This is a genomic window from Duganella caerulea (genome assembly GCF_040362985.1).
Taxonomy (GTDB): domain Bacteria; phylum Pseudomonadota; class Gammaproteobacteria; order Burkholderiales; family Burkholderiaceae_D; genus Rugamonas; species Rugamonas vulcania.
The window spans coordinates 398,124-455,794 of sequence record NZ_BPWJ01000004.1 but is presented as its reverse complement, the minus strand read 5'-3'; the positions used below and the strand labels follow the sequence as shown (position 1 = coordinate 455,794).

Genomic DNA, 57,671 nt, shown 5'->3' with positions numbered 1-57,671 from the left:
ATCCTGGTACGTCCCCGACGGTAAGCCGACCGAACCGTTCGAGCGCTGGCTGGCGCCCGGTGGCGCCGATTTCGTGCCGGCCAAGGCGTCGGTGGCGCCGAAAGCCAAGCCGCTGTCGGTCGATTCGTATGTGGGCAAGTCGGTGGTGGGCAAGTTCTACCAGGAGTTGCCGCACGACTGCAATCCGTTCGAGGCTTGCCCGGTCTGCGCGCCGGTGCTAGCCAGCTCGGGCTGGCAGGCGGCGCACGACAGCGTCGACCAGATGCTTGCCACACTGCGCGCCTGATCCTCGGCCCATGCGGAACGCGCCGGCATTTCGTACCCACGAGACGGCGGCGTTGCCGGTTGCCGGTTTCAGGCATCCGGCCGATCTGTTCGAGGCCTTGTTCCAGATCATACAAGGCGGCGAAAAGCATGTGCGCCCGCCGCTGGAATTGACGCCCGGTTCTCCTTTTCTCCCGTTTATCGAAATCGGTTACGCGCTGCGGGCCTGCGTAGAAGACAAATCGCGCCGCGACTATCTGCTGCAGCGCTTGCTTCCGCACCGTGGCGCGATCATCGGCACCTTGCCGGCGAGCTTGCTGCCGCATGGCATGTTGCCGCGTGCCGCGCCGCCGCCCGATTTTCGTCCGTTGGAACAGATCAGCGACGCCGAGCTGCGCGCCTGGCTGGTGGAGGACGGCGGCTTGATTTACGGCGAGCTCCAGCGCTTCGAGCTGGAGAATTACTTCGATGTGATCGCCCCGCTCATCCGTCCCGGCGGCGTGATGGTCGATCTGGGCAGCGGCCTGGGCAAGGTGGTGATGTCGGCGGCGCTGGCGTTTCCCTTCCAGCGTTGCATCGGCGTGGAACTGATGGGCTACCGGCACGCCTTGGCGGTCCGGCGCCTCGACGCTTTGCTGGCGCTGGCGCGTCAGGGCTTGGCCGCGTTGCCCACGCCGCTGGCGCCCGGCACCCCGCTGCAACTGCCGTTTGGCGGCGAGGCCAGCGGTCGGCACCTGCTTGACCTGGCTTCGCGCATCGCCTTTATCGAGGCGGACCTGTTCAGGGTCGATGTGCGCGGCGCCAGCCTGGTGTTCATGTACAGCACCTGTTTCGGTCCGCTGATGGACGCCATCGCCGGAAAGCTTGCGCGCGAGATGCAGGAAGGCGCGCTGGTCAGCACCACCACCTATCCTTTGAACCATCCGGCGTTCAAATTGCTATACCAATTCCCGGCCGGCACGGTGGCCTGGACGTCGGTCATGCTTTACCAGCGCACTGGAGCGTTGCAGGCCTTGAGTCCGGCCGAGCCGTCCGTCAGCTACGAACCGGACCCGGCCGAGTGGGAAGAACGCGTCCGGCGGGAACTGGCGGCGCTGGATAACAGGCCTTAAAGCAGCCATTTGCGCGCCGTTGAGATCACATTGTCCGACAATGCGCGCGTAAAGGCTGTTTGAATGTCCCACATGTGCCAGATCAGCGGCACGTCCAGATAATCGCCGGGCGTCAGCTCGACCAGCGTTCCCGCCCTTAATTGCTGTTCGCACTGCAATATCGGCAGCATGCCATAGCCGAAGCCCGCCTCGACAAACCGCACAAACCCGTCCGAACTGGCGAAGGAATGATGGGGATAGTGGCCGGTGTAGCCGGTGCGGCGGGCGATGTAGCGTTCCTGCAGCGCATCCTTGCGGTCGAAATTCAGCGCCGGCGCCTGTTGCACGGCGGCTGCGGTCATGCCGTCCGGGAACCAGCGCCGGGCAAACGCCGGGCTGGCCACGCAGAGATAACGCATGGCGCCCAGCGGCGTTGATGTCGTCCCGGCAACTTGCGCCGATTCGCTGGTCACGCAGCCGAATACCCGGCCTTCCCGCAACATCGTCAAGGTATGGTCCTGGTCGTCCAGCCGGATGTGGAGTAGGCATTCGCCGCTGCTCATCAGCGGCGTCACCGCTTCCTGCACCCAGGTCGCGGCGCTGTCGGCGTTGACGGCGATGGCGATTTCCGGCCGCGCCTCGCCGGAATCCGGACGATGCAGCAGCACCGCTTCCAGCAGCCGGACTTGTCGGTAGTGGGCGATCAGCCGCTGGCCGGCCTCGGTGGGCGAGGGCGGTTGGCTGCGGACGATCAGCAACTCGCCGGCACTGTTTTCCAGCATGCGGATGCGCTGCGAAACGGCCGATTGGGTGATGGAAAGCGCAACGGCCGCCTTGTCGAAACTGCCATAATCGATGACGGCGTCCAACGCCGCCAGGCCGCGATAGTCAACTTGCCTCATTAGCACCTCTAATATTTGGTCAGTAATATTAATTATACTTATCTGCCCTGAGAGTTTAAGCTGTCCTCATTGTTTTGGGGAGAAAAAATATGGAAGTGACGGCTTTTTTAAAAGGGATGGGCCTGGGCGGTAGTTTGATTGTTGCTATCGGATCGCAAAACGCCTACCTGTTAAAACAGGCGCTGAAACGCGAATTTGTTTTAACCTGCATCGCCATCTGTGTTATCTGCGACGTTGTCCTGATAGGAATGGGCGTGGCTGGCATGGGGAAGTTAATCGTTGAAGTGCCGGCATTGCTATTCTGGATAAAAATCGCTGGCGCGGGGTTTCTTTTCTGGTATGGCCTGCGCGCAGCGCGGTCGGCTCTGAATCCCGGTGTTTTAAAGGCAGGCGACAATAATCCCGCTGGCGATCGCGGCGCCGTTATTGCCGCCATGTTGGCTTTCAGCCTGCTGAATCCCCATGTTTATCTGGATACTGTTGTGTTGCTTGGATCAATAGGCGGCCAGCAGCCGGGCAATGGACGCTTGTATTTCGCGCTGGGGGCCATGCTTGCGTCATTTGTGTGGTTTAGCAGCCTGGGTTTGGGCGCCCGCTATTTAACGCCGATATTCGCCAAGCCGCGCGCCTGGCAGATATTGGATGGAGTGATCGCGGTGGTCATGTGGGCCTTGGCTGTTTCACTGTTTGCTTGACAGGCCCCCGCCCGCGCTCACCCAGGTCAAGCCGGAAGTTGGCAGGTACATGCCAATTTCTGGCATAAAAAGCAGGGTTGTACGCCCTTTTCCGGGCGAAGATGGGTATTGTGCTAATAGGCAACACTTCGGCCGGCGTGCGATACCGTCTGCGCAGCCGTTCAGCTTACAATGGAGATAGTCACCCCCAAACAGCTCCACAGGATTCCGGGCCAGATGACGGCCGATATATATGAGCACGGACCTCAGCAATTACGCCCACCTCTCCGCAGTAGCGGCAGCCTTTGCGGCCGACGCTATTCTGTGCACATTGCTTATTTTCCTCTGGCTGATGCAGCGCAAGGAAAAGCACGCCTTATTCTGGGGATTGGGACAGCTGTCGGTAATGGTCGGGATTATCACCTGGTTTATCGGCGACCGGGTTTTATCTGAATCGGTGCGTATCCCGCTTTGCGCCGCTTTGCTTAGCGGCAGCATGATCGGTTATTGGAGCGGCACTAAATACTTTCTCGGCGAATTGCATCGGTATCAAATACGCTGGATACTACCAGTCGGAATATTAATTGCTGGAATATGTTATGTCGCTTGGTTGAAAGATCCGGCGATAATTCCGCCTGGCAGTGCAGCCATATTGGGCGTGGTGATGTTCTGGTGCGGGCAGCGTTTGATCAAGCATAAAAACCGCTATCGCCTGTTGGGTATTACGCTTATTCTGCGCGGCAGTTTTAATGTCCTGAGTGCGGTGACCCTGGGACCCGAGTTATATCTGATCTGGTTTGCCGGCACGACCGTCCTTAAAACCCTGAGCATGCTGGGTTTGATCTACGCGGTGCAGGATGAAATCCAGCAACGCTACGCCCGCACCATCGACAGCCTGAGCAACGGCTTCCTGATCCGCGACCGGCGCGGCTATGTCATGGTGGCCAACGAACGCTGCGCCCGCTTGCTGGGTTTTAATGGCCCCGCCGACCTGATCGGTCGCCATGTTTCCGAACTGCTTCCCGGCCTCACCCGCGAAATGGCGGATCAGTATTTCAGCCGTTTCCTGTCCCCCGGCGTGCAATATCCCACCGTCGACAGGGCAACCATTACATTGCACAATGGTAATAAATTGCCGGTTGAGATGCTGGGCTCACCGTACGAGGAACGGGGCCGCTTGTACTGTCTGGTCCAGCTGCTGGACGTCAGCGAGCGCCAAAAAAAGGACGATTTGCTGTACCAGGCCGCGCGCATCGACCCCGTCACCGGCTATTTCAACCGCCATGCGCTGTCCAAGCGGCTGGAGGAGGAGGTCGCCAACGCGGCATTCTCGGACGGCGAGTGCGCCGTCCTGTTCATCGACCTGGACAAGTTCAAGCGCGTCAACGATTCCTTCGGCCACGCCGCCGGCGACGAATTGCTGCGCCAGTTCGCACGCCGCCTGCACGGCATCCTCCGTCCGCAGGACGTGCTGGCCCGTTTCGGCGGTGACGAGTTCATCGTCGTCCTGCCCGGCCTGCCACGGGACCGCAGCGAGCAAATGGCCAGCGACTGCGCGGCCGCCATCATCGCCACCATGGCCGACAGCTTCAACCTGTCGCACCACGCGATCGGCGTATCGGCCAGCGTCGGCATCGCCTGCTATCCCTTGCACGGCGGCGATAGCGATACGCTGATACGCAACGCCGACATCGCCATGTACGAAGCTAAGAAGGCCGGGCGCGGCGAGATGCGCTTCTTCAACGACGCCATGAACGCCGCCGCCAAGGATGCGCTGGTGATCGACGGCGCCTTGCGCGGCGCCATCGAGGCCGGAGAGTTCCGCCTGGTCTACCAAGCCATAACCAATTCCCACACCGGCCAGCTGACCAAGGTGGAGGCGCTGCTGCGCTGGGACAGCGCCTTGCTGGGCCAGGTGCCGCCGGACCGTTTCATACCAGTCGCCGAAGATAGCGGCATGATCGTCGAACTTGGCACCTGGGTGCTGAACCAGGCCTGCCGCCAGGTGGCTCAATGGAAATCCGGCGCACTGGAGGAAATCACCATCAGCATCAACGTCTCGGCCTGGCAGCTGGCCGACCCGGCCTTTGTCGGGCTGGTGCGGCAGGCGCTGGCCAGCAACGGCCTGGCCGCGCGCCAGCTGGAGCTGGAATTGACGGAGCGGGTTTTAATCGACGATGGCGGCCAGGTGCAGGCGGTATTGGCGCAATTGCGCGCACTTGGCGTCAGTATTTCGCTGGACGACTTCGGCACCGGCTATTCATCGCTGAGCTACCTGACCCAGTTCCACCTGAACACGCTGAAGATAGACCGCGCCTTTGTCATGGATATCGAGCACAGCGAGCGCAGCAACAACCTGGTGCACGCCATTATCGCCATGGGCCACAGCCTGGGCCTGCAACTGGTGGCGGAGGGCGTGGAAACCGCCGGCCAGGCGGCCATCCTGGAAAAGATGGGGTGCCACTATCTGCAGGGCTACCATATTTCCCGGCCGATCCCTCCGGAGGAACTGCTGCTTTTTGCATGCGGCCTGCTCGCCAGGCCGCACGCCGATAACTTCGCTATTTAGCGCCCGAGGCGGGAAGCTTCTGCGCCGCCTCGCCGGCGGTCAGGATCCAGATGCGGTCGATCCTGCCTTCGCCGTCCACCGTGTAGTTGATCACGATGTCGCTGCCGCGCAGCGCGGCCGGCATCTCGATCAGGTTGTCCTGGTTGAAGATGCGCGCAGCCGGTGACAAGCGGCGCGTGGCGCCATCGATGCCCACTTCCGGGAAATAGCCGGGCGTCATCTTCCCGCGCTGCGCGTTGGCCGGAAAGGTCCGCTCGGCCGCCCACGCCGGCAAGGCCAGGCAAGCTGCCGCCAGCAATACACACCATCGCCGCATGGGAACCTCCACAAAGGACAAGAGCTTCCAGCTTACCCCAAGTCCGCCCCGGCTGTTGTTGTCATGTCACCAAGTCGTCACATTCCCGTCATCGCCGCGTCACATGCAGTTCCTACAATCTTGCGAGTTTAGTTCCAAGCCTAGTCCACACTAACCAGCAAGAAAGAAGAACAAATCATGCAACAGCGCTTCCCTTTGAAACCATTGTGCCTGGTGGTCCTGCAAGCCCTTGCTTGCCACGCTTACGCTGCCGCCGACGCGGCCGATGCCGCCGCCGACAGCTCGGTGGCCGGCGCCATCGTCGGTCCGGTGCAAACGGTGGAAATCACCGGCCGTGGCCAGTCGCGCCAGGTGCAGAACATCAACAAGGCCGACCTGGCCGAAGCGCTGCCGGGCACCAGCCCGCTCAAGGTGCTGGAAAAACTGCCAGGCGTGAACTTCCAGTCCGCCGATCCGTTCGGCGCCTACGAGTGGTCGACCCGCTTCAGCGTGCGCGGCTTCAACCAGAACCAGCTGGGCTTCACGCTGGACGGCGTGCCGCTGGGCGATATGAGCTACGGTAACAACAACGGGCTGCACATCAGCCGCGCCATCTCCTCGGAAAACGTCGGCAACGTCACCGTATCGCAAGGCGCCGGCGCGGTCGGCACCGCCTCGACCAGCAACCTGGGCGGCACCGTGCAATTCTTCACGCTGAATCCGAGCGACACGCGCGGCCTGACCTTCGCGCAAACCTTCGGCAGCGATTCGACCTCGCGCACCTTCGCCCGTGTCGATACCGGCCTGATCAACAACGCCGTGAAGGCCTACATCAGCGGCACCCGCCAGCGCACCGACAAGACCAAGGGCGAGGGCGGCCAGGACCAGGATCAGCTGAACTCGAAGTTCGTGTTCAACTTCGGCGAGAACAGCCTGACCGGCTTCCTCAACTATTCCGACCGCCGCGAAGTCGACTACCAGGACGTGTCGCTGGAAATGGTGCGCCGCCTGGGCTACGGCTGGGACAACTACCAGTCCGACTGGCAGCGCGCCGTGGACGCCGCACGCAACAAGTTCACTGGCGGCGTCAACAGCCAGGATGACGCGTACTACTCGGCCGGCGGCCTGCGCAAGGACACCATCGGCGGCCTGACGCTGGCGCTGAACTTCGGCCCGTCGGTCGAACTGAAGACCACCGTCTACCACCACGACAACGACGGCCAGGGCCACTGGTACACGCCATACGTGGCGACCGACGCCGCCAACCCGATCTCGCTGCGCACCACCGAGTACTCGATCGGCCGCGACGGCGTCACCAGCGACCTGACCTGGGAACTGGGCAGCCACACCATCACCGCCGGCCTGTGGGGCGAGCGCAGCAACCACAACGTCAGCCGCAACTACTACAAGGTGACCGGCCCGGCCGACACCATGTTCTTCCTGGCCAATCCGTTCCGCACCGACTTCAAGCAGAACTTCGTCACCACCACCTCGCAGTACTACGTGGCCGACACCATCAGCGCCATGGACGGCAAGCTGAAGTTCAACGCCGGCTTCAAGGCGATGGATGTCGACATCAAGGCCACCAACATCATCGGCATCCGCGCCGCCGGCGAGCTCGACGCCGAGAAGAAATTCCTGCCGCAGGCTGGCGTCAACTACGCGATCAGCGCCGACGACGAAGTGTTCGCTTCGGCCTCGAAGAACATGCGCGCGTTCCAGCCGGGCGTGAGCGGTCCGTTCTCGCAGACCCAGGCCGCGTACAACGCCGGCATCGCCAAGCTCAAGCCTGAGACCTCGGTCAACATCGACCTCGGCTACCGCTTCAAGCGCGCCGACATCCAGGGTTCGGTGGCGGTGTACAACGCCCGCTTCGACGACCGCCAGCTGAGCGTGGCCACCTGCGCCGGCATCGTCGGCTGCCCGTCGACCTTCGTCAACGTCGGCAAGGTCGACACCAAGGGCCTGGAAGCGATCGCCGTGTGGAAGCTGAACCGCGAAATCAGCTGGTTCAACTCGTACACCTTCAACGATTCCAAGTACAAGTCGAATTACCAGGACGGCGCCAACCTGGTGGCCGTCAGCGGCAAGCAAGTGGTCGACGCGCCGCGTTCGCTGTTCAACACCGAAGCGTCGTATGAGAGCGGCACCTGGTTCGCCCGCGTCGGCGGCAAGTACACCGGCAAGCGCTACTACACCTACCTGAACGACGCGTCGGTGCCATCGTTCTGGCTGGCCAACCTGTCGGCCGGCTACAAGCTGAAGTCGATGGGCATGTTGAAGGACCTGTCGCTGCAAGTGAACGTGACCAACCTGTTCGACAAGCAGTACATCGGCTCGATCGGCACCAACGGCTTCCAGGCCAGCGACGTCAACGGCACCGCGCAAACGCTGCTGACCGGCGCCCCGCGCCAGGTGTTCGTCACGCTGAACGGCAAGCTGTAAATGGCACGCCCCCTGCTGGCGCTGGTCTGCGGTGCGTTGATGTCTTCGGCCGCCGCAGCGGCCAGCGGGGCGGCCTCCACGCCGATCCAGCACGTGATTGTGCTGGTCGGCGAGAACCGTACTTTCGACAACCTGTACGGCGTCTACCAGCCGCGCAAGGGCCAGACGGTGGCCAACCTGTTGTCGAAGAAAATCGTCAACAAGGACGGCACGCCCGGCCCGCGCTTCGCGGACGCGGCGCAGAAGCTGGGCCTGTCCACCGGCGCCTACACGCCGACGCCGGACTTCAACGGCGTCTACGGCACCTTGCCGCAGCCGTGGGCCGGCGGCGCCTTCGGCCAGCGGCAGGACGTGCCCGACGCGCGCTTCCCGTCCAACCTGCCCAACGGCCCGTTCCAGATCACCCACCACGTCGGCTACGGCGCCCACACCGGCGATCCGACCCACCGCTTCTTCCAGATGTGGCAGCAGGTCGACGGCGGCAAGAACGATATGTTTGTCTGGGTGGCCGACCAGACCGGTCCCGGCCCCAGCAATCCTGCGCCGCTCGCGCCCGGCAAGACCGGGCAGGGCGCGGTGGCCATGGGCTTCTACAACATGGCGCGCGGCGACGCCCCGCTGTTCAAGAAGCTGGCCGACCAGTACGCGCTGGCCGACAACTACCATCAGCCCGTCATGGGCGGCACCACCGTCAACTACTTCGCGCTGGCCACTGCCGATGTCGGCTACTACACCGAGGCCGGCCAGGCCGTCGTGCCGACGGCCAGGCAGATCGAGAACCCCGACGCCCAACCCGGCACCAACAACTGGTACACCGAGGACGGCTATCGCGGTGGCACCTATGTCAATTGTTCCGATCCCGCCCAGCCCGGTGTGGCGGGTATCCGACAGCTGCTGTCGCAACTGCCATACCCGGCTTTTAACGACGGCAACTGCGCGCCCGGCCACTACTACATGGTCAACAATCTCGACCCCGCGTTCAGCCCGATGGGCGATCCGCTGCCGCTGGGGCCGGACAAATTCCTGCTGCCGCCGCAGACCATGCCGCACATCGGCGACGCCATGACGGCCGGCGGCGTGTCGTGGAAGTGGTATAGCGGCGGCCGCAACGACGGCAAGAAAGTCGACAAGGAATACTGCGGCATGTGCGACACGCCAACCTTCTTCAGCTCGACGATGAACGGCCCGGACAAGGACAAGCTGGTCGACCTGATGCAGTTCTACGTCGACGTCAAGGATGCCGCGACCTTCCCGTCGGTGGCCGTGATCGCGCCGTACGACAGCATCTCCGGCCATCCCGGCTACGCCATGGAAACCAGCTTCGATGAGCTGGTGGCCGGCGTGCTGGAGCGGGTGCAGGCCAACCCGGCGCTGTGGAAGAACACCGTGGTGCTGGTCACCTTCGACGAGGGCGGCGGCTACTACGATTCCGGCTACGTGCAGGCGATCGACTTCTTCGGCGACGGCACGCGCATCCCGCTGCTGGCCATTTCGCCGTGGGCGAAAAAGGGCGTGGTCGACCACACCTATTACGACCACGCCTCGATCGCCAAATTCATCGAGCGCAACTGGTCGCTGCCGCCGCTGTCGGCGCGCAGCCGTGACAACCTGCCCAACCCGGTGCACGACAAGGCCACACCCTACGTGCCGCGCAACCGCCCGGCCATCGGCGACCTGATGAACCTGTTCGACTTCGGCGCGGCCCGTCCTTAAGTTGTTGCTCTGAGAACACATTTCCCGTCCCGTGCTGGTGGCGGGACCGACATCGTTGCATACTGGATAGCCCGAGTCAGCGATGAGGAGAATGTGATGAAATGGTTTTACGACTTGAGAATAGCCACCAAGCTCATCGTGTCATTCAGCGCGGTGTTGCTGCTGACCTTGGTGATGGGCGTGGCCTCCATCCTGTCGATGGGCCAGGTCAACCAGGCGTCCACCGACCTGGCGCAGAACTGGATGCCCAGCGTGCGCGCGGTGCTCGAGCTGCGCGGCGACGTCGGCGATTATCGCCGCTGGGAGCTGGCGCACCTGCTCAACGAAGATCCCAAGGGCATGGCCGGCTACGAAAAACGCATGGACGAGACCCTGGCCACGCTCAAGGCCCATCGCCAGGCGTACGAGAAGGTGATCAACGAGGGCGAGGAAAAAACGCTGGCCGGCGAATTCGACAAGAGCCTGGCCGCGTTCATGATCGAACACGAGAAAATGATGACGCTGTCGCGCGCCAACCAGAAGGTCGAGGCGCGCGCCGTGGCCAGCGGTAACTCGGCCAAGCTGCTGGCCGAGCTGACCGCCACCGTCAACAAGCTGGTCAAGCTGAACTCGGACGGCGGCCAGGCGGCCAGCGCGGCCGCCAGCGCCACCTTCAGCAGTGCGCGCTGGACCGCCATCGTGCTGCTGGTGCTGAACATCGTGATCGGCATGGCGCTGGCCGTGTGGGTGGCGCGCATCGTGGCCGCGCCGCTGCAGGAAGCGGTGGCGCTGGCGCGCGACGTGGCCGGCGGCGACCTGACCCGCAGCATCGCCGTCACCTCGGCCTGCGAGACGGGCCAGCTGATGCAGGCGCTGCAGGACATGACCGGCAACCTGCAGCAGCTGGTCAGCCAGGTGCGCAGCGGCACCGACACCATCGCCACCGCGTCCAGCGAGATCGCCAGCGGCAACCAGGACTTGTCGGCGCGCACCGAGGAGCAGGCCAGCTCGCTGGAGGAAACGGCCTCGTCGATGGAAGAGCTGACCAGCACTGTCAAGCAGAACGCCGACAACGCGCGCCAGGCCAACCAGCTGGCGCAGTCGGCGTCCGGCATCGCGGTCAAGGGCGGCGACGTGGTGGGGCAGGTGGTCGGCACCATGGCCTCGATCAACGAATCGTCGCGCAAGATTGTCGACATCATCGCCGTCATCGACGGCATCGCGTTCCAGACCAATATCCTGGCCTTGAACGCGGCGGTGGAGGCGGCCCGTGCCGGCGAGCAGGGACGTGGTTTCGCGGTGGTGGCGTCGGAAGTGCGCAACCTGGCGCAGCGCTCGGCCGCCGCGGCCAAGGACATCAAGCAGCTGATCGGCGATTCGGTGGAGAAGGTGGAGACCGGCTCGCAGCTGGTCGACCAGGCTGGCAAGACGATGACGGAGATCGTCGCCAGCATCACCCGCGTGACCGACATCATGGCCGAGATCACCTCGGCCAGCGTGGAGCAGAGCCACGGCATCGAGCAGGTCAACACCGCCATCCTGCAGATGGACCAGGTGACGCAGCAGAATGCGGCGCTGGTGGAGCAGGCTGCCGCGGCGGCCGAGTCGATGCAGGATCAGGCCGGCAAGTTGAGCGAGGTGGTGAGCGTGTTCAAGTTGCTGGAGACCAGCGCGCCGGCGATGCGTCCGGCGCCGCGCCGCAAGGCGGTGGCGGTGGCGCCGCGCGCGGTGCCGGCGGCGCGCAAGCCGGCCTTGAAGCAGGCCGCCAAGACCGCCACCACCAGCGATGAGTGGGAGACGTTCTAGCGTCGTTCCCGCGCAGGCGGGAATCCATGCTGAGCTGGCTTCGGCGCGGGCGTATAGATTCCCGCCTGCGCGGGAATGACGACGCCGCCGACGACGGCGGCGGCTAGCTCTCGCCGTGCCGCTCGCGCCAGGCCTTGAGCGCGTCGCGATAGCGCTCCAGCTCGTCCTGATACATATCCTCGACACAAAAAGTGCAGCCGCTATGACAGCAATCGCCCGGCGCGGGCGGCTGTGGCGGCTGCGGCATCGGATCGTCTGCCGGCGCCTGGTCCCGGTTCGCGTCCATCATGCCGGCGGCATGGCCAGCAGCGCCATGTTGCGTCCCTTTTCCTTGGCGCGGTACAGCGCCCGGTCGGCCATCTGCACCAGCAGCTCGGGCGAGCTGTCCTCGGTCGGCCGCATCACCGCCACGCCGATGCTGATGGTCAGCATGCCGAACGGCGACTGCTCGTGCGGCAACTGTCTCCGCGCCAGCTCGGCGCAGATTTCCTCGGCCACGCCGAACGCATCGGCCGCGTCGGTGGCGGCCGCCAGCAGCGCGAACTCCTCGCCGCCGTAGCGCGCCACCAGGTCGGTGGTGCGGCGCCCGTGCGCGGTGATCAGCTCGGCCACGGTGCGCAGCGCGGAATCGCCGGCCAGGTGGCCGTAGTGGTCGTTGTACTTCTTGAAGTAGTCCACGTCCAGCATCGACAGCGCCACCGTCTGGCCGGTGCGCGCCGCGCGCCGCCACTCGGCTTCCAGCGCCAGGTCGAAGCCGCGCCGGTTGCTCACGCCGGTCAGGCCGTCGGTGGTGCTGAGCGCGGCCAGCTTGCGGTTCGATTCCTCCAGCTCGCGCGTGCGCGCGGCCACCAGCTGCTTGAGCTCGGCCTGGTGGCGGGTCAGGCGGGCGATGCGGATCTTGTAGGCCAGCAGCAGCGAGCCCAGCACCAGCGCGGCGGCGCCGGCGCGGAACCACCAGCGCTGCCAGAACGGCGGCGTGATGGTGATGGCCAGGGTGGCCGGCTCGGGGTTCCACACGCCCAAATGGTTGGCGGCCTTGACCCGGAACACGTAGTGACCGGGATTGAGGTTGGTGTAGCTGGCGCTGCGGTGGGCGGCGTCGGTCTGCACCCAGTCGCGGTCGAAGCCCTGCAGCTGGTAGGCGTAGCGGTTCTCGGCCGGCTCGGTGTAGTGCAGCGCGGCGAACTCCAGCGAGAACACCGAGGCCTGCGACGACAAGGTCAGCGCGGTGGGCGAGGTGACCGGGCCCTCGGCCTTGACGTTCTCGCCCGGCTTGCCGTCCTGCAGCGAGTGGTTGAACACGGTGATGTCGGTGATCGCCACCTGCGGCGGCACCGAGCTGGTGCGCACGGCCGACGGCGTCACCGCGGTCATGCCGTGCACGCCGCCGAAGTACAGCACGCCGTTCTGGCCCATCGACGAGGAGTTGACGGTGTAGCCCTCGGTCAGCCCGTCCGACGGGCTGAAGTGGCTGACCTGGCCGCTGGCCGGATCAAGCCGGTACAGGCCGGCGATGGTGCTGCACCAGATCTTGCCGTCGAGGTCGTGCTCGATGGCGAGGATCTTGGGCGCGCGCATGGCGGCCGCGTAGGACTTGAAGCTGAGCTTGCCGTCCGCGCCGAACACCACCAGGTCCAGGCCCTTGCTGGTGCCGACCCAGATGCGGCCCTGCGCGTCCTCGTGCAGGCTGGCGATGTTGTCGTCGCTCAGGCTGTTGCGGTCGGCGCTGGCGTGGCGGAAGTGGCGGAACTTGCCGGTGGCCGGGTCCAGCAGGTCGAGCCCGCCGCCGTTCCATTCCGAGCCGGCCCACACGCGGCCGGCGCGGTCCTCCAGCACCGCCGAGGTGCCGTTGACGCTGCGCGTGCTCGGGTCCTGCGGATCGTTGTAGTAGATCTTGCGGGCGTCGGTCTTGCTGTCGTAGCGGATCAGGCTGTTGCCGGTGGCCAGCCACAGCACGCCGCCGGCGCCGGGCGCGATGGCGTTGATGTAGTCGCTGGCGGTGTTGCCGAAGTGGATCACCTGGAACGGGCTGTCGGGTGTGTCCAGCCGGTTCAGGCCGTTGGACGTGCCCAGCCACAGCGGGCCCTTGCCCTCGTCGTCCTGGTACATGCTGTAGACGATCGAGTGGCTCAGCATGCCCGGCTTCTTGTCGTCCGCGTGGTAGGTCTTGATGACGGTGCTGGTGCCCGGATCGTACAAGCTCATGCCGACGTTCCCGCCCAGCCAGATGCGCCCGCCTGGCGCGCGGGCCAGGCTCAGCAGTGCGTTGCTGGCCGGCGCCGAGCGGCTGTCGATGCGGAACGGCACGTGGCGGGTGAAGCCCTCGCTCGACAGGTTGGCCAGGCTGATGCCGTCGGTGAAGGAGGCGATCCACAGCATGCCGCCGCGGTCCTGCATCACCGCGCGCAGGTTGTCGCCGGGCAGGCTGTAGGGATCGTCGGCCGCGTGCACGAACTGGTCGAACTCGCCGTTGGCCTCGTTCCAGCGCAGCAGGCCGGCCGACAGCGTGGTGCACCACAGCGTGCCCTTGTTGTCGACATTGAAGTTGGTGATGCGGCTGTACGGCGAGGCGATGGCCTGGCGGGTGTCCCAGTCGCGCTTGCCGTCCCAGCGGATCACGCCCGACTCGGTGCCGATCCACAGCATGCCGTTCCTGTCGAACTGCAGCGCGCGCACGATGTTCACGCGCGCGTCCGGCTTGGGCGCCGGGTCGACCTGGTGGTGGCGGAAGGTGGTGGCGCCCGGCGCCAGGTAGTCCAGCCCGCCCGGCCAGGTGCCGATCCACACGCCGCCCTGCGCGTCCAGCGCCAGCGCGTTCAGGTCGTTGCTGGCCAGGCTGGCGGGATCGGCGTCGTCGTGCGCGTAGACGGTGAACTTGCCGGTGTTGGGATCGAAGTGTTGCAGGCCGCCCCAGCTGCCGACCCACATGCCGTTCTTGCCGTCGGAAATGATGTTCTTGATGATGCGGTGGTTTTTGGGCGCCTTGCCGGCCGGCGCGAACAGCGTGAAGTCGTTGCTCTCCGGGTTGAAGCGCGCCAGCCCGTTCTGCGTGCCGGCCCAGATGCGGCCCTGGCGGTCCTCGTAGATGGCCGAGACGCGGTCGTGCGGCAGGCTGTGCGGGTCGGACGGGTTGTTGGTGTACTTGACCGCCTGGTAGCCGTTGTAGCGGTACAGGCCGTTGGTGTGGGTGCCGACCCAGACGAAGCCCTTGCGGTCCTGCAGCAGCGACAGCATCGACGGCTCATCGCCGCCCAGCGGCCCCAGCTTCTTGAAGCGCAGCGACGGCGCCGGCGCGGCGTTGGCGTCGGCGGGCGGCAGCCAGGCCAGCAGGAAACTCAGTATCAGCAAACAGGACAGCAATAGGGAAGGGCAGCGGCGCAGGACCGGCGGAAGCACATGCATGGTGGTGGGATATCCGGTGGCGTAACGGGTTGCGCGGGCGGAGCTGCGCACGAATGTAAACGATATTCTGATCAGATTGGCTATTATACATACCATTGATGCAAGGGTTTTAATATAAAAGCCGGCGGTTTTTAGCGCAGTTGCCGGAAATTAGGGTATAGTTTACGGCGCTCATTGTATCCTGCTAAGCGCGCGCCGCCCCGCCGGTCCTTCCGCACTTCCTCCAAGTCGTACACCAAGCCCGGGCCGGCAGCGCAGATCTGTTAATTGAAGAAAGCTTGGCTGTCCGCCGCAGGGCCGCCGCACACATTATGTCCGAAACCGAGATCACCACCCCGACCGTTATTGAGTCCGCCGCTCCGCAAGCCGCTGCCGACGCCGTGGCCGCCGCTGCGCCCGCCGTCGAAGTTGCGCCAGCCGCCGAAGCCGCTGTCGAAGCCGCGCCGGTTGCCGCCCCCGCTGTCGAAGCCGCGCCAGTCGCCGCCGCGCCAACCGCTGTGCCAGCCGCCGCCGAACCCGACCAGGTCCGCTTCGCCGACTTCGGCCTGTCGCCGGCCATCCTGCGCGCGCTGACCGACCAGGGCTATGTCCACCCGACGCCGATCCAGGCCCAGGCCATCCCCGTGCTGCTGCAGGGGCGCGACGTCATGGGCGCGGCCCAGACCGGCACCGGCAAGACCGCCGGCTTCGCGCTGCCGATCATCCAGATGCTGCTGGCCCACGCCAGCGCCAGCACCTCGCCGGCGCGCCACCCGGTGCGCGCGCTGATCCTGACGCCGACCCGCGAACTGGCGGTGCAGGTGGCCGAGAACGTCAAGGCCTACGCCCAGCACACGCCGCTGCGCTCGACCGTGGTGTTCGGCGGCATGGACATGAAGGGCCAGACCGTGGTGCTGAAGGCCGGCGTCGAGATCGTCATCGCCACGCCGGGCCGCCTGCTGGACCATGTGGAACAGAAGAACATCAGCCTGGGCCAGGTGCAGATGCTGGTCATGGACGAGGCCGACCGCATGCTGGACATGGGCTTCCTGCCCGACCTGCAGCGCATCATCAACCTGCTGCCGGCCAAGCGCCAGAACCTGATGTTCTCGGCCACCTTCTCGCCGGAGATCAAGAAGCTGGCCAACACCTTCCTCAGCAACCCGGTGACGATCGAAGTGGCGCGCAGCAACCAGACCGCCGACAAGGTCACCCAGGTGGTCTACAAGGTGCCGGAAAACCAGAAGCACGCATTGACCGCGCATCTGCTGCGCCAGCGCGAGCTCAAGCAGGTGATCATCTTCTCCAACACCAAGATCGGCGCCTCGCGCCTGGCCAAGGGGCTGGAGCAGGAGGGCATGAAGGCGGTCGCCATCCACGGCGACAAGACCCAGCAGGAGCGCATGGCCGCGCTGGAATCGTTCAAGAAGGGCGAGATCGACATCCTGGTCGCCACCGACGTCGCCGCGCGCGGCCTCGACATCACCGACCTGCCGTGCGTGATCAACTACGACCTGCCGTACAACGCCGAGGATTATGTGCACCGCATCGGCCGCACCGGCCGCGCCGGCGCCTCGGGCGACGCGCTGTCGATCTACTCGGACAAGGATGAACGCCTGCTGGCCGACATTGAAAAACTGATCAAGCAGACCATCCGCCGCGGCGAGCTGACCGGCTTCAACCCGGCCCCGAGCTATGGCGGCGACGAGCGCGGCGAACGCCGTCCGCGCCGCGAAGAGGGCGGCCGTGGCGCGCCGTCGTCGTTCTCCTCGTCCTCGTCGTCTTCCAGCGGCCGTGGCGAGCGCGGCGACCGTGGCGAGCGTCCACCGCGCGCCGCCGGCGCACCGACCTACGGCAGCCGCCGCGAGAAGGTCGATCCGTGGTTCCTCAAGCCGTACGAGCCGGCCAAGGCGCCGGCGCCGGTCGCCACCGCCAGCCTCGGCGGCGCGGCCACGGCCAAGCCCAAGCAGAAGCTGGCCTTCCTGCTGGGCGGCGCGCCCAAGCAGTAAGCCAGGTTCAGGGTTTGCGGTAGACGCAGACCACGATGTCGCTGGGGAAGGCGCGCAGCACCGGGATCGTCAGCATGACGGCCGCGTACTGCGCGTAGATGCTCAGCCAGCTACCCTGGCCGGCGCAGCGCAGCCGCTCCAGCATGCTCTTGGCGCGCACCGCCGGCAGCTCGGCCTTGAGCCGCAGTTCCAGTCCTTGCTGCCCCACCAATTTGCTCAGATTCCCGGCCTCGAAGTAGTGCACGTGCGGCGACGGCAGGCCCTTCTGCCACAGCCGCTCGAACGGCGCCCGCCAGCCGGCGCGCGCGAACAGCTTGGACAGGCGATAGAAAAATCCCCGGCTGTTGGGCAGGTTCAGGATCAGGATGCCGCCCGGCGACAAGCGTTCGCGGCAGGCGGCCAGCGCCGAATGGATGTCCGGGATATGCTCGATCACGTCATTGAAGACAATCACGTCGAAGCGTTCGTCCGCCTCCAGCGCGTCGGGGAAGAAGCCGTTGCGCACCGGCAGGCCGCGGGCGGCGGTCTTCTCCGCCACGGCCGTATCCGGCTCCATGCCCAGCACCTCGAACTTGCCGCGCGCGGCCTCCAGGAACCAGCCGTGCGCGGCGCCCACGTCCAGCAGCCGGCGCGCGCCGGGCGGCGCCAGCGCGGCCGCGTAGCCGACGATGGTCTCGAAATTTTCCTGGCGGATGGCCTTCAGGCCGGCTTCGCGCTGGGCCTCGTCCACGTGCACATGGACCTCGGCGTCGTTGATGGTGGGCAGCAGCGCCGCGCTCTCGTAGCGGCAGGACGGACAGACACGATGCCAGGACGACAGCCCCGGCGCCGTTTGTTGCTTACAGACGATGCAATTCATTGGATCCCCAGGTAAAGCGTACGAACGAGGGGTTAAATGTATAGCAATATTGGTGGCGAGGCCAGCGTTTTCAAGCGCGGCGCGCGGCCGGCGCCGGCCGCGCCGGCAGCAGCTTGAGCAGGCCGTCGCGCACCAGGTTGGACAGCTCCTGTTCCAGGTTGCGGTGCGACAGCGCCGCCATCGCCACCGAGCACACGGTCGTCAGCAGCACCGACGGCCGGGTATGCCACAGCGCGTACGTCACGCCCAGCGCCAGCATGTTCCAGGCCAGCTGCCGGCTACGCACGCGCAACCATGGCTGGCTGTACAGCCAGCCGATCGCCACGCCGATCAGGAACTCCAGCACGAAGGGGCTGGTCACGATGCTCAGGTAGCCGACCGGATAGACCGGACCGCCCTCGACGCTGAGATTGAAGCCGCGCTCGGCGTACGGCAGCACCAGCACCGTCAGCACCACCCAGGCCACCAGCGCCACCCAGCGCAGGCGCTTGAACAGCATGCTGGCGGCGAAGATCAGGTAGAAATACATCTCGAATTCCAGCATCCAGGCGACCACCAGGGTCAGGCCGAAGTACGGCGCCTGGCGCGGATCGGCCGGCAGCATGCCCAGCGTGTGCCACCAAAACTCACCGGTGCGCCAGCCACTCCGTCATATTTTGTTGCATCGCTTCCCAGGTGTAGAAGCGGCGCTGCTCGTAGTACAGCGGGCCGTCGTGCGGGCGCTGCGCCAGCCGCGCCAGCGCGACCGGCTGCAGCTGCTGGCTGCCGTGGCGCAGGTAGTGCCACAGCACGAAGGGGAACAGGCCGACCCAGGTTTTCCACTGGCTCGGATAGCGCAGCAGCCGGCCCAGGTGGCGCACACGCGCGCCCCAGCCGATGGCCGCGCGCTCGACCGCGCCGTTGGCCGCCAGCGGCGCCAGCACGTTGAACCACGGCGCCCGCCGCCCCAGGGCGTTGTACAGCGAGTACTGGCGCAGCCGCGCGAGCAGGCCCAGCTTTTCGGCCGCGTGGGCCGCCAGGAAGTGCAGCGCGTCGTGGTCGTGGTGGCCGCCTTCCCAGGCGGTCACGCAGATCAGTTCGACGTCGTCGAAGGACGCCAGCCAGTCGCGCAGCCAGTCGCCGGCCGCCGCCATGTGGCGCGGCAGGGTGCCGTCGACAATGGCCAGGCGGTCGCCGGCGAAGGCCACCTCGCGCGCGTCCACGCCCATGCCGGCCAGCACCGCCAGCGACTCGGCGTTGCGGCGCGGGCCGGAGCCGCCCGCGCCCTCGGTCAGGTAGGCGCAGGCCACCCGGCGCCCGCGCCGCAGGCTGTCCTCGATGGCCTGGAACACGCCGTACTCGTCGTCCTGGTGGGCGAACAGGAACAGCGCCGTGCCGGCGGTGCGCTTAGTAGGCATCGAAGTCGAGGAAGCTGAAGCGGATCGCGGCCGGATCGAGCTGCGCCACGCGCCCGGACAGCGAGCGGTAGATCAGGTTCAGCGGCGACGGCCGCAGGCGCTGCGGGATCGACGGGTAGCCGGTGAAGCGGCGTTCGCTGTCCGGCACCAGGCCGAGGAACAGGCGCGCCGGCGCCCAGCCGCCCGCCACCTGGTTGGCGTCCGGCGCGGCGCCGGCCGGCAGCGCCAGCTCGCCGTAGGCGCGCGCCACGCTCAGCGCGGCGGCGTCGAACTGCCACAGCGCGCCGCGGCGGCGCATGCGCACCGGGTTGTCGGGGTTGGCGCAGCGCCAGGCCAGCGCGGCCGCGCTGCGCTGGCGCTCGAAGCTGACCGCCGCGCCCTGGCCGTGCGGCCGCGTGCCGACCCCGCCCCAGCCCAGCCGCGCCTCCAGCGGCCGCACCAGCTGGAAGCCCAGCTTGCGGATGAAGCCGGGCGTGCTGTTGGCGTTGGCCACGCCGTAGACCGCGTCGTAGCCCTGCTCGCGGGCGCTGTCGTAGGTCAGCGCGGCCAGCTTGGTGAACAGGCCCTTGCCCTGGTAGTCCGGATGGGTGGCGGTGTTGAGCGACAGCAGCACGCGCACGTCCTGGCCGCCGATGCGCGCCACACCCGGCACGCACACGTAGTGCGCGGCCAGGCGCTCGCCGTCCCAGGCGTCGTAGCCGGCCGCCGCGCCGTCCGGATTGTCGGCGTACAGCCAGCGCAGGTAGGCCGGTGTGAACTTGGACGCGTCCGGGAAGCAGGCGGCGAACAGCGCGCCGTACTTGGCCAGCGCGGCCTCGTCGTAGCGCACCGGCGCGAAGGTCAGGGTGGGAGTGGCGATGTCAGCAGTCATTTGAATACCCAGAATTTACTCAACAGGAAACCGTTGGCGGCCACCACCGGCAGCGAGACCAGCTTGCCGGCCAGCGGACTGCCCAGCAGCTTTGTCGCCAGCGCCACCAGCAGCAGCGTCAGGCCGTAGTTGACGGCCACCACCACCAGGTAGCGCCACATGCTGTGGCTCTGGCTCAGGCGGGCGAAGGTGATGCGGGCGTGGAAGGCGTAGTTGACCACCAGCCCGGCCACGAAGCCGAGGCTGGCCGCCGTCAGCGGCGGCAGGCCGGCGCGCAGCGCCAGCTGCATCAGGCCGATGTCGATCAGCGCGGTCAGCACGCCGCCGGCCACGAAGACCAGGAACTGGCGTTGCAGGAACATCTGTTTAACCATGAAGAATGCGATCCGAAGGCCGAAGGGCTGCCATTTTAGCAGCGTCCGCTCGCGGCGGGGGCAAAGCGGTGGGCCGCTGCGGTGTGCGGCATGACCGGACTCCTGTACAATTTCGCCACCGATACTTACAGATGCTCAATTGAATCCCTTTCCCCAGCACCGGATCGCCATCGTTGTCCCGTGCTACAACGAAGCCCTGACCATCGCCGCCATCGTGCGCGACTTCAACGCCTGCCTGCCGGGCGCGCCGGTGTACGTGTTCGACAATAACTCCAGCGACGACACCCAGGCCGTGGCGCGCGCGGCCGGCGCCATCGTGCGCAGCGTGCGCCAGCAGGGCAAGGGCAATGTGATCCGCCGCATGTTCGCCGACGTCGACGCCGACGCCTACGTGATGGTCGATGGCGACGACACCTACGACGCCAGCGTGGCGCCGCAGCTGGTGCGCCGGCTGCTCGACGAGAGCCTGGACATGGTGGTCGGCACCCGCCACAGCGACGAGCAGGAAGCCTACCGCTTCGGCCACCGCTTCGGCAACCGCCTGCTGACCGGCTGCGTGGCGGCCGTGTTCGGCAACACCTTCACCGACATGCTGTCGGGCTACCGCGTGTTCTCGCGCCGCTACGCCAAGTCCTTCGCGGCGCACGCGGCCGGCTTCGAGACCGAGACCGAGCTGACCGTGCACGCGCTGGAACTGCGCATGCCGGTGGCCGAGGTGCCGACCCGCTACGGCGCGCGGCCGGACGGCTCGGTCAGCAAGCTCAACACCTACCGCGATGGCGTCCGCATCCTGTGGATGATCGTCAAGCTGTTCAAGAACGAAAAGCCGCTGCCGTTCTTCGGCCTGGGCGCCGGCCTGTGCGCGCTGCTGGCGCTGGTGCTGGCCGAGCCGCTGGTCGCCACCTATCTGCGCACCGGCCTGGTGCCGCGCCTGCCGACGGCCGTGCTGTGCACCGGGCTGGGCATGCTGAGCGTGCTGTCGCTGTCGTGCGGCCTGATCCTCGACACCGTGACCAAGGGCCGCATCGAGCAGAAGCGCTTCGCCTACCTAGCGGTGCCGGCGCCGCGCCCGGCGTCCGACGCCTGACCCATGCTGGCGCCGCACGTCCGCCTGCAGTTGCTGCGATTTGCCGTGGCCGGCGTGGCCGGGCTGGCGGTCGATGTGCTGGTGCTGTACCTGGCGCTGGCGCTGGGCAGCGGCTTCCACGCCGGACGCGTGCTGTCCTTCCTGTCGGCCGTGTGGGTCACGTGGCAGATCAACCGCCGCTACACCTTCGACGCCGCAACCGACAGCCCGTGGCGCCAGTGGTGGCGCTACGTCGGCGCCATGGCCTTCGGCGGCTTCGTCAACTATGGCGTCTCGGCCGCCGTGATCGCGCTGATGGCGCACTGGCCGGCCGCCGCGCCGCTGCTGCCGGCCGCGCCGTTGCTGGCGGTGTGCTGCGGCACGCTGGCCGGGCTGGCGCTGAACTTCCTCAGTGCCAAATTCCTCGTGTTCCAGCGCTGAGCCGCCTGGCTCACGGCTGCGGCAAGGCGGCGTCGATGGTTTCCAGGCTGTACAGTCCGATGCCCAGCTTGCGCTGGTCGCTGCCGTTGCCCAGTTCCTGCGGTGAGGTCGGCTTCGGCACCTTGATGGTGATCACGCGCACCGTGCCGTCTGTGGTGAAGCGCAGTTCCTTCATGCCGTGCGTGCCGTCCGCGCGCAGCGGCAGGGTCTGGCCGCCGGCCGTCACCTGGAAGTCCAGGCCGGCGTTCGGTCCGTAGGCCGCCACGTCCAGGCGCAGCAGCAACTGCTTGGGCAGCGGCTGGGCGAAACGCAGCGTGACCAGCTCGCCGTCGGACCAGCGGCCCCAGTCCTCCATGCCCGACAGCCCGGTGCTGCGCAGGGTGTTGTCCTCGGCCTCGGCGAAACGGTGCTGGCGCGCCTCCTCCGGCGGCACGATGCGCGCCAGCGTGAAGCCGCGCATGCCGCTGTGGCGCACCGCGCCGGCCGGCAGCGGATAGTCGCCCACCACCAGCAGCCAGGCGTGCGGCTGCGCCAGCGTCTCCGCCGGGATCGGCTGGCCGGGCGGCACCTGCAGCACGCTGGCCTCGACGCTGTCGACGAAGAAGCGGCTCTTGAGCAGGTTGCCGCCGTCGTCGCCGATGATGGTCAGGTGCTTGAGCTCCTCAGGCGCCAGGTAGTGGTGCGCGAACTGGCCGGCCTTGACGAAGGCGTCCGCGTGCTGCGCCATGCGGGTGTATTGGTTGAGCTTGACGCCGGAGACCACCACCACCAGCGGCGTGACGATGTAGACGAACCAGCGCGCCGCCTGGCGCGGCTGGGCGATCCACAGCAGCAGCGCCGCCACGCCGAAGGCGGTCAGCCCGAGCATGCTGCCGTGGTCGCGCGTGATGCCGTACAGGGTGGGGCTGTCGATGTAGTTGGGGGTGTAGACCGGGACCAGGTAGCGGCAGGCCGCCCAGGTCGCCAGCAGCAGCGGCAGCGCCACCAGCAGGCGGCCGCGCCAGCCCACGCCGGGGCGCGGCGCCGCCAGCTGGGTGCCGGCCAGCATCAGCATCAGCGGCAGCGCGAAATCGTAGTAGCGCATGTGCAGGCGCGCGCCGCTTTCGCCGCTGCCGCCGCCGGCCACCAGCGCCGTGAACAGCGCGGTCACCGCCACCAGCGACGGGATCATCAGCGCGGCGTAGGCCAGCAGCGTGTTGCTGCCGCGCGCGGCGCCGTTGCGCTGGACGCGGCTGGCGCACAGCAGCGCGGCGGCCGCCAGCGGCATGCCGCACATCAGCACCAGTCCCATCAGGTGGCCCTGCAGGCTGGCCAGTCCCAATTGGATCAGCACGCCCACGCCGGGCCGGGTCTGCGCCTGGTTGGAATAGAAGGTGCCCAGCAGGTAGAGGCCGTTGCGGCCGGCGTACAGGTAGCCCACCGACAAGCGCACCGCGGCGGCAGTGGCCAGCGCCACCACCACCAGCAGCAGCGCCTTGCGCAGCCAGCGCCAGCCGTCGCCGGCCTTGCGCTGGGCGAAGGCGGCATAGGCCAGGTACACCACGTAGGCCGGGATCAGGAACAGCGCGTGCACCTTGACCATCGCCATCAGGCCCAGGATCGCCGAGCTGAGCATCACGGCGCGGACGTCGACCCGGCCCAGCCCGCGCAGCACGGTCCAGCTGAACACCCAGAAGGCCCAGAAGTACATGGCCTCCGGCATGAAGTAGGCGGTGTAGCTATTGGTCGGCGCCAGCACGGCCAGCAGCGCGACCACGGCGGCCAGCCGGCGCGGCATGTACTGGCGCGCGATCAGGTACAGGAAGGGCGTGGCGGCGACGTAGAACACGGCGTTGATCAGGCGCGCGCACTCGAGGAAGCCCTCGCCGCAGAAGTTGGTCAGCCGGTACACCGTGTAGTACAGGTAGGACGGCACCTGCGTGTCCTTGAACGGCGTCAGGCGGGTGAAGCTGCTGTACGACCATTCGTCGCCGAACACGGTCGGATACAGGCCGATGTTGCGGAACACGATGAACAGGAAGATGGCCAGCAGCGCCAGCGAAAACAGGGCCGGATCGGACAGGCGGGGAATGCGGGCGGCAAGGCGGTGTAATGGGCGCATGGGCTATCGAATGGGTTGAAGTGGGGCGGCCGCAACGCGGCCGCGCCTGGCGGCCACGCGCCGTGCCGTCAGTCGCGGACGAGGGTGCTGCGCGTCACGCGCACGCGGCCCTGCAGCGGCTTGCGCGGCACCGAGGCGATGTCGTAGGCCAGGAAGGCCAGCAGCAGTTGCATGCCCATCAGGATAGGCATGGCCGACAGCATGACGGTGCCGGCCGCGGTCGGCAGGCCGGCGCGGGCCGAGTCGATCCAGTGCAAGCCGCCGTAGACGCTGCCCGACACCAGCATCAGCGCGCCCAGCGGCAGCTCGATCGAGGCCAGCGACATATTGCGCAGGTAGTAGTTGTAGAACACCCGCTTGCAGAAGTTGCGCACGTGCTTGGCCATGAACTCGGTGACGATCTTGGAAATCTTCAGGTTGCTGACCTCGTCGCCGTACACCGCGTTCATCGGCACGTCGTGCACCACCGCGTTCAGCGTGTTGAGGCGGAACAGCATGTCGGTCTCGAAGAAGTAGCGCTTGCTGATCTTGTGGAACGGCAGGTGGCGGGCGGCGTCGCGGTGGATCGCGGTGTAGCCGTTGGTCGGGTCGAACAGGTCCCAGTAGCCGGACGACAGCTTGGTCAGCAGCGACAGCATGGCGTTGCCGAACAGGCGCATCGGCGGCATGCTGCCGATCTGCTCCAGGTCGAAGAAGCGGTTGCCCTTGGTGTAGTCGGCCTCGCCGGCCAGGATGGGGGCGATGAAGGCCGGGATCAGTCCCGGATCCATCTGGCCGTCGCCGTCGACCTTGACCATGATGTCGGCGCCGTCGGCGATGGCGGCCTGGTAGCCGCTCATGACGGCGCCGCCCACGCCCTGGTTCTCCGTGTGCTCGACCACCACCACGCGCGGGTCGGTGTTATGGGCGCGCACATAGGCGCCGGACTGGTCGGGGCAGCGGTCGTCGACCACGTAGATGCGGTCCACCTCGGGGCCGATCGCCGCCAGCACGCCGAGGATATGGCGCGTCACTTTGTAGCTGGGAATGACGACGGCGACGGACGGGGATTTGGTTTGCTGCATAGTCTTCGGTGGCTTTGGTGGTTAGGGTGCGTCAATGCGGGGGCGTTTAAGGTACGGGGCGGCCCTTGGTGCGGCAAGTGCCGTTACAGCCGGTTACATATAAGGCAAGTATAATCCGCCGTGATTATACGGCAGGTCTGCGATAATGTTCGCCCCAGCAATCTTTTTGTTGACTGCTGCGACCCGGCCGGTCCCCTATCGAGGTTATTTCATGGTTTTTAGTTCCGCCACGTTCTTATTCTATTTCTTCCCCCTGTTCCTGATTTTGTATTACGTGCTGCCGTGGAAAAACGGCGTGCTGCTGGTCGGCAGCCTGCTGTTCTACGCCTGGGGCGAGCCGCGCTTCGTGCCGCTGCTGCTGGCGTCGGCTCTGCTGAACTACGGGGTGGGCTGGCTGATCAACGCCTCCAAAGGCGAGCGCCGCCGCCAGGCCATGCTGGTGCTGGGCGTGGCGGCCAACCTGGCGTTCCTGATGTATTACAAATATATCGGCTTCTTCGCCGGCATCTACAACCAGCTGGCGCAGCCGCTGGGCCACGGCGTGACGGTGCCGGCCGTGGTGCTGCCGCTGGGGATCTCGTTCTTCACCTTCCAGGGCATCTCCTACCTGATCGACCTTTACCGCCGCGACATCGAGGTGCAGAGCAGCTTCTGGCGCTTCGCCATGTACAAGGCCATGTTCCCGCAACTGATCGCCGGCCCCATCGTGCGCTACCGCCAGATCGCCCACGAGATCGAGCACCGCGACCTGCCCAACGCCCGCATCTGGGCCGGCTTCCGCCAGTTCATCGTCGGCCTGGCGCAGAAGATGTTGATCGCCAATACCGTGGCGCTGTCGGCCGACCGCCTGTTCGGCCAGGACCCGTCGCAGCTGACCACGGCCGGCGCCTGGATCGGCATCGCCTGCTACACCATCCAGATCCTGTTCGACTTCGGCGGTTACTCCAACATGGCGATCGGCATCGGCCACATGCTGGGCTTCAGCTACCCGCCCAACTTCGAGCGCCCGTACGCCTCGCTGTCGATGACGGAATTCTGGCGCCGCTGGCACATCAGCCTGTCGTCCTGGTTCCGCGACTACCTGTACATCCCGCTGGGCGGCAACCGCCACGGCCCGCTGCGCACCTACCTCAACCTGGGGCTGGTGTTCCTGCTGTGCGGCCTGTGGCACGGCGCCGCCTGGACCTTCGTGATCTGGGGCCTGTGGCATGGCGCCCTGCTGGTGCTCGAGCGGCTGGGCCTGGGCGCGGCGCTGGCGCGGTTGCCGGCGCTGGTGGCGCAGGCCTACACGCTGCTGATGGTGATGCTGGGCTGGGTGTTCTTCCGCGCCGACAGCGTGCCGCACGCGCTGTCCTTCCTGCGCACCATGGCCGGCCTGCAGCCCGAGGCGGCCATGCCGCACCCGTGGCAGCTCGACTTCACCGCCTCGTCGGCCGTGGCGCTGGCGATCGGCACGCTGATCGCCACCGTGCGCCTGCCGCGCCAGACGCTGGACGGCCGCGCCTCGGCGCTGCTGCGGGCCGCGCCGCTGCGCTCGGCCGCGCTGGTGGCGGCCCTCCTGCTGTGCGTGCTGAACATGGCCGCCGGCACCTACAACCCGTTTATTTACTTCCGTTTCTGATGATGACGTCTGTTTCCTCCGCCGGCCCGCTGCGCCGGCACGCGGCCAAGATCGCGCTGGTTGCGCTGCTGTCCATCCCCGCCATCGTCGGCGGCATGCACGCGGTGCACGACCGCCGCGGCGAGAACCGCGTGCTGGCCTCGTTGCCGGACCGGCCCACCGACTGGCCGTCGGCGCTGGCGCTGCCGCCCAAGCTCGATGCCTGGATCAACGACAACTTCGGCTTCCGCGCCGCGCTGCTGCAAGCCCACAACCGGCTGCGCTACCGCCTGTTCCACGAATTCCCGTCGATCCAGGTCGAGGCCGGCCGCCACGGCCGCATCTTCCTCAGCGCGCACGGCACCAACGTGCCGCGCTTCTCCGCCGTCAAGGCCGCCTGCGCGGGCGGCGAGACCAAGCCCGGCACGCCGGAATACATCGCCCGCCTGTTCCACGATTTCCACGCGATGGGGCTGCGGCCGCAGATGATGATCGTGCCGTCGGCGCCGGTGGTGGTGTACGACGACTTGCCGGCCTGGCTGGCGCCGGTGTGCGCCTCGGCCGCGACGCCGGTGGCCGGCTGGCTCGCTTCCGGCGCCTTCGGCCCGGAGGCGCAGCCGTCGATCTACTATCCGCTGCAGGAGATGCGCGAGATCAACCAGCGCGAGGTGCTGTTTCCCAAGCACTGGTTCCACTGGAGCGGCGGCGGCCTGGCCGAGGTCGCGCGGCTGACGCTGCCGCGCTTCGGCCGGCCGCTGGAGCCGGCCGCGCCGCCGCTGACGGTGGTCACGGTGGATGACATCCCGTCCGACATCTCGGGCCTGTTCGCCGGCATCCAGCTGAAGGGGCCGATCCAGGGCGTTGATTTCGCCGCGTCCGGCGTGGACTCGTGCTACGGCGGGCGCTGCTTCCCCGAGTTTAAGGAATACGCCGAGACGCTGTACGACATCTCGCGCTTCCACAATCCGAAGGCGCCCAAGCGCCGGCTGGTGATGTTGACCGATTCGTTCGGCTCGAAGGTGGCCGGCTGGTATTCGCGCTACTACTCGGATGTGGAGCAGGTGGCCACCAACAACATCGGGCAGCTGAGCACGGACCAGATCCGGCGCTTGAAGGAATATCTGTTCCGCGATCGCGAGAACATGGATCTGCTGATTTTGTATCACGACGTGGGCACCAGCACCGGCACCATGCAGGTCGGCCTGGAACGCTTCCACGAAAAGCCGTAGACCCGACCCCGACCCCGGCGTCCGGGGTGCGGGTTAAGCCTTAGCCTCGTTCGCCGCGCAGCACCGCCAGCAGGCCGGCCGCGTTGTCGGCCCAGGTCTGCCACGGCATGCCGGCCGACGATGGCGCCTTGCCCTGCGCATCGAGCGCCAGCCAGGCGCGCACGGCCTCGGCCAGCGCGGCGCCGTCGGTGCCGTCGAAATACTGCGCATGCTCGCCCGCCACCTCGCGGAACACCGGCAGCGCGCGCGCCAGCAACGGCAGCCCGTGGCTGGCCGCCTCGATCAGCGGCAGGCCGAAACCTTCCCCCTCGCTTGGCACCAGCAGGCACGCGCTGTCGCGGTACAGCTGCTGCAGCGCCTGGTCGTCCAGTCCCTGCAGCCAGAACAGGCGCTTGCCCAGTTGCGGATGCTGTTGCAGGCGCTGCACGATGCGCGGAATGGTGCGGCGCTCGTGCGCCGGCAGCGGCTTCCAGCCTTCGGCGCCGACGATCACCAGATGCGCTTCCACACCCTCGGCCCACAATTGCTCGAACGCGTCCAGCGCCTGCAGATGGCCCTTGCGCGGCTCGATCGTGCCCACCATCAGGAAGCTCGGCAACGCGGTGCAGCGCGCCAGCCCGGCGTCCGGCACGGACGGCGCGGCGGCCTCGTTGCCGATGTCGGCGCCGTGGTGCAGCACCGCCAGCTTCGGCAGCGGCGCTTTGGCGTCCTGCTGTTGCAGCCACTCGCGCAGCTCCTGGCGCACCGCGTCGGAGATGCAGATCAGGCGGTCGGACTCGGCGGCGATGCAGCGCAGCCAGGCGCCGTGGTTCTGGTCGGCGCCGGACGGGAAGAATTCCGGCCGCAGCACCGGCAGCAGGTCGTGCACCAGGAAGTTGACCTGCACGCCGCGCGCGCGCCAGTGCGCGTACAGGCCGGCCTGGGCGGCGGCCATCACCGCGCCCGGCGTGTAGTCGGCGCTGTAGAAGATGTCGCCGGTGCTGGTGTCGGCCACGCTGTCGTGCAGCTCGGCCTTGATGCCCAGCAGTTGCGCGGTGTAGCGGCGCGCGTAGCGGTAGTGCCAGCGGCCGCCCTCGTCGGTCAGGTACACCGGCTCCACGCGCCAGCCCGGCAGCGGCGCGCGCAGCAGCTCGGCCGCCTGGGTGCGCACCACGCGTTCGATGCCGGTCTTCAGGTCGTGGCGGGCGATGGCGGTGACGTCGACCAGCAACTGGCGCGGCAGCGCCGGCTCCGGCAGGCGGGCGATGGCCGCCGCCAGCTGTTGCAGCGAGGCTTCGTCGGCCGGCAGGTCGTCGCGTTCTGCCAGCGCGCGCAGCAGCGCCGGACGGTCGTGGCGCGCGTCGTCGGCCGCTTCGGCCATCGCCTCGGCGTACAGGCGCGCGCATTGCGCCGGGCTGTGTGCGGTGTGCAGCAGGTGCGCTGCGGCCGCGCCCAGTGCCTGGCGGCGGCCGGCGTCGTCGCGCAGGCCGTCCAGCGCGGCGGTCAGCGCCGCCAGCTCGAAATGGTCGGCCAGTTGCCAGACCGTGTCGGTCGGCAGCGCGGCCATCGAGCCGTTGGCGTTGACGATGGTGGCCAGGCCGTAGTTCATGCAGTCGAGCACGGCGGCCGAGGTCTCGCCGCGCGACACGCTGCGCAGCTGCACGCCGATGTCGGCCGCCTGCAGGTACTGGTGGTAGACCGCTTCGTCGGTCCAGCCAGCGATGCGGATGCGTTCATGGCCGGCGATGGCGGCCGTCACGTCGGCGCCGTAGTCGCCGCCGTGGTTCTCGCCCACCAGCACCAGCACGCAGCGCGGGTCGGCGTGCAGGCGCGAGGCCAGCCAGGCTTCGATCAGCTCCAGCGTCAGCTTGGTCGGCGCGATGAAGCCGAAGCTGCACACCAGCAGCGCGTCGTCGGCGATGCCCAGCGCGCGGCGGGCGGCGGCGCGGTCCTGTTGCGCCGGCAGCGCGCGCGGCAGCGGCACCACGTTCCAGTTGGCCGCCGCCTGCTCGCCGTACCACTGGCGCGCCAGGCTGCGGGCGTGCTCGGAATGGACGATGACGCGGGTGGCGTCCTGCAGCACCGCCAGGTTGCACGGATAGACGCGCATCGCCTCGGCCTGGTCGGTGTGCTGGCCTGCCAGCAGGGCGGGGTAGCCGTGGCTGTCGAACAGCGCCTGCGACCACACGCCGGGCATGTTGCCGGTGCGCTGTTCGTAGGCCAGCACGCCGCTCAGGAAGAAGTCATGCAGCACCACCACGCCCGGATGGCGGCGCAGCAGGCCGAACATGTGGGTGTGGAAGGGGCTGTTGCCGAACTGGTAGAGGATCTGGTCGTAATCGTCGGCGTGCTGGTCGAACCAGTCGACGCTGCGTTGCGGCAGCGCGGCCAGTTCCGGCGCCAGCGTCAGCTGGTTTTGTTGCAGCACCAGTTCGATGTCGAAGTGGTCCAGCATCGCCGGCAGCAGCTGCGCGGCGTAGTCGGCGATGCCGGTGCGCTCGGGCGGCAGCGGCGTGACGAAGGCCAGCTTCGGCTTGCGCGTTGGCGTGGCGCCGGCAGCGGCTTGGCCTGCGGCTTGGTCAGCGCCGGCCTGGCCGCGCCAGGCCTCCAGCGCGCGCACGGTGCGCTGTGCGGTCACGTCCCACGAGAAGCGCTTGGCCTGTTGGGCGCCGTGCGCGCGCAGGCGCTGTTGCAGCGCGTCGTCGGTCAGCACCTCGGCGATCTTGGCGGCGATGGCGGCCGGGTCGTCGGCGTTGAACATCGCCTCGTCACAGCCGATCACTTCCGGAATGCTGGTGTTGTCGGCGCCGATCACCAGCGCGCCGCAGGCCATGGCCTCCAGCGCCGGCAGGCCGAAGCCCTCGTGGCGCGACGGGAAGACGAACAGCGCGGCATTGCGGTACAGCTCGATCAGGTCGGTGTCGCTGACGTAGCCGGTGAAGATCAGCTCGTCGGCGGCCAGGCCGGCGCGCGCCGCGTGCGCCAGCAGCGCGTCGCGGTCGTGCTGGCCCACCTTGCTGGCGATCAGCAACTGGTGGCCGGCGCGCACCGTCGCCGGCAGCAGGCTGAAGGCGGTGATCAGGCCGTCGATGTTCTTGCGGGTGTCGAAGCCGCCCGGCGCGTACATCAGCATGGCGCGCGTCAGGCCGTAGCGGGCGCGCAGCTCGGACCACAGGCGGGCGTCCGGCGCGGCCGGCTGGAAGCTGTCGTCCACCGCGGTGGAGATGGCCACCACCTGCTCCGGCGCCAGCCGCAGCGCGTCGATGGCTTCCTGGCGCGAGTAGTCGGAGATCGACAGCAGCAGGCCGGCGCGGCGCAGCGAGGCGATCTTGCGCTCGTAGTAGGCGCGCTGGGCCGGCGTGCCGAGGTAGGCGTCCGGATTGAGGAAGGGGATCAGGTCGTACAGCACCACGGCGGTGCGCTCGGCGCCGGCGAAGGCGCCGACCGAGACCACGGCGTCGTCGACAAAGCCTTCGAACAGGCTGGTGACCAGCACCGCGTCCGGACGCAGCTGGGCGATGGCGTGCTCGCGCAGCAGCTCGGCGGCGCGGGTGCGGGCGCTGTTGTCGGTGTGCAGCTCGGCCAGCGGCACCGGCACTTCGAACACGCAGATGCGCTCGGGCGGCACCAGGCCGGCGAAGGCGGTGCGCAGGTCGGCGATGGCGTCGGCCAGCGCGCCGTTGAGCAGCAGCCAGACCTCGTGCGGGCCGGCGTTGCGCGCCACACCCAGCGCCAGCGCCAGCGAATAGCGGCCGATGCCGCGGAAGCGGCTTTCGGATTGGGCTCCCTGCAAATCGATGACGATACGCATCAATGTTTCCTTGTCTTCTTGAGCGCGGATTGAAGGTCGCGGTAGACGCGCAGCGCGCGCGGCGACATGTCGCCCAGCGGCGCCTGCGGTTCGGGCGGCATGGCCTGGCCGGCGGCGATGCTGGCCTGGTAGACGCGGGTCACGCCGGGGATGCGCAGCAGCAGCGGCCGCAGCAGGCGCTTGACGCGTGGCCAACGCTGCAGCGTGCGGGCGGCGGCCAGCAGCGCGGCCCTGGCGCGGGTGCGCGGACGCAGCACGACGCGCGCCCGGTGCGCCCAGCCGCCCACCATGCGCCATGGCGCGGTGATGCGCCACGAGCTGCTGGCCAGCAGCGCGGCCACTTGCTGCGCGGCCTGCTGGCGCGCCTCCTCGGCCTGGCGCAGCGCCTGTTCGGTGGCCTGCATGCGGCCGCCGAGTTCGCCCAGCGACCGCGCCAGTTCCTCGCTGCGGGCCGCGTTGGCCTGGCCCAGCCGCGTCAAGCCTTCCAGCGCGGACTCGGCGCCGGAAAGGCGCAGCTTGCTGTCGATGGTGTGCTGTTCCAGCTCGGCCAGCGCGGCGCGCAGGGCGTCGTCGCGGCCCTGCAGGCGCTGCTCGAAGCGCTGCGCCAGCTGGCCCAGCGCCAGGCCGTAGCCGGCGCCGAAGGCGGTTTCGAACGGCGCCAGCACGGCCGGCTCGGCCTGCTTCTGCGCGACCACCGCGTAGTCCGGGCTGACGCCGTCAAGCACATTGATCAGGGCGACCGGCGTGTCGCCGCGCAGGCCCGCTTCCTCCTGCAGGCGCACCACCTTGTGGCGGCCGAAACCGCCGAACTCGGTGACGAAGGCCAGCAGCTGCGGCGGAATCGGCCGCAGGTGGGTGGGGTCGAGGTAGAAGCTGGACGCGCCCACCACCAGGTTTTCCGGGTTGGGCGTTTCCATGATCAGCAGGCCGCCCGGCAGCAGCACGCGGCGCGTCTCGGCCACCAGCGTCTGCAGCAGCTCGAACGGGATGTGCTCGACCAGGTGGAAGGCCGACACCACGGCCAGGCTGTTGTCCGGCAGCGCGCGCAGGCAGGCGACGGCGTCGCCCAGCTCGACATCCAGGCCGCGCTCGCGGCAGGCCGCCAGCATGCCGTCGTCGAGGTCGACGCCGTGGGCGTGGAAGCCCTGTTCGCCCAGCAGCTCCAGCCACTCGCCGCGGCCGCAGCCGAGGTCGAGCGCGGCGGGCGGATCCTGCAGCGTGCGCAGCGGCGCGAAGAAGGGCTCGTAGGCGCGCAGGCGCTGCTTGATCAGCTCGCGCGAGCCGCGGTAGCGGTCCTCGAAGGCGCGGTAGAAGCCGGCGCTCATCGGGCGATCTCGATCGCCGGTTCCAGCCAGCTGGTGCCGACGAATTCTTTACGGTTCATGTTCATGACGATAAACAGCAGCGCCAGGTCGCGCCACTCGTAGTTGTCGGCCAGGTGGGTCTCGTTGCTGGTCAGCGCGGTGGTCACCGAGTAGCTGCCGGGGCCGAGGTTGAGCGGGAAACGGAAGCAGTACTCGATCTGCTCGCCGGCGCGCAGGCCGGTCAGCGGCTGCTCCATGTGGTGGGTGTTGGTGCCGTAGATCTGCTGGCCCAGACGGTCCTTGATCATATAGCCCAGCACCAGGCGCGGCAGGTCTTCATGCACCTTCACCTTGACCCGCAGCGTGACCGGCACGCCGACGTTGAGCACCTCCAGCGGCGCGCCGTCGGCGTTCTCGATGCTGATCGCGGTGACCGTGGCCTTGCCGTTGCCCGAGCTGGTCTGGGTGCGGCCGTCGGCGGCGGTGGTCTGCTCGACGTTGACGCCGTCGCGCTCGGCGATCAGGGCGTTGTAGTAGTCCATCACTTCCTCCGGCCGTCCCTGGAAGGCCAGGCGGCCGCGGTCGAGCAGCAGCGCGCGGTCGCAGATCGACTGGATCGCGGCGCGGTCGTGGCTGACGATCAGCAGCGTGGTGCCCAGCTTGCGGAACTCGCGGATGCGCTCGAAGCTCTTGTGCTGGAAATACGCGTCGCCCACCGACAGCGCCTCGTCGACGATCAGCACGTCCGGGCGGCGCACGGTGGCCACGCTGAACGCCAGCCGCATCTGCATGCCGGACGAGTACACCCGCACCGGCTGGTCGATGTAGTCGCCGATGTCGGCGAAGGCCTCGATCTCGGGCATCAGCGCGCTGATCTCCTCGACGGTCAGGCCCAGCAGCTGGCCCGCCATGTAGGCGTTCTGGCGGCCGCTGAACTCGGGATGGAAGCCCATGCCCAACTCCAGCAGCGCGGCCACGCGGCCGGTGATCTGCACGCTGCCGGTGGTGGGCTGGGCGGTGCCGGTGATCAGCTTGAGCAGCGTGCTCTTGCCGGCGCCGTTGATGCCGATGATGCCGACCGCCTCGCCCGGCGCCAGCTGGAAGCTGACGTCCTGGATCACCCACTTGAGGCGGTGGCGCGGACCCATGGCCGGCAGCACCCACTCGGCCAGGCGGCTCCAGCGGTTGCCGTATTGTTTGTAGGCCTTGCCCAGTTGTTTGACGCTTATGCTGCCCATGGTGTGCTCCCGGTGTGGCGCTTACAGTTCATCGACCATCTCGCCGGCGCGTTTGCGGAACAGCTGCAGGCCCAGCGCGCAGCACAGCAGGCCGGCCACGGCCACCGGCAGCAGGCTGCCCCACTGCGGCAGCTGGCCGCTGACCAGGATCTGCTGGTAGGCGCCGATCACGGCCGCCATCGGGTTCCACACCAGCAGCGCGCGCACCGGCGCCGGCAGCGTGGCGGCCGGGTAGACGATGGGCGTGAACCAGAACCAGAACTGCAGCACGATGGAAAAGAACTGGCCGACGTCGCGGAAGAAGACATTGAGCACGCCCAGCACCATGCCCAAGCCGATGGCGAAGATGATCTGCAGCAGCAGCACCGGGAACACCGCGAAGTAGACCCAGCCGGGGAAGCTGCCGGAGATCACCAGGAAGGCGGTGAACAGGCCGAAGATGATGGAGAAGTTGACCAGCGCGTTGAGCACCACGATGATGGGCAGGCAGATGCGCGGGAACTGGAGTTTCTTGATCAGGTTGGCGTGGTCGATGAACACGGACTGGCTGCGCCCGGTGATCTCGGCGAACAGGCCCCAGGTCAGCACGCCGGCGCACAGGTAGATGCTGTAGGCGAAGGTGGCGGTGCTGCCCTGCAGGCGGCTGCCCATGACCTGCGAGAAGATGACGGTGTAGACCACGATCATGGCCAGCGGGTTGAGCACGGTCCACGCCGCGCCCAGCAGCGAGCCGCGGTAGCGCGACTGGAACTCGCGCTGCACGCTGCCCAGCACGAAGCCGCGATAGCGCCACAGGCCGCTGAACATCGCGCGTGAAATCATCGTGCCACTCCCGTCTGGCTGGCGGGCCGGCGCGGGGCGCGGCGGTGGAGCGGGCGGATGCTTTTCGTCATGGGGCGGTGGCGCTTGGGCCGGGTGGCAAAGCGGCGGATTATAGCATGGCGCCCCCGCGCGGACGGCCGCGCGCGCTAGCTCTGCGCCAGCTTTTGCAGCGCTTCCGGATCGACGATGATCAGGCGGTGCGTGCCCTTCTTGACGATGCCCTGCTGGACCAGCGCCAGCAGCGTGCGGGTGACGGTCTCGCGGCTGGTGTTGATCATGTTGGCGATGTCCTGGTGGGTCGGCAGGTTTTCCACCACCTCGACGTCGCCGTCCTTCTTCTCCTTGACCAGTTCGAGGAAGCTGTAGATGCGCTTGGCGGTGTTGTGGATGCTGAGCAGGGCGCGGAATTCCGAATCGCGCTGCACCTTGGCGGCAAGGAAGCGCAGCATCTGGTTGGCCACCGACGGCGAGTGCGAGAACAGGTGCAGCGCCGTGTTACGCGGCAGCAGCGCCACCAGCACCGCCGTGGTCGCCACGACCGAGGCCGAGCGCATGGTGCCGTTGATCACCGCGATCTCGCCGAAGAAGTCGCCCGGCGCCAGCATGCGCAGGCCGATCGCGCGGCCGTCCTCGGTGATGTCGATCACCTGCAACTGGCCCTGCAGCAGGAACAGCAGGCTGTCGCCGCTGGCGCCCTTTTGCAGCACCACCTCGCGCTTGGCGTACTGGCGGATGCGCAGGTCGGCGCGCACCATCGCCATTTCCTCTTCGGTCAGATTGGCCAGCAGCGGAATCTTGCGCAGGTGGACCTGCATGCTGTACGGCTGGCCGGACTCCAGCGCCGCCGCGACCGGGTCCAGCGGCGGCGCGGCCGGATCCTGCGGCGCCGCGGCGGGCGCTTGCTCGTCGGGCGCCGTCATGGCGATGGCGCCTCGGTGGCGGTGAGGGCGGGGCGGTGTGAAATCATTGGATACGGTGTTAGAAATTGTCCCAGCGCCAGTTGAGCTGGATTGCATGGCTATTATATTGAAACAGCGAGATGTTTTCCTGATTTCTTACCGCGCGCCATTCCAGCTGCACGCTCTGGTGCGTACCCATCGGCATCACCACGGCCGCGCGCAACTGCCGCGTGTCCTGGTGGCGGATGATGTCGATGATCTCCGGCGAGTACACATCGCTGCTCTGCCAGACCTGGCGTGTCCAGCCCAGCTCGGCCTTGAGATTCTTGTAGGGCAGCGGCTGGGTCAGCTGCAGCGCGCTGTACCAGCCGTGGCGGTCGCCGCCCAGGCGGCCGTTCTGGCCCTTGTCCAGCAGGCCGCTCAGCGAGAACGACACCTGCTGCGTGCCGCGCCAGTACAGGCTGGTGCCCAGCTCCAGCGTGTTGGAATCGTACTTGGTGCGGGTCGGATAGCGCACATGGCTCAGGCTGGCCAGCAGCGACCATTGCAGGTTCTCCGGCACATTCAGCGGCGGCGTCGCGCGCAGCTGCACCTGCTCCTGGCGCTGGTACAACTGGTGTTCCAGCTGCAGCACGCTGAACGCCGCCGTGCCGTAGCCGCGCCACGCGCCCAATTGCCACGGCCGCTCGTAGCCCAGCTGCAGCGAGGCCGAATCCTGCGCGTGCACATTGTCGTTCTGGCGCACGCGCAGCTGGGCGATCAGCAGCGAGCCCGTCTCGTCGAGTTGCTGCAGATAGTCGACCCCGGCCGTCGTCTGGCGGTCCGGCTTGGGCATGTAGTCGGCCGGCAGTTCCCATTGCGTCAGCGTGCTGCCGCTGCCGGTGGAGAACTCGCTGCTGCTGGCGCCCTGGTTGATGTTGTTGTCGTAGCCGCGGCCCAGCGACACGGCCCACAGCGGCCGCCACGACGGCCGCGTGTTGCAGCCGCGCGCGCGGTGCTGGTCGATCAGCTCCTGGATCGCCGGCGGCGGCTTGAAGCGGCGCTCGATCTCCTGGAACAGCCGCTCGGCCTCGGCGCCGTGGCCCAGCGTGCACTGGCTGAACGCCAGGTCCAGCCAGGCGCCGGCGTGGCGCGGCTCGCCTTCCAGGAAGCGCAGCAGCAGGGCGTTGGCGCGCTCGGGCTGGTCGGCCGCCAGCGCCCGCATCGCCTCCAGGTACAGCTCTTCCTGCTGGATGGGCGCGTACGGCGCCGGCTCGGCGCTGGCGCCGCCGTCGGCGGCGGCCGCCACCACGATGTCGCGCTGCGCGGGTGGCTGCACTTGGCCGGCGGCCGACGCGCCGCCCCACGGCAGCGTCAGCAGCAGCGCCAGCAGCAGCGGTGGGCTTACGGCGCGCATGGCGCGTCCTCAAGGGTGTACAGATTAATCGGGTGCTCCTTGCCGCGCAACGTGCGCTGGCCTAGTTGGCGGAAACGGTGGCGGCTCGCGCGGCTCACCGTTCCTTCGCCGATGATGATGTCGTACGGGTAGTCGCGCGCCGCCTGCTCCAGCCGCGAGGCCGTGTTGACGCTGTCGCCTACCGCAGTATAGATGCTGCGCATGGCCGTGCCAAAGTCGCCCGCCATCGCCAGCCCGCTTTCGATGCCGATGCGCACCCGCAGCGGCGGCTGGCCGGCGGCGGCGCGGCGCGTGTTCAGGTGGCGCACCGCCTGCAGCATGGCGCGCGCGGCGTCCAGCGCCAGGTTGGCGTGGTCCGGATTGGGCAGCGGCGCGCCCCAGAACGCCACCATGCCGTCGCCGGTGTATTTGTCGAGGGTGCCGCGCATGGCCAGCACCGGGCGTGTCAGGCAATCGAGGAACTCGGTGGTCAGGCGCGCGGCCTCCTCGACCGGCAGCGACTCGACGTGGGTGGTGTAGCCCTCCATGTCGGCGATCAGCGTGGTCACCTCCAGCTGGCGCGGGGCCAGCGGATCCTCCAGGTTGCTGCGCAACAGCTCGTCGACCACGTCGCCGGCCACGTACTGGCGCAGCGTGTCGAGCAGGCGGCGCGAGCGCGTCTGCGCCTGCTGCCAGTGGAAGGGCACCGCCACCAGCAGCAGGAACAGGATGGACAGCAGCGGGCCGGACGGGCCGAAGCCGGCGTCGTGCGGGGCGATCAGGTAGGCCAGCGGCAGCCACAGCGCCGAGCCGGCCGCCAGCAGCGCGATGTTGACGGCGGCGGTGCGGCGCGGCAGCGTGTAGATCGACAGCGCGGTCACGGCCAGGCAGAACAGCAGCGCGATCAGGCTGCCGGGCCAGGGCGCCGGCGCCAGGCCGGCCTGGCGGTCCAGCAGGCCGGTCAGCATCGAGGCGTGCACCATCAGCCCCGCGCTGAGCGCGCCCAGCGGCGTGGCCACGCGGTCGCCGATGCTCAGCGCGGACGAGCCGATCAGCACCAGCCGGCCCTGGATGAACTCGGGCGGCACGCGCTGGTCCAGCAGGTCGGCGGCCTTGGCCACCTCGTAGGCTGGCCAGGCGCGGGTGTAGGGAATGCGTACCCAGCCGGTGGCGGTGGGCGGCAGCGGCCGGCCGGCGGCGCAGCAGTCGAACAGCGCGCGCGACAGCGTCGGATAGCTGCGGCCGTTGAAGGTGGTGTACATCGGCACCCGGCGCAGCACGCCGTCGCTGTCGGGCGCCACGCCGATATTGCCGAAATGGGCGGCCTGCGCCAGCCCGGCGTGGTTGGCGATGTAGCCGTAGGCCGGCACCGCGCCCGGCACCGCGCCGGGCTCGCCGCCGGACAGCACGCCGCTGTGCAGCGGATCGTCGCGCTCGCCGAAATCGAACAGCTGGGCCATGACCAGCGGCGCGTGCTGCGACAGCATGGTCATGCGGGCGTCGCCGGCCGCGTCGGCCGCCTTTTCCTGCAGGATGTCGAGCGCCACGCCGCGCGCGCCGTCGGCCAGCAGCGCCTCCACCATCTCCGCCATGCGGGTGCGCGGCCACGGCCACGGGTAGCGCTCCAGGCTGGTCTCGTCGATGTCCACCAGCAGCATGCGCTGCTCCGGCTGGACGCTGGCGCGCATCAGCGTGTAGCGGTCGCGCAGCCAGTTGTCGAGCCGCTGCGAGGCGCCGCCGTGGTCCCACTGGACCCAGGCGGTGATCAGCAGCGCGGCCAGGGCGATGCAGCTGCGGGCGACGGCGGTGGCGGTGAACGGAATACGCAAGATGAGCGGTAGTCTGGGTGGCTGGACCGGCAGCGTGCCGATAGTTGCTGAGGTAAAATAATCGCCCAGTATAACGGCTTGTGCCGGGATGGAATAGAGCAAAATTGACGGTTTTACATCTCTTTCGTCGGCTTTGTCGGGCGTGTTGCGGCGCCGGCTGGTCAATTGTATCCAAATGAAAGAATGTGACCGGGGTCACATACTTTCGGGGACGATAGCGGACAATGTAGGCTGAGGGAGAAACTTATTATGCGCAATCAATTTCACACCATATATGCAGCGATGTTGCTGGGGCTGGGGATGCTGGCATCCGCCGCCCAGGCCGGCGAGGCTGGGAAAGTCGTGTTCGTCACTGGGCAGGTCAGTGTCGCCGCGCATCCGCTCGCGCTCGACGCCGCCGTCCAGGAAGGTGATGAATTGACCACCGGCGCCGACGGCTATGTTTATGTCAAGACCGTCGACCAGGGTTTCCTCGTGCTGCGCCCGAACAGCAAGGCGCGCATCGTGGCCTACCATATCGATGCACAGAATCCGGCCAACACCCGCGTCAAGCTGGAGTTGCTGCAGGGCGTGGCGCGCAGCATTTCCGGCGTCGGCGTCAAGCAGGCGCGGCAGAACTTCCGCTTCAACACGCCGGTCGCCGCGATCGGCGTGCGCGGCACCGACTTCGTGGTCTACACCGACCAGCAGACCTCGCGCGTGACGGTGATGTCCGGCGGCGTGGTGGTCAGCGGCTTTGCCGGCAGCTGCGGCCCCGAAGGCGGCGGCCCCTGCGAGGGCGGCGCCAGCCGTGAGCTGTTCGCCGGCCAGGCCGGGCTGATGCTGCAGGTGCAGCGCGGCCAGACCAGCCCGCAACTGCTGCGCAGCCCGGTGATGTCGCCGGCCGACCAGGGCTCGCCGGCGCGTCCGGATGAGCCGGTGGGCAAGGTGGGCGCCAGCAGCCCGGGCGCCGACGTCAACCTTGACGCGCAAAAGTCCAACAATGTGCTGAACAACAGCAAGCAGATCACACAGACCAATAATGTCACGCCGGGTGGCGGCGCATCGGTGCCGCCGCTGGTTGACCAGCAGCCGGAAACCGTTGTGCCACCGGTGAAACCAGTCACGCCGCCGGTCTTGCCGCCGGTGGTGACGCGCGGCCCGGAGGAGGTGATCTGGGGCCGCTACGAGGCGATCGCTGGCGGAAACGTGGATACCGCGACTCAAGCCAAGATGAAAAACGGCACGTATGACCTGGAATTGGTGCTGGGGCCATATAACATCGCCCGCCTTAAATCGACCGCCTACGTGGCGCCGCGCGAAGGTACCGCCTCGTTTGTGCTGACCGGCAGCGATGCGGTGCTTCAGCGTACAGGTGGAAACTGGGTTCAGGCGGCAGTCGAGAATGCGCAGCTGGATGTGGATTTCGCCAAGCGGACGTTCAAGACCAGTTTGGATGTGGTCGGCGACAATATGCGCGTGCCGTTCAGTGTGGCGGGCAATATTAGCCAGCACGGCGAGTTGGTCAATCCAAATCAAATTACCGATAACCGTATCAAGGGATATCTGGGCGGGGCTAATGTGGAGGAAGCTGCGTATTTATTCCAATACAAGTCCAACTTCGTCACAGTGAACGGCGCGACCAAGTGGAGCCGTTGAGCGTTCTGTTTGAAGTAGTTGGATGAAAAAAATGGGTAATGTTGTGCAAGCAACATTACCCATTTTGTGTATACCGGCCGCATATGATATAAAGGCGCCCGGATGGGGCTGATAGCGCAAACGTAATGTGATTATTTGTGTATATTTATGGATCTTGCATAAATAATGCGCAGATAATTTACAACTAGTTGCAAAGTCGGAAGAAAAACATTTGTTTTGTGATGCCCGTCACAACAATTGTCCCTTGGTATGGCAATATACTCCCACCTTCTGCAAAAGGGCTCAGTGTGATACGGCGCTGTACGCTCTGAGCTGCAGAATTTCTGGTTTAAACCAAACTTTTTAAGGAATTATCATCATGGCGGCAACTGACTACACTCAAGTCGTACAACAACTGTACATTTCCTACTTTGGCCGTCCTGCAGACCCAACCGGCCTGGCTAACTTCACGGCCCAACTGCTGGCTGCTGACCCAAATGCTGGCACCGACGCCGCACTGACCACCATCCCAGCCCTGAGCGCCTACTCGCAAGCTAACCCAACTTCGGCTGTAGGCCTGCTGGTTGGCAGCTTCGCCAACAAAGTCGCGCCTCCAGGCAACGATCACCTGTCGATCCTGAAGTTCGTCAACGACGTCTACAACAACGTGTTCCACCGCGATGCTGACGCTGGCGCCAACTTCTGGGTCAACGCCATCGAAACCGGTGCCGTGAGCCGTGAAAACGCATCCCTGGCCATCACCGAAGGCGCTGTTAACGGCACCAACACCTCGCCACAAGGCCTGCTGGATACCGCCCTGGTTGCCAAGGTCAATGCTGTCGCTACCGACTTCACCAACTCGCTGGACACCATCCCTAAGATCATCTCGTTCTCGGGCGACGCTGCTGCCGCTGCTATCCATGGCCTGCTGGCACAAGTTACCGCGACCACCGACCTGACCGCGTTCCACGCCAACGTGACCGCCGCAATCAGCGCGCTGATCATTCCAGTAGTTGCGACCGCCTCGCTGACCACCGGCGTTGACACCTTGATCGGCACCGCCGCCAACGACGTCTACTCGGCAACCCTGGGTGGCACCGCGCCAACCCTGACCGCTTTCGATTCGATCGACGGTGGCACCGGCACCAACACCCTGAACATCAACGACTTCGGCACCGGTAGCCCTATCAACCCACTGAGCGGCGTAACCGTCAAGAACATTCAGAACCTGAATGTACAGAGCCTGGAAGCCATTAACCTGGACACCTCCGCTGTTGCTGGCCTCACCAACCTGGCGGTTTCCGCTTCGGTAGGCGCTGACACCATCAAGGCTGCAACCACGACCGCTGTTACTGTGAACAACGCTATCGGCGCTGGTGCCCTGACCACGTCGATCTCCGGCGGCTCGTCGATCAATGCAACCGTCACCGGTGTCACCACCGGCGGCGCGATCAACGTTGGCAGCTCGACCACCGCTGGCGCGATCACCGCTGTTGTGACCAACGCTAACACCGGCGCGGCAGACGTTACCGGCAGCGCCGTTACCATTGCTGGCGGCACCACCGTGAACGTTACCCAGAACATCGCTGCTGCTACCTCGGCAGTCGGTGCTGCTCACTCTGCAACCGGCGGCGCTATTGTCGTCAATGGCGGCGCAGCTACCACCGCTGTTACCGTGAACCAGACCGCAGCTGTTGCAGCTGTAGCTGGCGTTGCAGCTGCTGGCGTTCTGACCGAAACCGCAGTTGTGACCTGGCAGGCCTTCACCTCGGCTGCAGTTGGTACGCAGACCATCGGCGGCATGACCATCTCCTCCGATGGTTCCGGCACCTTCACCGCAGCCCAAGTGGCAACCGTTGCTGGCGGCGGTACCGTTGCTGGTCTGACCATCACTGTGGCACCGACCCTGTGGACGGTCGCTGCAGCCTCGGGTGCAACCAACGTGTTCACCAGCACCACCCCTAGCGCCAACGTCACCGACATCGCCGGTGCTGCCTTCACCGGTAGCGCAGCTGCTGCTCCTACCCCTGTTACCACCCAAGGTCATGGTGTTGTGTCCGCCGTAACCGCAGTTGGCGGTATCATCGATGGCGACATCACCATCAACGACCTGAACTCGGCTAACACCGACAGCACCAAGGCTAACACGATCACTTCCGTTACCCTGGGCAACTTCGTCAACGCTGCGGTCAACACCAACGCGCTGGCTACCCTGTCGCTGACCAACGGTACCGGCACCGTGACCGTAACCGACAACTCGGCTACCGCCACTGCAACCACCTTGGGCCTGACCGTCAATGGTATGGATGGTGCTCTGGTCGATGCTAAAGTGAAGACCCTGAACATCGCCGCTACCGGCGCTGATTCGGCTCTGAACGTGACCGGCGCTGCTGTGAAAACCATCGCTGTCACCGGCGACAAGGCTCTGGACCTGACCGGTTCGACCGTTGCTGCTGCTACCGCCTTCACCTCGAGCAACACCTCGGGCGTGACCGTGGCGCTGAACGCCGCTGAAACCGGTTCGTTCACCGCTGGTAACAACGTTGTAACCATCGCAGCAGGCGCGACCAAAGCCGTGACCTTCGGTGGCGGCAACGACACCGTTATCGTTTCGACCCTGGGTACCGGCGGCGGTGCTACCGGCGGTGCTGGCACCAACACCCTGCAAATGTCGGCTACTGATGCTGTAACCGCATCGGGCAGCAATGCCTTGGCTGCTGCTGTGACCGGCTTCACCCACCTGACCATCACCGGCGCAGTTTCGGAAACCATCGATGCAAACGTTCTGGGTGGCTACAACTACGTGTCCGCCGCTGGCGCAACGAACTTGACCGTGAACGGCCTGACCTCGGGCGCGACCCTGGCACTGACCGACTTGGGTACTGCTTACACCGTTGGCATTACCGGCGCACTGGCTGGTACCGCTGACGTGCTGAACGTTGCACTGTCCAACGCTGCTTCGACCTCGTTCGGCACTATCAATGCCGCGAACGTCGAAACCATCAAAATCGCGACCACCGACAGCTCGACCACTCCAGCTGGCACCGTTACCGATTCCCTGACCATCGCTGGTAGCGATGTTAAGGCGATCACCGTATCGGGCACCGCACACACCCTGCTGACCGCTGGTTCGACCGCTCTGACTTCGTTCGACGCTTCGGGCCTGAACGTTGCTGGTTCCGGCGCTGCTACCACCGGTGTCTCGCTGACCACCGGCGCGCTGACCGCTTCGTCGACCGTAGTTGCAACCTTCAAAGGTTCGGCAAACGGCGGCGACGTGATCAACGCTGCAGCATCGCTGAAAGCTGTCACCATCACTGAACTGAAGGGTGCCAACACCATCACCGGTAGCTCGACGATTGCCAGCACCCTGACCGGCGGTACCGGTGCTGACCACATCAACGGCGGTTCGGGTAAAGACGTGATCGTTGGCGGCGGCGGTGCTGACGTCATCACCGGCGGTGCAGGTGCTGATACCATCACCATCTCCGGCAACACCTCGACCATCGTTCAAGTTGCGGGTTCGTCGGGCGCCAACGCTACGCTGAACACCGCGACCAGCGAACTGACCGCAAACTTCGACATCGTCAAAGGCGCGGTTGCAGGCACCAAGATCGATCTGAGCTCGCTGGGTGTTCTGACGGTCGCTGCTGCTGACCTGGCTGCAACCAACCTGGCTGGCGTTACCGGCCACGTGGTGTTCGCTGCTGGTACCTACGATGCAGCCAACGGCATCTTCGCCTACGGCGCAGCTGGTGCTGACACCGTTATGACCTACGACAACGGTGCTGCGTTTGAGTCGGTCGTTCTGGTTGGCTACCATGCAGCATCGACCACCGCGATTGCTTCCAACATCCTGACCCTGGCTTAATCGCCGGTTGATCCATCGGAGCGCAGAACAGCGCGCTCCGATGTTTCCTGAAAAGCCAGACTTCGGTCTGGCTTTTTTACATTTGCGTGCAACAATGCCGTATGGCGTAGCAACTGCGCCGAATACAATAATCGAGATCGCCGGCACCATCGATGCGTCTTTATTTTGCACTGAAGTGTAAAATTTGTGATGAGCATCACATTTTTCGTGGATTTTAGGCGATAATCTCTCGTCTACTCAAATCTAGGCTGTTTCTTGCAGGAAAAGTCATTCATAGCCTCTTCGGGGCTCGCCCGTCTGGTATGAATCCGCTGCTCCGCCTTTGTATTGCCCACGCATATTATGAAAAACAAATTATTCAATTCTAAGAACGAAATTGGACAAGTTCTGCTCACGTTCAAAAAGACCTTCATCACCGTCGGAACGTTCAGCGCCATCAGCAATCTGCTGATGTTGGTTCCCTCCATCTATATGCTGCAGGTCTATGATCGCGTGCTGGCCAGCCGCAACGAGCTGACGCTGCTCATGCTGACGCTGATGATGTTGGGTGGCTACCTGATGATGAGCGCGCTTGAGCTGATACGCAGCTTCGTGCTGGTGCGGGTGGGCGCGCGCTTCGACATGCAGCTCAATAAGCGCGTCTATACGGCGGCGTTTGAACAGAATTTGAAACGCGCCGGCGCGAACGCCGGCCAGGCGCTGCAGGACTTGACCAACGTGCGTCAATTCCTGACCGGTAACGCCCTGTTCGCTTTTTTTGACGCGCCCTGGTTCCCGGTCTACCTGATCGTGATCTTCGTATTTGAACCATCGCTGGGTCTGTTCGCCTTGGCCGGCACGGCGCTGCTTGTGCTGCTGGCTTATATCAACGAGCGCGTTTCCCACAAGCCGCTGGCTGACGCCAACGCCATGTCGATCGCATCGAGCACCCTTGCGACCAATAATTTGCGCAATGCTGAGGTGATCGAGTCGATGGGCATGCTGCCGAACCTGATGGGCCGTTGGTTCAAGCTGCATGGAAAATTCCTGCACCTGCAGGCGGAGGCCAGCGAAAAGGCCGGCCTGGTCGGCGCGATAACCAAATTTGTCCAGGTCGCACTGCAATCGCTCGTCCTGGGCTTTGGCGCCTTGCTGGTTCTGGAAAATAAGATCACCCCGGGCATGATGATCGCCGCCTCGATTCTGGTTGGCCGGGCGCTGGCGCCAGTGCAGCAAGTGATCGGCGTATGGAAATCGTTCGCCAACACCCGCAGCGCATATGAACGCTTGAGCACTCTGCTGCAGAATAATCCTGAGCGCCCAGCCGGTATGGAGCTGCCTAAGCCGCAAGGCAATCTGACGGTGGAAGGCGTGACCGCCGCGCCGCCGGGTAGCCAGGTCGCGGTTCTGAAGGGCGTCAGCTTCGGCGTGCAGTCGGGCGACGTGCTGGGCGTGATCGGACCCAGCGGTTCGGGCAAGTCGACGCTGGCGCGCCTGCTGGTCGGCGTGTGGCCGTCCGCTGTCGGCAAGGTCCGTCTGGACGGCGCTGACATCTACCAGTGGAACAAGGCTGAATTGGGACCGAGTCTCGGCTATCTGCCGCAGGATATCGAATTGTTCGGTGGTACGGTCAGTGAAAACATCGCCCGCTTCGGCGAGGTGGATTCGGATAAGGTGGTACTGGCGGCCAAGCGCGCCGGCGTGCACGATATGATCCTGCATTTCCCTAATGGTTATGACACCATGTTGGGCGATGGCGGCGCCGGCCTGTCGGGCGGGCAGCGTCAGCGCATCGGCCTGGCACGCGCGATGTACGGTGACCCGGCGGTGCTGGTGCTGGACGAGCCAAATTCCAATCTGGATGATGTCGGCGAAGCCGCGCTGGTGCAGGCCATCGGCGATCTGCGGTCGCGCGGCAAGACGATTGTGCTGATCACTCACCGCACCAGCGCGATCGCCGTCACCACCAAATTGCTGCTGCTGCGCGATGGTTCGGTCGCCATGTTTGGCGAGACCAATCAGGTGTTGGCTGCCTTGACTGAGGCCAACCAAAAACAAGCGCTAGCCCAGCAACAGGCCGCCCAGCAGCAGGCTGCTCAACAACAGGCCGCCCAGCAACAGGCTGCCCAACAGCAGGCCGCACAACAGGCGGCCCAGCAGGCGGCTGCACAACAGGCCGCCCAGCAGATGCTGCAGCAGCGCGCGCAGCAGGCACAGGAAAATCTCGGCGATGTGAATAATCCAGCGCCGACGGAACAGGAATAATCATGGTAAATATCGTTAAGAAGCAAGAGCCAGCGACCGAAGTCATCAGCCACGACGTCGAGCCGTTGACGGTCAATACGGATGCCGGCGCCTACGCTCGGGTGGGCTGGGCCATCGTTCTGTTCGGCGTGCTGGGCTTTCTGGTGTGGGCGATCTTTGCTCCACTGGACAAAGGCGTGCCAATGCAGGGCACGGTTGCCAAGGAATCGAATCGCCAGTCCATCCAGTATTTGCAGAACGGGATCGTCAAGGACATCCTGGTGAAGGACGGCGACGTCGTCAAAGCCGGCCAGGTGCTGGTCCGCATGAACAATGTGCAGGTGAAGTCCGCGATGGATATCACCCGCGTGCAGTACGTGAGCGCCCGCGCGACCGAGGCGCGTTTGCAGGCCGAGTTGAGTGGACAGAAGTCGATCAGCCTGCCGGCCTCGCTGTTGCCCTACAAGGACGAGCCGGCGGTGATCGAAGCCATGACGCTGCAAAACCAGCTGCTGGCTTCGCGCCAGGGCTCGCTGCGTAGCGAACTCGGTGGCGCCGATGAGAACATCGAAGGCCTGCGGTCGCAGATCTCGGGCTTGCAGCAGTCGCGCGACAACAAGAAGGACCAGTTGGCCATGCTGAAGGAACAGCTCGATAATTCGCGCGACCTGGCCAAGGAAGGCTACCTCGCTCGCAACCGCCTGCTGGAAGTGGAGCGCACTTATTCGCAGGTCAATGGCGCGATCGCCGAGGACGTCGGCAACATCGGCCGTGCGCAGCGCCAGATCATGGAACTGACACTGCGCAAGCAGCAGCGTAACCAGGACTACCAGAAGGAAGTGCGTACCCAGCTTGCCGACACCCAGAAGGAGGCCGAGGCGCTGCAAGGCCGCCTGGATGCGCAGAAATTCGACGTCGCCAGCGTGGACGTGAAGTCGCCGGTCGACGGCGTCGTGGTGGGATCGAACGTGTTCACCCGCGGCGGTATCGTTGCCGCCGGCTCGCGCATGATGGAGATCGTGCCGACCGCCGACGCCCTGGTGGTGGAAGGCCAATTGCCGGTCAACCTGATCGATAAAGTTCATCCGGGCCTGAAAGTGGAGCTGATCTTCTCGGCCTTCAATGCCAACAAGACGCCGCATATCCCTGGCGAAGTGATACAGGTGGCAGCGGACAGGACCGTGGATGAGCGCAGCGGCGCGGCGTACTACAAGGTGCGCGCCCGGGTGTCGGCCGAGGGAAGCAAGTTGATCCAGAAGGAGAAGCTCGCCATCGTCTCCGGCATGCCGGTGGAAATGTTCGTCAAGACTGGCGAGCGTTCGATGATGAGTTACTTGCTGAAGCCGGTTTTCGACCGCGCCAAGACGTCGATGACGGAGGAATAAAACGTGTCCAAACAGTCTAAAGCTCAACCGCGCATGCTGGTGAAGGTGTTGGCGCGGGCACTGTGCGCCGGCTTTTTGTTGCACGGCACGGGCGCGATGGCGCTGGGTCTGATGCAGGCCTATCAAGCGGCCTTGCAAAACGATCCGACCTATCGCTCGTCGTACTACGCCAACGAGGCCGGTCGCGAAAACGCGAAGCTGGGTTTATCCAATCTGCTGCCCAACGTATCGGGCAGCTATAGCGCCAGCCAAAACCGAACCACGCGCGTGATCGGCGCGCAGACTTATCCCGAGGACTATATCAGTCGCTCGGCGGGCGTCCAGCTGCGCCAGACGCTGTTCAATCTCGACGGCTGGGCACGGTACAAGCAGGGCAAGGCACAGAGCGATTATGCCGGCGCGCAGTTCGCGAGCCAGCAGCAGGAAGTCATCATTCGCGTGTTCAGCGCCTATCTCGACGTGTTGTTCAGGGACGACCTGCTGAACCTGGCGAAGGCGGAGCGCGAATTCTACGTCGAGCAGCGCAAAGTCAACGACCGCCTGTTTGCCAAGGGCGAGGGCACGAAAACCGACATGCTGGAAACGCAGGCCAAGCTCGACGGCGCCGAGGCGCAAGTGCTTGAAACGCTGGATAACCAGGCCGTCGCGCGCGAGACCCTCGCACGTATCGTGGGCGGCGAGATTGGCACCCTGGATGAACTGACGCCGAACTTTCACGTGATGCCTAGCGACGGCCAAAGTTTTGAGCAATGGAAGGCCGTCGCCATGGAGCGTAACCCGGACATCAAGGCGCTGGTCTATGGACAAGAGATCGCGCACCAGGAGTACAAAAAAGCGATCGCCGGGCACGCCCCGCGTTTAGACTTCGTGGCCAACTACAGCAAGAACGCGTCCGACTCGATCACCACCGTCAATCAGGATACGACGGTGCGCAGCATCGGTATCCAGCTGAATATCCCGCTGTATTCGGGCGGCGCGGTCAACGCGCAAGCGCGTCAGGCATTGGCCAGCGAGGAAAAAGCCAAGGCCGATTTGCAGGCGCAAGTCGACAAGATACTGACCGAGTTGCGTAAGGATTACAGCGCACTGTTGAGCAGCGTTGCCCGCCTGAGTGCGCTGGAAAAATCGGTGGCGTCGGCGGAGCTGCTGATCAAGGCCACCGAGCAGAGCATCAAGGGTGGGGCGCGCATCAACCTGGACCTGCTCAATGCACGCCAGCAGTATTACACCAGCAAGCGCGATCTGGCGCAGGCGCGCTACAACTATTTGATTACGTCGTTCCGCATGCGCGCTTCGGCTGGCACGCTGGAGTCGGACGACATGCGCAACATGGCCAACATGTACTTCCATTGAGCGTGGGTGTTTATGATGACCGATGAAATTGAAGTCACCGTGGACGGCATCAGCTACAAGCTCAGCGAGCTGAGCGAGGCCGCGCAGGAGCAGGTCGCCAACCTGCAGTTCGTCGACGCGCAGATGGCCGAGCTGAACGCCAAGCTGGCGGTGTTCCAGACCGCCCGCAACGCCTACCAGTCGGTGCTGCAGCAACTGGTGCCGCGCGTGCCGCAATAAACGCTGCTACAACGAGCCATACAACAACGGCGCCCTCGGGCGCCGTTGTTGTTACTTCTTGCCGTAGCAGTGCGGGCAGGATTTCTCGTACACGTATTCCGGCGACAGCTGCTGGCGCGGCGTGACCACCGAGCGGCAGACGAAGCATTGCACGGTCTCGGTCGGTTCCAGTTTCGGATTGAGCGCGGTGCGGTAGTCGAATACGAAGCAGTCGCCGGTGTAGTGGGCGCCGCCGACTTCCTCGAAGTACTTCAGGATGCCGCCTTCAAGCTGGTACACGTTCTCGTAGCCGATGTTCTGCATGTGGATGGCGGCCTTTTCGCAGCGGATGCCGCCGGTGCAGAAGGTGACCACGGTCTTGCCGGCGAAGTCGTCCTTGTGGGCGGCGATCACTTCCGGGAACTCGGTGAACTTCTTGATGCGGTAGTCGACCGTGTTGTCGAAGGTGCCGACGTCGACCTCGAAGTCGTTGCGGGTGTCGACCATGACCACCGGCTGGCCGTTGTCGTCGACGCCGTTGTCGAGCCAGCGCTTGAGCGTGGCCGCGTCGACGAAGGGCGCGCGGCCTTCCTCCGGTTTGATCAGCGGCATGCGCATGGTGATGATTTCTTTTTTGATCTTCACCAGCATGCGCTTGTGCGACTGCTCGGCCGAATAGCTTTCCTTCACTTCCAGGTCGGCGAAGCGGGCGTCGCTGCGGACCCAGGCCAGGAACTCGTCGATGTGGCTGCGCGGGCCGGACAGGAACATATTGATGCCTTCCGGCGTCAGCAGGATGGTGCCTTTCAGGCCCAGGCGCTGGCAGATGTCCTGGTACAGCGGGCGCATCGCCTCGGTGTCGTCGAAGGTGACGAATTTGTAGGCGGCGATGTTGACGTGAGCGGCAGCGGCAGCGATGGCGGCGGCATGCGCTTCAGCTTGTAAAGCAGTATTAGCGTGCATGGTGGAGATGATCAAAAAATATGAAGAGCCGGTATTATACGCGCTTTTCGTGCTCAAAAAACAGGCAGGTTCTCGAATTAAGTGCTAGGCTTTTACTATCAATGTAGTCAGGAGGAGATGATGGCGGAAAGTACCTCGGTTCGCATCAATCAGGATTTATATGAGCTCGCCAGGCAGGATGCGGCGCTGGAGCACCGCACGGTCGCCGGCCAGATCGAGTTTTGGGCGCGAGTAGGGCGTGCGGCCCTGGACAACCCGGATTTGCCGGTCAGCTTCGTTGCGGAATCGCTGGCGTCCCTGGCGGAACCTCGTGATCAGGCGCAGCCGTTCGTTCCGCTCGATAGCCGGGCATCCAGAAGTTATTAAGCGGCGTGGCTGGGGTTCCTGGGCGCCAGCGCGGCCACATCGATGGAAATGACCGCCCAAATCCAACCGGCAAACTCAGGATTTGCATGATGTTCCGTGAAGGAGCGCGCTTGGGGAGCATCGCCGCCGTCCTCAATTACAGTCGTCAGCCAGAGTTCCGCGGCTTCACAAGCGTTGTCGATTGCTTCATCCAAAGTGTCGCCGGCTGAGAAGCAACCGGGAAGATCGGGTATGACAACGCCAAATGCATGCGTTGCATCACCGGGCTCGATTGCGATTGGATACCTCATGATGATGTCCTATTTCAGTCCAGCTTGCTTGAGTAGCTTGTGTACCAAGCCTGTGCCAAGATCCTTTTTCGGATGAGGCACGCTGATGTGGCCGCTCCGCAATGGATGTGCGTAAATGTGATGGGAACCCCGGACGTTGCGGAGTATCCACCCAGCTCGCTCAAGCCGCTTGATCAGGTCTGCGCTGTTCATGCGTCTATCGTACTCACAGCGTAACACCGGATGCCGAGCTGGCGCAAACGCGGCCGCAAATCAGATTCATCGCACACGGCCGCCGCACGGTAAAATAGCTGGTTATTGAACCAGCATTGAGCCGCGTATGAACATGGTAGCAAACGAACAAGCAGTGGCGCCGGCAGCGGCTGTCCCGACCGGGCCGGATTTCGTCCACCTGCGGGTGCACTCGGAATATTCCATCGTCGACGGCCTGGTCCGCATCGACGACCTGGTCGCCACCGCCGCCAAGGACAAGCAGGCGGCGCTGGCCGTCACCGACCTGTCCAATATGTTCGGCATGGTCAAGTTCTACAAGGCCGCGCGCGGCAAGGGCATCAAGCCGGTGGTCGGGGTCGACGTCTGGATCACCAACGACGACAACCGCGACAAGCCGCACCGCCTGATGCTGTTCGCCAAGAACCGCATGGGCTACCTGCAGCTGTGCGAGCTGCTGTCGCAAGCCTGGCTCACCAACCAGTACAAGGGCCGCGCCGAGATCCGCACCGAGTGGCTTGTCGAGCTCACCTCCAAGACCTACGCGCTGCTGCCCGACGACAGCCCGGCCAACGGCCTGATCGCGCTGTCCGGCGCGCACTTCGGCGACGTCGGCATGGCGATCGAGAACGGCAATCCGGCGCTGGCCGAACAGAACGCCGAGAAGTGGGCGCGCATCTTCCCCGGCCATTTCTACATCGAGATCCAGCGCGCCGGCCAGCCCAACCAGGAGGCCCAGGTGCGCCACGCGGTGGCGCTGGCCGCCAAGCTGGGCCTGCCGGTGGTGGCGACCCATCCGGTGCAGTTCATCCGCCAGGACGAGTTCATCGCCCACGAGGCGCGCACCTGTATCGCCGAGGGCGAGATGCTGGCCAATAACAAGCGCGTGCGCCGCTTCAACGAGCAGATGTGCTTCATGTCGCAGGCGCAGATGCGCGAGCTGTTCCATGACCTGCCGGCCGCGCTGCAGAACTCGGTGGAGATCGCCAAGCGCTGCAACCTGACGCTGACTCTGGGCAAGCCGCAGCTGCCGAACTTCCCGACGCCGGGCATGACCATCGACGACTACCTGCGCGCGGAAACCAAGAAGGGCCTGGAGGAGCGCCTGGAGCAGCTGTATCCGGACCCGGTCAAGCGCGAGCAGCAGCGCCCGCGCTACGAGGCGCGCCTGGAGTTCGAGAACAACACCATCATCAACATGAAGTTCCCCGGCTACTTCCTGATCGTGGCGGAGTTCATCCAGTGGGGCAAGAACAACGACGTGCCGATCGGGCCGGGCCGGGGCTCGGGCGCGGGCTCGCTGGTCGCGTACGCGCTGAAGATCACCGACCTTGACCCGCTGAAGTACAACCTGCTGTTCGAGCGCTTCCTGAACCCTGAACGCGTTTCGATGCCCGACTTCGACATCGACTTCTGCCAGGAAAAGCGAGAGCTGGTGATCCAGCACGTCAAGGACCTGTACGGCCGCGACGCGGTGTCGCAGATCGCCACCTTCGGTACCATGGCGGCCAAGGGCGCGATCCGCGACGTCGGCCGCGTGATGGACTTCGGCTACAACTTCTGCGACGGCGTCTCCAAGCTGATCCCGTTCAAGCCGGGCAAGCCGGTGTCGATCGCCGAGGCGATCGAGGAAGAGCCGATGCTCAAGGAGCGCCAGCAGAACGAGGAGGAGGTGGCCCAGCTGCTGGACCTGGCGCAGCAGGTCGAGGGCATCACCCGCAACATCGGCATGCACGCCGGTGGCGTGCTGATCGCGCCGGGCAAGCTGACCGACTTCTGCCCGCTGTACACGCAGGGCGGCGACGCCGGCGTGGTGTCGCAGTACGACAAGGACGACGTCGAGGCCGTCGGCCTGGTGAAGTTCGACTTTTTGGGTTTGACCACGCTGACCATCCTGGACCGCGCGGTCCGCTACATCAAGGCGCTCGATCCTGCCGAGGCCGACTTCGACCTGGCCAAGCTGCCGCTCAACGACCGGCCATCCTATGAACTGCTGACCAAGGCCAAGACCGTGGCCGTGTTCCAGCTGGAGTCGCGCGGCATGCAGGGCATGTTGAAGGACGCGCGTCCCGACCGCTTCGAGGACATTATCGCGCTGGTGGCGCTGTACCGTCCGGGCCCGATGGACCTGATCCCGGACTTCTGCAAGCGCAAGCACGGCGAGAAGTTCGACTATCCCGATCCGCGCACCGAGTCGATCCTGTCCGAAACCTACGGCATCATGGTGTACCAGGAGCAGGTGATGCAGATGGCGCAGATCGTCGGCGGCTACTCGCTGGGCGGCGCCGACATGCTGCGCCGCGCGATGGGTAAGAAGAAGGCCGAGGAGATGGCCGAGCACCGCGAAATCTTCCGCGCCGGCGCCGCCAAGGATGGCCTGTCGGCCGAGAAGGCCGACGAGATCTTCGACTTGATGGAAAAGTTCGCGGGCTACGGCTTCAACAAGTCGCACGCCGCCGCCTACGCGCTGCTGTCGTATCACACGGCCTACCTGAAGGCCCACCATCCGGCCGCGTTCATGGCAGCCAACATGTCGCTGGCGATGGAGGACACCGAGAAGGTTAAGATCCTGGTCGAGGACGCGATCGACATCTGCGGCCTGACCATCCTGCCACCGGACATCAACAAGTCGGACTTCCGCTTCATGCCGGACGGCCCGCCGCCTTCGGTGACCGGCAAGAAGGTCACGCAGATCCGCTACGGCCTGGGCGCGTGCAAGGGCGCCGGCCAGAACGCGATCGAGGCCATCATCGCGGCCCGCACCGCTGGCGGCCCGTTCATCAGCCTGTTCGATTTCTGCAAGCGCGTGGACAAGAAGCAGATCAACCGCCGCACCATCGAATCGCTGATCCGCGCGGGCGCCTTCGATTGCCTGGCGATCGACCGCGCCATCCTGCTGGCCACGGTCACCTTCGCGATGGAGTGCGCCGACCAGGAAGCCAAGGCGGCCAACCAGGTGAGCCTGTTCGGCGGCGACGATTCCGACCTGGTGGCGCCGCCCGAGTACGTGAAGGCCGCGCCGTTCACCGACCGCCAGAAGCTGGCCGAGGAAAAGATCGCGCTGGGCTTTTATCTGTCGGGCCACATGTTCGATTCGTTCGCGCCGGAAGCGCGCCGCTTCGCCCGCACCAAGCTGGCCGAGCTGGAGCCGTCGCGCGAGCCGCGCATGCTGTGCGGCGTGATCACCGGCATCCGTCCGCAGATGACCCAGCGCGGCAAGATCCTGATCGTCACGCTGGACGACAAGACGGCGGTGGTGGAGGTGACGGTCTACAGCGAGGTGTTCGAGGAGAACAAGCGCATGTTCAAGGACGACGAGTTCCTGGCCGTGGTCGGCAAGGTGTCGGAGGACCGCTTCTCGGGCGGCTTGCGCATCTCGGCCGAGAAGGTGTTCGACATCGTCACGGCGCGCATCAATTACGGCAAGCAGCTGGGCATGGCGCTGCCGGCCTCGGTGGACGTGCGCAAGATGGCCGAGGTGCTGGCGCCGCACCGCCACGCGGACGGCTTGCCGGTGTCGGCGCGCATCACGCCGCAGGGCGTGGGCTGCGTGGTGCAGCTGGGCGAGTCGTGGCGCGTGGCGCCGTCGGACGAGCTGCAGCTGGCGCTACAGCAGGTGCTGGGCGCCAAGGACGTGGCGATCGAGTACTGACGTCATTCCCGCCTACGCGGGAATGACGCTACAGCTGGCCGTCGAGGCTGGTGATGGCATACCCCTTGGCGCCGATCTGCTCCAGGGGATGGACGATGTGGTAGCGGGGCAGGTCGTCGCGCGCGTCGTCGACCTCCACGTGCCGCGCTTCAGGGTGCCAGTCGGTGTTGGTGGCTTCCTCGGGGATGGGTTTGCCCTCCGGCACAGCCAGGTAGCTGTGTTTGCCTTTTGCTTCATCTCGGTAATAAATATCCACACGCATGGTATTTCTCCTTGGACGAAAGGCCCATGGTACCGGATTTTTCAGGCCAGTGCGTATTCGTCGCCGTCGTGTGCGGTGACCGTCAGGGTGCTGTAGTTCTGGCTCAGCGGCGTCGGCACGGTCTCGAAGCGCGGCGCGCTCAGGCCGGCGCGGATGACCGCGCTGAGGGCCAGCAGCGTCTCGTGGCGCTTGCGCGCCTCCGAGCGCTTCTTCGACGCGATCGCCGCCAAGTCCGGCGGCGCGATGGCCTCGCACGGCAGGCGCCAGTCGCCATCGGCGCGGCGGCCGGCGTCCAGCTCTTGCCACAAGGTATCGTAGTCGGCGTGCACCTTGCCCTGGCGGGTGGCGCCGCACACCACGCGGTTGGCGTTGCTGACCAGGCGCAGCTCGGTGCAGCCGTAGTCGTGGCCGATCTGGCTGAGCAGCTTGACCATCATATTGGTCGGCCGCAGGCCGTGCAGCTCGCGGGTGGCGTCCTTGATCCGTTGCAGGCCCAGCTCGCTCTTCGAACCCTGCATGCAACCCACGCTCAGCACCATGCCGCGCACGCCTTGCTGGAAGGAGAACGCGCAGCTGTAGACCAGCCCGTCATCCTGGTACAGTTGCAGCACCAGTTCGCCTTCGCGCTCCATCGGCTCGATGGCGGAGAGGCGGATCTGGTAGGGCAGGCCGGACTTGCCCTCGATGCTGCCCAGCACCACCGAACCGCGCGCGGCGCGCACCGTCAGCGGGCCCAGGCCCTGGCGGAAGATGAAGCGGTAGTGTTGTTGCAGCAGGTCGACGCGCTCGGCGCAGCCCATGGTGTTGCTCAGGTAGGGACGGTAGACCTTGTACAGCAGGCGCGGACGGGCCTTGACCAGTTCCATGAACAGCGGGTGGGAGTTGAGCAGTTGCAGCCAGCCGCCGGTGGCTTGGCGGTGCATCATGGCGCGCAGCGACAGCTTGAGCGATTCGCGGACTTGCTTGAGGCCGTTGAAGCCGGCCACGCCGGAGCGGATAGTGATTAACTGCGACATCGAACGACTCTCATCAAAAGCGGCTGCAGGGGTGGCGCGGCGCGGTGGCTTTAATATCGTCCGGGCAACGGTAGGTGCCATTACGACATTTTCGCAGTGTAAATCCTGTGTAACGTATTGTAAATTGGGGTAAAGGCTTACGGTTTTCCCTTAATAATTGCCGCTTAGGAAAACCAAGTGTTGTATAGAGGCGAAAGCGCAGGCCTAAGGGGAACCCGTAGTTGTGAAAAGCAATGCGCGATGAATTCCGGCAATGCATAATGCTACATAACGATACAAAGCCCCGTATGTCACCTTCCCGCCTGCGCCACCTGGAAATACCCGTCTTCGTGGGGCTATACCTGCTGTTCGACTGGGCCACGTATATCGACCCGTTCTACGGCCTGAACATCACGCCGTGGAATCCCGATCCGGCGCTCGGCCTGGTGTTCTGGCTGCGCCATGGCTGGCGCGCGGCGCCGCCGTGGTTCGTGGCGCTGCTGGGCGGCGAGCTGCTGGTGCGCGGCATGCCGGCCGGCTGGGCGGTGAGCGTGCTGGGCGCGCTGTGGCTGACGGCGGGCTACGGCTTGCTGGGCGCGGCATTGCGGCGCCAGTTCGGCGACGGCGGCGTGTTCGACAGCCGCGACCGGCTGTTCCAGTGGCTGCTGATCGTGGTGGCCGGCACGATGTTCAACGACCTCGGCTATATCTCGCTGCTGTCGGCGGCCGGCTTGATCCCGGCAGGGCAGTGGGGCGAGGCGGTGTTGCGCTTCGGCATCGGCGACATGGTCGGGGTGCTGGTATCGATGCCGCTGATTTGGATGCTCTCGAGCGCGGCCGGCCGGCGGCGCTTGCGGGCGACCGTGTGGCGGGCCGAGACGCTGGGCTACCTGGCGCTG

Annotated in this window: 44 protein-coding genes (2 of these 44 cut by a window edge); 21 read left to right on the top strand and 23 right to left on the bottom strand. The window is 65.8% G+C overall.

Translation table 11 applies throughout. The annotated features are described in order from the left end of the window. Both ACUJB0_RS14780 and ACUJB0_RS14775 read left to right on the top strand, forming a co-directional pair. Window positions 1-286, top strand: the 3' portion of a protein-coding gene (locus ACUJB0_RS14780) for a DUF5710 domain-containing protein (RefSeq protein ID WP_161092082.1). Its footprint begins 77 nt before the window's first position; only the last 286 of its 363 coding nucleotides appear in the window; its start codon lies beyond the left edge, outside the window; the stop codon is at window positions 284-286. 10 nt (window positions 287-296) lie between these two features. Then, entirely contained in the window at window positions 297-1,376 is a 1,080-nt protein-coding gene (locus ACUJB0_RS14775; RefSeq protein WP_444845887.1) for a class I SAM-dependent methyltransferase, read from the top strand. Here the strand turns inward: ACUJB0_RS14775 and ACUJB0_RS14770 are convergent. Next, window positions 1,373-2,257, bottom strand: a complete 885-nt coding sequence (locus ACUJB0_RS14770; protein ID WP_444845886.1) for a LysR family transcriptional regulator ArgP — start codon at window positions 2,255-2,257, stop codon at window positions 1,373-1,375. The genes ACUJB0_RS14775 and ACUJB0_RS14770 overlap by 4 nt on opposite strands. 89 nt (window positions 2,258-2,346) lie before the next feature. On the opposite strand from ACUJB0_RS14770, the gene ACUJB0_RS14765 reads away from it, so the two are divergent. Together ACUJB0_RS14765 and ACUJB0_RS14760 are read left to right on the top strand one after the other, a co-directional pair. Next, window positions 2,347-2,952, top strand: a complete 606-nt coding sequence (locus tag ACUJB0_RS14765; RefSeq protein WP_444845885.1) for a LysE/ArgO family amino acid transporter — start codon at window positions 2,347-2,349, stop codon at window positions 2,950-2,952. A gap of 808 nt (window positions 2,953-3,760) precedes the next feature. Then, a complete protein-coding gene (locus tag ACUJB0_RS14760; RefSeq protein ID WP_444845884.1) occupies window positions 3,761-5,500 on the top strand; it encodes a putative bifunctional diguanylate cyclase/phosphodiesterase in 1,740 nt (579 codons plus the stop codon). On the opposite strand, the gene ACUJB0_RS14755 is transcribed toward ACUJB0_RS14760, so the two are convergent. Then, a complete protein-coding gene (locus ACUJB0_RS14755) occupies window positions 5,493-5,816 on the bottom strand; it encodes a hypothetical protein (protein WP_444845883.1) in 324 nt (107 codons plus the stop codon). The genes ACUJB0_RS14760 and ACUJB0_RS14755 overlap by 8 nt on opposite strands. A 177-nt stretch (window positions 5,817-5,993) precedes the next feature. Here ACUJB0_RS14755 and ACUJB0_RS14750 point away from each other — a divergent pair, with 177 nt between their 5' ends. The 3 genes from ACUJB0_RS14750 to ACUJB0_RS14740 all read left to right on the top strand — a co-directional run bounded on the left by ACUJB0_RS14750 (window position 5,994) and on the right by ACUJB0_RS14740 (window position 11,738). Beyond that, complete coding sequence (locus tag ACUJB0_RS14750) at window positions 5,994-8,240, top strand: TonB-dependent receptor family protein (protein WP_444845882.1); 2,247 nt, start codon at window positions 5,994-5,996, stop codon at window positions 8,238-8,240. Continuing rightward, window positions 8,241-9,953: an alkaline phosphatase family protein gene (locus ACUJB0_RS14745; RefSeq protein WP_444845881.1), complete on the top strand. Its 1,713-nt coding sequence runs from the start codon at window positions 8,241-8,243 to the stop codon at window positions 9,951-9,953. A 96-nt stretch (window positions 9,954-10,049) separates the two neighbouring features. Further along, complete coding sequence (locus ACUJB0_RS14740; RefSeq protein ID WP_444845880.1) at window positions 10,050-11,738, top strand: methyl-accepting chemotaxis protein; 1,689 nt, start codon at window positions 10,050-10,052, stop codon at window positions 11,736-11,738. A gap of 103 nt (window positions 11,739-11,841) precedes the next feature. On the opposite strand, the gene ACUJB0_RS14735 is transcribed toward ACUJB0_RS14740, so the two are convergent. Further along, window positions 11,842-12,027: an oxidoreductase-like domain-containing protein gene (locus ACUJB0_RS14735; protein WP_444845879.1), complete on the bottom strand. Its 186-nt coding sequence runs from the start codon at window positions 12,025-12,027 to the stop codon at window positions 11,842-11,844. Continuing rightward, window positions 12,024-15,086 (bottom strand): ligand-binding sensor domain-containing diguanylate cyclase, encoded by a 3,063-nt coding sequence (locus tag ACUJB0_RS14730; protein ID WP_444845878.1) that lies wholly within the window; start codon window positions 15,084-15,086, stop codon window positions 12,024-12,026. The genes ACUJB0_RS14735 and ACUJB0_RS14730 overlap by 4 nt, the downstream gene beginning before the upstream one ends. A 365-nt stretch (window positions 15,087-15,451) precedes the next feature. Here ACUJB0_RS14730 and ACUJB0_RS14725 point away from each other — a divergent pair, with 365 nt between their 5' ends. Continuing rightward, window positions 15,452-17,128: a DEAD/DEAH box helicase gene (locus tag ACUJB0_RS14725; protein WP_444845877.1), complete on the top strand. Its 1,677-nt coding sequence runs from the start codon at window positions 15,452-15,454 to the stop codon at window positions 17,126-17,128. Between the two features lie 7 nt (window positions 17,129-17,135). Here ACUJB0_RS14725 and ACUJB0_RS14720 read toward each other — a convergent pair whose 3' ends face one another. The 5 genes from ACUJB0_RS14720 to ACUJB0_RS14700 all read right to left on the bottom strand — a co-directional run bounded on the left by ACUJB0_RS14720 (window position 17,136) and on the right by ACUJB0_RS14700 (window position 20,629). Continuing rightward, on the bottom strand, window positions 17,136-17,987 hold the full coding sequence (locus ACUJB0_RS14720; RefSeq protein WP_444845876.1) for a class I SAM-dependent methyltransferase: 852 nt from the start codon (window positions 17,985-17,987) through the stop codon (window positions 17,136-17,138). Between the two features lie 70 nt (window positions 17,988-18,057). Then, window positions 18,058-18,591 (bottom strand): hypothetical protein, encoded by a 534-nt coding sequence (locus tag ACUJB0_RS14715; protein ID WP_444845875.1) that lies wholly within the window; start codon window positions 18,589-18,591, stop codon window positions 18,058-18,060. A 22-nt stretch (window positions 18,592-18,613) separates the two neighbouring features. Beyond that, a complete protein-coding gene (locus ACUJB0_RS14710) occupies window positions 18,614-19,384 on the bottom strand; it encodes a PIG-L deacetylase family protein (protein WP_444845874.1) in 771 nt (256 codons plus the stop codon). Next, entirely contained in the window at window positions 19,374-20,255 is an 882-nt protein-coding gene (locus tag ACUJB0_RS14705; protein ID WP_444845873.1) for a GNAT family N-acetyltransferase, read from the bottom strand. Before ACUJB0_RS14705 ends, ACUJB0_RS14710 begins: the two co-directional genes overlap by 11 nt. Beyond that, a complete protein-coding gene (locus ACUJB0_RS14700; protein WP_444845872.1) occupies window positions 20,252-20,629 on the bottom strand; it encodes a GtrA family protein in 378 nt (125 codons plus the stop codon). Before ACUJB0_RS14700 ends, ACUJB0_RS14705 begins: the two co-directional genes overlap by 4 nt. Window positions 20,630-20,768: 139 nt before the next feature. On the opposite strand from ACUJB0_RS14700, the gene ACUJB0_RS14695 reads away from it, so the two are divergent. Next, on the top strand, window positions 20,769-21,716 hold the full coding sequence (locus ACUJB0_RS14695) for a glycosyltransferase family 2 protein (RefSeq protein WP_444845871.1): 948 nt from the start codon (window positions 20,769-20,771) through the stop codon (window positions 21,714-21,716). A gap of 3 nt (window positions 21,717-21,719) precedes the next feature. Then, window positions 21,720-22,136, top strand: a complete 417-nt coding sequence (locus tag ACUJB0_RS14690) for a GtrA family protein (protein WP_444845870.1) — start codon at window positions 21,720-21,722, stop codon at window positions 22,134-22,136. A gap of 10 nt (window positions 22,137-22,146) precedes the next feature. Here the strand turns inward: ACUJB0_RS14690 and ACUJB0_RS14685 are convergent, their stop codons facing one another. Next, window positions 22,147-24,237, bottom strand: a complete 2,091-nt coding sequence (locus ACUJB0_RS14685; protein WP_444845869.1) for a DUF7024 domain-containing protein — start codon at window positions 24,235-24,237, stop codon at window positions 22,147-22,149. A 68-nt stretch (window positions 24,238-24,305) separates the two neighbouring features. Continuing rightward, a complete protein-coding gene (locus tag ACUJB0_RS14680) occupies window positions 24,306-25,301 on the bottom strand; it encodes a glycosyltransferase family 2 protein (RefSeq protein WP_444845868.1) in 996 nt (331 codons plus the stop codon). A gap of 211 nt (window positions 25,302-25,512) precedes the next feature. Here ACUJB0_RS14680 and ACUJB0_RS14675 point away from each other — a divergent pair, with 211 nt between their 5' ends. Beyond that, window positions 25,513-26,922 (top strand): MBOAT family O-acyltransferase, encoded by a 1,410-nt coding sequence (locus tag ACUJB0_RS14675; protein WP_444845867.1) that lies wholly within the window; start codon window positions 25,513-25,515, stop codon window positions 26,920-26,922. Next, window positions 26,922-28,130 (top strand): hypothetical protein, encoded by a 1,209-nt coding sequence (locus ACUJB0_RS14670; protein WP_444845866.1) that lies wholly within the window; start codon window positions 26,922-26,924, stop codon window positions 28,128-28,130. The genes ACUJB0_RS14675 and ACUJB0_RS14670 overlap by 1 nt, the downstream gene beginning before the upstream one ends. A 40-nt stretch (window positions 28,131-28,170) precedes the next feature. Here ACUJB0_RS14670 and ACUJB0_RS14665 read toward each other — a convergent pair whose 3' ends face one another. The 7 genes from ACUJB0_RS14665 to ACUJB0_RS14635 form a co-directional block, all read right to left on the bottom strand. Next, a complete protein-coding gene (locus tag ACUJB0_RS14665; protein ID WP_444845865.1) occupies window positions 28,171-31,920 on the bottom strand; it encodes a glycosyltransferase in 3,750 nt (1,249 codons plus the stop codon). After that, window positions 31,920-33,245, bottom strand: a complete 1,326-nt coding sequence (locus ACUJB0_RS14660; RefSeq protein ID WP_444845864.1) for a class I SAM-dependent methyltransferase — start codon at window positions 33,243-33,245, stop codon at window positions 31,920-31,922. Before ACUJB0_RS14660 ends, ACUJB0_RS14665 begins: the two co-directional genes overlap by 1 nt. Next, window positions 33,242-34,462 carry an ABC transporter ATP-binding protein gene (locus ACUJB0_RS14655; protein ID WP_444845863.1) on the bottom strand — a complete coding sequence of 407 codons (1,221 nt, stop codon included), beginning with the start codon at window positions 34,460-34,462 and terminating at the stop codon, window positions 33,242-33,244. The genes ACUJB0_RS14660 and ACUJB0_RS14655 overlap by 4 nt, the downstream gene beginning before the upstream one ends. A gap of 21 nt (window positions 34,463-34,483) precedes the next feature. Next, on the bottom strand, window positions 34,484-35,284 hold the full coding sequence (locus ACUJB0_RS14650) for an ABC transporter permease (RefSeq protein WP_444845862.1): 801 nt from the start codon (window positions 35,282-35,284) through the stop codon (window positions 34,484-34,486). Between the two features lie 146 nt (window positions 35,285-35,430). Then, window positions 35,431-36,204 (bottom strand): Crp/Fnr family transcriptional regulator, encoded by a 774-nt coding sequence (locus ACUJB0_RS14645; RefSeq protein WP_444845861.1) that lies wholly within the window; start codon window positions 36,202-36,204, stop codon window positions 35,431-35,433. A gap of 58 nt (window positions 36,205-36,262) precedes the next feature. Beyond that, a complete protein-coding gene (locus tag ACUJB0_RS14640) occupies window positions 36,263-37,579 on the bottom strand; it encodes a tetratricopeptide repeat protein (protein ID WP_444845860.1) in 1,317 nt (438 codons plus the stop codon). Continuing rightward, window positions 37,567-39,387 (bottom strand): CHASE2 domain-containing protein, encoded by a 1,821-nt coding sequence (locus tag ACUJB0_RS14635; protein ID WP_444845859.1) that lies wholly within the window; start codon window positions 39,385-39,387, stop codon window positions 37,567-37,569. Before ACUJB0_RS14635 ends, ACUJB0_RS14640 begins: the two co-directional genes overlap by 13 nt. Before the next feature lie 249 nt (window positions 39,388-39,636). Between ACUJB0_RS14635 and ACUJB0_RS14630 the strand changes: the two genes are divergently transcribed. The 6 genes from ACUJB0_RS14630 (at window position 39,637) to ACUJB0_RS14605 (ending at window position 50,055) form a co-directional block, all read left to right on the top strand. Continuing rightward, entirely contained in the window at window positions 39,637-41,025 is a 1,389-nt protein-coding gene (locus ACUJB0_RS14630; protein WP_444845858.1) for a FecR family protein, read from the top strand. Between the two features lie 358 nt (window positions 41,026-41,383). Beyond that, a complete protein-coding gene (locus tag ACUJB0_RS14625) occupies window positions 41,384-44,875 on the top strand; it encodes a beta strand repeat-containing protein (protein WP_444845857.1) in 3,492 nt (1,163 codons plus the stop codon). A 342-nt stretch (window positions 44,876-45,217) separates the two neighbouring features. After that, a complete protein-coding gene (locus tag ACUJB0_RS14620; RefSeq protein ID WP_444845856.1) occupies window positions 45,218-47,119 on the top strand; it encodes a type I secretion system permease/ATPase in 1,902 nt (633 codons plus the stop codon). A gap of 2 nt (window positions 47,120-47,121) precedes the next feature. Then, window positions 47,122-48,483, top strand: coding sequence for an HlyD family type I secretion periplasmic adaptor subunit (locus ACUJB0_RS14615; protein ID WP_444845855.1), 1,362 nt, complete (start codon window positions 47,122-47,124; stop codon window positions 48,481-48,483). A 3-nt stretch (window positions 48,484-48,486) separates the two neighbouring features. Then, window positions 48,487-49,836 (top strand): TolC family outer membrane protein, encoded by a 1,350-nt coding sequence (locus ACUJB0_RS14610; protein WP_444845854.1) that lies wholly within the window; start codon window positions 48,487-48,489, stop codon window positions 49,834-49,836. 15 nt (window positions 49,837-49,851) lie between these two features. Then, complete coding sequence (locus tag ACUJB0_RS14605; protein ID WP_117012146.1) at window positions 49,852-50,055, top strand: DUF6447 family protein; 204 nt, start codon at window positions 49,852-49,854, stop codon at window positions 50,053-50,055. Between the two features lie 51 nt (window positions 50,056-50,106). On the opposite strand, the gene ACUJB0_RS14600 is transcribed toward ACUJB0_RS14605, so the two are convergent. Beyond that, the gene (locus ACUJB0_RS14600; RefSeq protein WP_444845853.1) at window positions 50,107-50,997 is read right to left on the bottom strand and encodes a sulfurtransferase; all 891 of its coding nucleotides are present in this window, start codon (window positions 50,995-50,997) and stop codon (window positions 50,107-50,109) included. Between the two features lie 120 nt (window positions 50,998-51,117). Between ACUJB0_RS14600 and ACUJB0_RS14595 the strand changes: the two genes are divergently transcribed. Then, on the top strand, window positions 51,118-51,363 hold the full coding sequence (locus ACUJB0_RS14595; protein WP_161086263.1) for a ParD-like family protein: 246 nt from the start codon (window positions 51,118-51,120) through the stop codon (window positions 51,361-51,363). Here ACUJB0_RS14595 and ACUJB0_RS14590 read toward each other — a convergent pair. Together ACUJB0_RS14590 and ACUJB0_RS14585 are read right to left on the bottom strand one after the other, a co-directional pair. Next, window positions 51,360-51,653, bottom strand: a complete 294-nt coding sequence (locus ACUJB0_RS14590; RefSeq protein ID WP_444845852.1) for a type II toxin-antitoxin system HicB family antitoxin — start codon at window positions 51,651-51,653, stop codon at window positions 51,360-51,362. The genes ACUJB0_RS14595 and ACUJB0_RS14590 overlap by 4 nt on opposite strands. A 9-nt stretch (window positions 51,654-51,662) precedes the next feature. Further along, the gene (locus ACUJB0_RS14585; protein ID WP_161086261.1) at window positions 51,663-51,845 is read right to left on the bottom strand and encodes a type II toxin-antitoxin system HicA family toxin; all 183 of its coding nucleotides are present in this window, start codon (window positions 51,843-51,845) and stop codon (window positions 51,663-51,665) included. 127 nt (window positions 51,846-51,972) lie between these two features. Here ACUJB0_RS14585 and dnaE point away from each other — a divergent pair, with 127 nt between their 5' ends. Beyond that, window positions 51,973-55,515, top strand: a complete 3,543-nt coding sequence (gene dnaE / locus ACUJB0_RS14580) for a DNA polymerase III subunit alpha (RefSeq protein WP_444845851.1) — start codon at window positions 51,973-51,975, stop codon at window positions 55,513-55,515. A gap of 28 nt (window positions 55,516-55,543) precedes the next feature. On the opposite strand, the gene ACUJB0_RS14575 is transcribed toward dnaE, so the two are convergent. Both ACUJB0_RS14575 and ACUJB0_RS14570 read right to left on the bottom strand, forming a co-directional pair. Next, the gene (locus ACUJB0_RS14575; protein WP_117011914.1) at window positions 55,544-55,777 is read right to left on the bottom strand and encodes a DUF6139 family protein; all 234 of its coding nucleotides are present in this window, start codon (window positions 55,775-55,777) and stop codon (window positions 55,544-55,546) included. 41 nt (window positions 55,778-55,818) lie between these two features. Next, window positions 55,819-56,793, bottom strand: a complete 975-nt coding sequence (locus ACUJB0_RS14570) for a VirK/YbjX family protein (protein WP_444845850.1) — start codon at window positions 56,791-56,793, stop codon at window positions 55,819-55,821. A 287-nt stretch (window positions 56,794-57,080) separates the two neighbouring features. Between ACUJB0_RS14570 and ACUJB0_RS14565 the strand changes: the two genes are divergently transcribed. Beyond that, window positions 57,081-57,671, top strand: partial view of a sensor histidine kinase gene (locus tag ACUJB0_RS14565; protein WP_444845849.1) — the start only. The gene runs 1,038 nt beyond the window's last position; the window shows 591 of its 1,629 coding nt (coding positions 1-591); its start codon is at window positions 57,081-57,083; its stop codon lies off the right edge, out of view.

Excerpts from the sequence above, each read along its gene's own strand:
- ACUJB0_RS14595 (WP_161086263.1), top strand. The coding sequence starts at position 51,118 with ATGGCGGAAAGTACCTCGGTTCGCATCAATCAGGATTTATATGAGCTC.
- ACUJB0_RS14735 (WP_444845879.1), bottom strand. The coding sequence starts at position 12,027 with ATGATGGACGCGAACCGGGACCAGGCGCCGGCAGACGATCCGATGCCG.
- ACUJB0_RS14630 (WP_444845858.1), top strand. The coding sequence starts at position 39,637 with ATGCGCAATCAATTTCACACCATATATGCAGCGATGTTGCTGGGGCTG.
- ACUJB0_RS14670 (WP_444845866.1), top strand. The coding sequence starts at position 26,922 with ATGATGACGTCTGTTTCCTCCGCCGGCCCGCTGCGCCGGCACGCGGCC.
- ACUJB0_RS14725 (WP_444845877.1), top strand. The coding sequence starts at position 15,452 with ATGTCCGAAACCGAGATCACCACCCCGACCGTTATTGAGTCCGCCGCT.
- ACUJB0_RS14620 (WP_444845856.1), top strand. The coding sequence starts at position 45,218 with ATGAAAAACAAATTATTCAATTCTAAGAACGAAATTGGACAAGTTCTG.
- ACUJB0_RS14675 (WP_444845867.1), top strand. The coding sequence starts at position 25,513 with ATGGTTTTTAGTTCCGCCACGTTCTTATTCTATTTCTTCCCCCTGTTC.
- ACUJB0_RS14720 (WP_444845876.1), bottom strand. The coding sequence starts at position 17,987 with ATGAATTGCATCGTCTGTAAGCAACAAACGGCGCCGGGGCTGTCGTCC.
- ACUJB0_RS14650 (WP_444845862.1), bottom strand. The coding sequence starts at position 35,284 with ATGATTTCACGCGCGATGTTCAGCGGCCTGTGGCGCTATCGCGGCTTC.
- ACUJB0_RS14640 (WP_444845860.1), bottom strand. The coding sequence starts at position 37,579 with ATGCGCGCCGTAAGCCCACCGCTGCTGCTGGCGCTGCTGCTGACGCTG.
- ACUJB0_RS14745 (WP_444845881.1), top strand. The coding sequence starts at position 8,241 with ATGGCACGCCCCCTGCTGGCGCTGGTCTGCGGTGCGTTGATGTCTTCG.
- ACUJB0_RS14750 (WP_444845882.1), top strand. The coding sequence starts at position 5,994 with ATGCAACAGCGCTTCCCTTTGAAACCATTGTGCCTGGTGGTCCTGCAA.
- ACUJB0_RS14770 (WP_444845886.1), bottom strand. The coding sequence starts at position 2,257 with ATGAGGCAAGTTGACTATCGCGGCCTGGCGGCGTTGGACGCCGTCATC.
- ACUJB0_RS14600 (WP_444845853.1), bottom strand. The coding sequence starts at position 50,997 with ATGCACGCTAATACTGCTTTACAAGCTGAAGCGCATGCCGCCGCCATC.
- ACUJB0_RS14665 (WP_444845865.1), bottom strand. The coding sequence starts at position 31,920 with ATGCGTATCGTCATCGATTTGCAGGGAGCCCAATCCGAAAGCCGCTTC.
- ACUJB0_RS14680 (WP_444845868.1), bottom strand. The coding sequence starts at position 25,301 with ATGCAGCAAACCAAATCCCCGTCCGTCGCCGTCGTCATTCCCAGCTAC.
- ACUJB0_RS14715 (WP_444845875.1), bottom strand. The coding sequence starts at position 18,591 with ATGCTGCCGGCCGATCCGCGCCAGGCGCCGTACTTCGGCCTGACCCTG.
- ACUJB0_RS14655 (WP_444845863.1), bottom strand. The coding sequence starts at position 34,462 with ATGGGCAGCATAAGCGTCAAACAACTGGGCAAGGCCTACAAACAATAC.
- ACUJB0_RS14570 (WP_444845850.1), bottom strand. The coding sequence starts at position 56,793 with ATGTCGCAGTTAATCACTATCCGCTCCGGCGTGGCCGGCTTCAACGGC.
- ACUJB0_RS14605 (WP_117012146.1), top strand. The coding sequence starts at position 49,852 with ATGACCGATGAAATTGAAGTCACCGTGGACGGCATCAGCTACAAGCTC.
- ACUJB0_RS14765 (WP_444845885.1), top strand. The coding sequence starts at position 2,347 with ATGGAAGTGACGGCTTTTTTAAAAGGGATGGGCCTGGGCGGTAGTTTG.
- ACUJB0_RS14700 (WP_444845872.1), bottom strand. The coding sequence starts at position 20,629 with ATGGTTAAACAGATGTTCCTGCAACGCCAGTTCCTGGTCTTCGTGGCC.
- ACUJB0_RS14775 (WP_444845887.1), top strand. The coding sequence starts at position 297 with ATGCGGAACGCGCCGGCATTTCGTACCCACGAGACGGCGGCGTTGCCG.
- ACUJB0_RS14585 (WP_161086261.1), bottom strand. The coding sequence starts at position 51,845 with ATGAACAGCGCAGACCTGATCAAGCGGCTTGAGCGAGCTGGGTGGATA.
- ACUJB0_RS14660 (WP_444845864.1), bottom strand. The coding sequence starts at position 33,245 with ATGAGCGCCGGCTTCTACCGCGCCTTCGAGGACCGCTACCGCGGCTCG.
- ACUJB0_RS14710 (WP_444845874.1), bottom strand. The coding sequence starts at position 19,384 with ATGCCTACTAAGCGCACCGCCGGCACGGCGCTGTTCCTGTTCGCCCAC.
- ACUJB0_RS14615 (WP_444845855.1), top strand. The coding sequence starts at position 47,122 with ATGGTAAATATCGTTAAGAAGCAAGAGCCAGCGACCGAAGTCATCAGC.
- dnaE (WP_444845851.1), top strand. The coding sequence starts at position 51,973 with ATGAACATGGTAGCAAACGAACAAGCAGTGGCGCCGGCAGCGGCTGTC.
- ACUJB0_RS14755 (WP_444845883.1), bottom strand. The coding sequence starts at position 5,816 with ATGCGGCGATGGTGTGTATTGCTGGCGGCAGCTTGCCTGGCCTTGCCG.
- ACUJB0_RS14645 (WP_444845861.1), bottom strand. The coding sequence starts at position 36,204 with ATGACGGCGCCCGACGAGCAAGCGCCCGCCGCGGCGCCGCAGGATCCG.
- ACUJB0_RS14590 (WP_444845852.1), bottom strand. The coding sequence starts at position 51,653 with ATGAGGTATCCAATCGCAATCGAGCCCGGTGATGCAACGCATGCATTT.
- ACUJB0_RS14575 (WP_117011914.1), bottom strand. The coding sequence starts at position 55,777 with ATGCGTGTGGATATTTATTACCGAGATGAAGCAAAAGGCAAACACAGC.
- ACUJB0_RS14760 (WP_444845884.1), top strand. The coding sequence starts at position 3,761 with ATGCTGGGTTTGATCTACGCGGTGCAGGATGAAATCCAGCAACGCTAC.
- ACUJB0_RS14685 (WP_444845869.1), bottom strand. The coding sequence starts at position 24,237 with ATGCGCCCATTACACCGCCTTGCCGCCCGCATTCCCCGCCTGTCCGAT.
- ACUJB0_RS14705 (WP_444845873.1), bottom strand. The coding sequence starts at position 20,255 with ATGACTGCTGACATCGCCACTCCCACCCTGACCTTCGCGCCGGTGCGC.
- ACUJB0_RS14740 (WP_444845880.1), top strand. The coding sequence starts at position 10,050 with ATGAAATGGTTTTACGACTTGAGAATAGCCACCAAGCTCATCGTGTCA.
- ACUJB0_RS14690 (WP_444845870.1), top strand. The coding sequence starts at position 21,720 with ATGCTGGCGCCGCACGTCCGCCTGCAGTTGCTGCGATTTGCCGTGGCC.
- ACUJB0_RS14625 (WP_444845857.1), top strand. The coding sequence starts at position 41,384 with ATGGCGGCAACTGACTACACTCAAGTCGTACAACAACTGTACATTTCC.